Annotated in this window: 42 protein-coding genes, 3 pseudogenes and 1 riboswitch (1 of these 46 running past the window's edge); of the genes and pseudogenes, 24 read left to right on the top strand and 21 right to left on the bottom strand. The window is 69.5% G+C overall.

Annotated elements, in window-relative coordinates; genetic code table 11:
* The 7 genes from frr to ACFWP7_RS09900 all read left to right on the top strand — a co-directional run.
* Nucleotides 1-408 carry the 3' portion of a ribosome recycling factor gene (gene frr / locus ACFWP7_RS09930; protein WP_384378847.1) on the top strand. 150 nt of this gene lie to the left of the window's left edge, so 408 of the gene's 558 nt are visible here — the last part of the coding sequence; the start codon falls outside the window, past its left edge; it ends in the stop codon at nucleotides 406-408.
* Nucleotides 408-1538 carry a phosphatidate cytidylyltransferase gene (locus ACFWP7_RS09925; protein ID WP_384378844.1) on the top strand — a complete coding sequence of 377 codons (1131 nt, stop codon included), beginning with the start codon at nucleotides 408-410 and terminating at the stop codon, nucleotides 1536-1538. Before frr ends, ACFWP7_RS09925 begins: the two co-directional genes overlap by 1 nt.
* Nucleotides 1539-1651: 113 nt before the next feature.
* Nucleotides 1652-2758: a 23S rRNA (adenine(2503)-C(2))-methyltransferase RlmN gene (rlmN, locus tag ACFWP7_RS09920; RefSeq protein ID WP_266474585.1), complete on the top strand. Its 1107-nt coding sequence runs from the start codon at nucleotides 1652-1654 to the stop codon at nucleotides 2756-2758.
* A 48-nt stretch (nucleotides 2759-2806) separates the two neighbouring features.
* Nucleotides 2807-2925: riboswitch (TPP riboswitch) on the top strand.
* A 79-nt stretch (nucleotides 2926-3004) separates the two neighbouring features.
* Nucleotides 3005-4096 (top strand): thiamine ABC transporter substrate binding subunit, encoded by a 1092-nt coding sequence (locus tag ACFWP7_RS09915; RefSeq protein WP_384378839.1) that lies wholly within the window; start codon nucleotides 3005-3007, stop codon nucleotides 4094-4096.
* Complete coding sequence (locus tag ACFWP7_RS09910; protein WP_384378836.1) at nucleotides 4072-5748, top strand: ABC transporter permease; 1677 nt, start codon at nucleotides 4072-4074, stop codon at nucleotides 5746-5748. The genes ACFWP7_RS09915 and ACFWP7_RS09910 overlap by 25 nt, the downstream gene beginning before the upstream one ends.
* Complete coding sequence (locus tag ACFWP7_RS09905; RefSeq protein WP_384378833.1) at nucleotides 5749-6768, top strand: ABC transporter ATP-binding protein; 1020 nt, start codon at nucleotides 5749-5751, stop codon at nucleotides 6766-6768.
* Nucleotides 6769-6836: 68 nt separating this feature from the next.
* Nucleotides 6837-7646: a maleylpyruvate isomerase family mycothiol-dependent enzyme gene (locus tag ACFWP7_RS09900; RefSeq protein ID WP_384378830.1), complete on the top strand. Its 810-nt coding sequence runs from the start codon at nucleotides 6837-6839 to the stop codon at nucleotides 7644-7646.
* 212 nt (nucleotides 7647-7858) lie between these two features.
* Here the strand turns inward: ACFWP7_RS09900 and ACFWP7_RS09895 are convergent, their stop codons facing one another.
* From ACFWP7_RS09895 to ACFWP7_RS09865, 7 genes are all read right to left on the bottom strand, one after another.
* Nucleotides 7859-8515 (bottom strand): LAETG motif-containing sortase-dependent surface protein, encoded by a 657-nt coding sequence (locus ACFWP7_RS09895; RefSeq protein ID WP_384378827.1) that lies wholly within the window; start codon nucleotides 8513-8515, stop codon nucleotides 7859-7861.
* A 189-nt stretch (nucleotides 8516-8704) separates the two neighbouring features.
* Complete coding sequence (locus tag ACFWP7_RS09890) at nucleotides 8705-9826, bottom strand: LOG family protein (RefSeq protein ID WP_384378824.1); 1122 nt, start codon at nucleotides 9824-9826, stop codon at nucleotides 8705-8707.
* Nucleotides 9827-10433: 607 nt separating this feature from the next.
* Entirely contained in the window at nucleotides 10434-10841 is a 408-nt protein-coding gene (locus tag ACFWP7_RS09885; RefSeq protein ID WP_384378821.1) for a VOC family protein, read from the bottom strand.
* 109 nt (nucleotides 10842-10950) lie between these two features.
* Entirely contained in the window at nucleotides 10951-12504 is a 1554-nt protein-coding gene (locus ACFWP7_RS09880) for a hypothetical protein (protein WP_384378818.1), read from the bottom strand.
* Nucleotides 12486-13223, bottom strand: a complete 738-nt coding sequence (locus ACFWP7_RS09875) for an ABC transporter ATP-binding protein (protein WP_384378815.1) — start codon at nucleotides 13221-13223, stop codon at nucleotides 12486-12488. The genes ACFWP7_RS09880 and ACFWP7_RS09875 overlap by 19 nt, the downstream gene beginning before the upstream one ends.
* 212 nt (nucleotides 13224-13435) lie before the next feature.
* On the bottom strand, nucleotides 13436-14818 hold the full coding sequence (locus ACFWP7_RS09870) for an aspartate aminotransferase family protein (RefSeq protein ID WP_384378813.1): 1383 nt from the start codon (nucleotides 14816-14818) through the stop codon (nucleotides 13436-13438).
* Complete coding sequence (locus ACFWP7_RS09865) at nucleotides 14803-15318, bottom strand: Lrp/AsnC family transcriptional regulator (RefSeq protein ID WP_365428805.1); 516 nt, start codon at nucleotides 15316-15318, stop codon at nucleotides 14803-14805. The genes ACFWP7_RS09870 and ACFWP7_RS09865 overlap by 16 nt, the downstream gene beginning before the upstream one ends.
* Nucleotides 15319-15546: 228 nt before the next feature.
* Between ACFWP7_RS09865 and ACFWP7_RS09860 the strand changes: the two genes are divergently transcribed.
* The gene (locus tag ACFWP7_RS09860) at nucleotides 15547-16986 is read left to right on the top strand and encodes a gamma-aminobutyraldehyde dehydrogenase (protein WP_384378809.1); all 1440 of its coding nucleotides are present in this window, start codon (nucleotides 15547-15549) and stop codon (nucleotides 16984-16986) included.
* A 75-nt stretch (nucleotides 16987-17061) separates the two neighbouring features.
* Here the strand turns inward: ACFWP7_RS09860 and ACFWP7_RS09855 are convergent, their stop codons facing one another.
* Complete coding sequence (locus ACFWP7_RS09855; protein ID WP_384378806.1) at nucleotides 17062-17598, bottom strand: hypothetical protein; 537 nt, start codon at nucleotides 17596-17598, stop codon at nucleotides 17062-17064.
* Nucleotides 17599-17717: 119 nt separating this feature from the next.
* Between ACFWP7_RS09855 and ACFWP7_RS09850 the strand changes: the two genes are divergently transcribed.
* From ACFWP7_RS09850 to ACFWP7_RS09835, 4 genes are all read left to right on the top strand, one after another.
* Entirely contained in the window at nucleotides 17718-18374 is a 657-nt protein-coding gene (locus ACFWP7_RS09850; RefSeq protein ID WP_384378803.1) for a response regulator transcription factor, read from the top strand.
* A gap of 38 nt (nucleotides 18375-18412) precedes the next feature.
* Nucleotides 18413-19642, top strand: coding sequence for a sensor histidine kinase (locus ACFWP7_RS09845; protein ID WP_384378800.1), 1230 nt, complete (start codon nucleotides 18413-18415; stop codon nucleotides 19640-19642).
* 82 nt (nucleotides 19643-19724) lie between these two features.
* Nucleotides 19725-20915, top strand: a complete 1191-nt coding sequence (locus tag ACFWP7_RS09840) for a PotD/PotF family extracellular solute-binding protein (RefSeq protein ID WP_384378797.1) — start codon at nucleotides 19725-19727, stop codon at nucleotides 20913-20915.
* 237 nt (nucleotides 20916-21152) lie between these two features.
* Nucleotides 21153-22076, top strand: coding sequence for an endo-beta-N-acetylglucosaminidase H (locus ACFWP7_RS09835; protein ID WP_384379054.1), 924 nt, complete (start codon nucleotides 21153-21155; stop codon nucleotides 22074-22076).
* Between the two features lie 311 nt (nucleotides 22077-22387).
* Here ACFWP7_RS09835 and ACFWP7_RS09830 read toward each other — a convergent pair whose 3' ends face one another.
* From ACFWP7_RS09830 to ACFWP7_RS09805, 6 genes are all read right to left on the bottom strand, one after another.
* Entirely contained in the window at nucleotides 22388-25165 is a 2778-nt protein-coding gene (locus ACFWP7_RS09830; protein ID WP_384378794.1) for a hypothetical protein, read from the bottom strand.
* A 323-nt stretch (nucleotides 25166-25488) separates the two neighbouring features.
* A complete protein-coding gene (locus ACFWP7_RS09825) occupies nucleotides 25489-26016 on the bottom strand; it encodes an FMN-binding protein (RefSeq protein WP_384378791.1) in 528 nt (175 codons plus the stop codon).
* 51 nt (nucleotides 26017-26067) lie between these two features.
* Entirely contained in the window at nucleotides 26068-27507 is a 1440-nt protein-coding gene (locus tag ACFWP7_RS09820; RefSeq protein ID WP_384378788.1) for a ferric reductase-like transmembrane domain-containing protein, read from the bottom strand.
* On the bottom strand, nucleotides 27504-28313 hold the full coding sequence (locus ACFWP7_RS09815; RefSeq protein WP_384378785.1) for an FAD:protein FMN transferase: 810 nt from the start codon (nucleotides 28311-28313) through the stop codon (nucleotides 27504-27506). Before ACFWP7_RS09815 ends, ACFWP7_RS09820 begins: the two co-directional genes overlap by 4 nt.
* Nucleotides 28314-28412: 99 nt before the next feature.
* Nucleotides 28413-29924 carry a sensor histidine kinase gene (locus ACFWP7_RS09810; protein ID WP_384378782.1) on the bottom strand — a complete coding sequence of 504 codons (1512 nt, stop codon included), beginning with the start codon at nucleotides 29922-29924 and terminating at the stop codon, nucleotides 28413-28415.
* On the bottom strand, nucleotides 29921-30673 hold the full coding sequence (locus tag ACFWP7_RS09805) for a response regulator transcription factor (protein WP_384378779.1): 753 nt from the start codon (nucleotides 30671-30673) through the stop codon (nucleotides 29921-29923). Before ACFWP7_RS09805 ends, ACFWP7_RS09810 begins: the two co-directional genes overlap by 4 nt.
* A gap of 365 nt (nucleotides 30674-31038) precedes the next feature.
* On the opposite strand from ACFWP7_RS09805, the gene ACFWP7_RS09800 reads away from it, so the two are divergent.
* The 5 genes from ACFWP7_RS09800 (at nucleotide 31039) to ACFWP7_RS09780 (ending at nucleotide 35457) form a co-directional block, all read left to right on the top strand.
* Nucleotides 31039-33057, top strand: a complete 2019-nt coding sequence (locus ACFWP7_RS09800; RefSeq protein ID WP_384378776.1) for an ArnT family glycosyltransferase — start codon at nucleotides 31039-31041, stop codon at nucleotides 33055-33057.
* 328 nt (nucleotides 33058-33385) lie between these two features.
* Nucleotides 33386-33748 carry a sortase-dependent protein gene (locus ACFWP7_RS09795; protein WP_384378773.1) on the top strand — a complete coding sequence of 121 codons (363 nt, stop codon included), beginning with the start codon at nucleotides 33386-33388 and terminating at the stop codon, nucleotides 33746-33748.
* Nucleotides 33745-34371: a class F sortase gene (locus tag ACFWP7_RS09790; protein WP_384378770.1), complete on the top strand. Its 627-nt coding sequence runs from the start codon at nucleotides 33745-33747 to the stop codon at nucleotides 34369-34371. The genes ACFWP7_RS09795 and ACFWP7_RS09790 overlap by 4 nt, the downstream gene beginning before the upstream one ends.
* Nucleotides 34372-34478: 107 nt before the next feature.
* A complete protein-coding gene (locus tag ACFWP7_RS09785; RefSeq protein ID WP_384378767.1) occupies nucleotides 34479-34970 on the top strand; it encodes an RNA polymerase sigma factor in 492 nt (163 codons plus the stop codon).
* Complete coding sequence (locus ACFWP7_RS09780) at nucleotides 34954-35457, top strand: hypothetical protein (RefSeq protein WP_384378764.1); 504 nt, start codon at nucleotides 34954-34956, stop codon at nucleotides 35455-35457. The genes ACFWP7_RS09785 and ACFWP7_RS09780 overlap by 17 nt, the downstream gene beginning before the upstream one ends.
* Here the strand turns inward: ACFWP7_RS09780 and ACFWP7_RS09775 are convergent, their stop codons facing one another.
* A complete protein-coding gene (locus tag ACFWP7_RS09775) occupies nucleotides 35458-36153 on the bottom strand; it encodes an IclR family transcriptional regulator (RefSeq protein WP_384379051.1) in 696 nt (231 codons plus the stop codon).
* Nucleotides 36154-36281: 128 nt separating this feature from the next.
* Between ACFWP7_RS09775 and ACFWP7_RS09770 the strand changes: the two genes are divergently transcribed.
* Nucleotides 36282-36932, top strand: a complete 651-nt coding sequence (locus tag ACFWP7_RS09770) for a nitroreductase family protein (RefSeq protein ID WP_384378761.1) — start codon at nucleotides 36282-36284, stop codon at nucleotides 36930-36932.
* A gap of 59 nt (nucleotides 36933-36991) precedes the next feature.
* Complete coding sequence (locus ACFWP7_RS09765) at nucleotides 36992-37522, top strand: hypothetical protein (RefSeq protein WP_384378758.1); 531 nt, start codon at nucleotides 36992-36994, stop codon at nucleotides 37520-37522.
* Here ACFWP7_RS09765 and ACFWP7_RS09760 read toward each other — a convergent pair.
* Nucleotides 37512-38666, bottom strand: coding sequence for a serine hydrolase domain-containing protein (locus tag ACFWP7_RS09760; RefSeq protein WP_384378755.1), 1155 nt, complete (start codon nucleotides 38664-38666; stop codon nucleotides 37512-37514). The genes ACFWP7_RS09765 and ACFWP7_RS09760 overlap by 11 nt on opposite strands.
* A gap of 678 nt (nucleotides 38667-39344) precedes the next feature.
* Here ACFWP7_RS09760 and ACFWP7_RS09755 point away from each other — a divergent pair.
* From ACFWP7_RS09755 to ACFWP7_RS09735, 5 genes and pseudogenes are all read left to right on the top strand, one after another.
* Nucleotides 39345-42941 carry a LamG-like jellyroll fold domain-containing protein gene (locus ACFWP7_RS09755; RefSeq protein ID WP_384378752.1) on the top strand — a complete coding sequence of 1199 codons (3597 nt, stop codon included), beginning with the start codon at nucleotides 39345-39347 and terminating at the stop codon, nucleotides 42939-42941.
* 55 nt (nucleotides 42942-42996) lie between these two features.
* The gene (locus tag ACFWP7_RS09750) at nucleotides 42997-49947 is read left to right on the top strand and encodes a polymorphic toxin-type HINT domain-containing protein (RefSeq protein WP_384378749.1); all 6951 of its coding nucleotides are present in this window, start codon (nucleotides 42997-42999) and stop codon (nucleotides 49945-49947) included.
* Entirely contained in the window at nucleotides 49944-50450 is a 507-nt protein-coding gene (locus ACFWP7_RS09745; RefSeq protein WP_384378746.1) for a hypothetical protein, read from the top strand. Before ACFWP7_RS09750 ends, ACFWP7_RS09745 begins: the two co-directional genes overlap by 4 nt.
* A 116-nt stretch (nucleotides 50451-50566) precedes the next feature.
* A pseudogene (locus ACFWP7_RS09740) lies at nucleotides 50567-51476 on the top strand (IS30 family transposase); the annotation flags it as partial.
* A gap of 72 nt (nucleotides 51477-51548) precedes the next feature.
* A pseudogene (locus ACFWP7_RS09735) lies at nucleotides 51549-52617 on the top strand (IS3 family transposase).
* On the opposite strand, the pseudogene ACFWP7_RS09730 reads toward ACFWP7_RS09735, so the two are convergent.
* From ACFWP7_RS09730 to ACFWP7_RS09710, 5 genes and pseudogenes are all read right to left on the bottom strand, one after another.
* Nucleotides 52566-52763 (bottom strand): annotated as a pseudogene (locus ACFWP7_RS09730) (ISAzo13 family transposase); the annotation flags it as partial. The pseudogenes ACFWP7_RS09735 and ACFWP7_RS09730 overlap by 52 nt on opposite strands.
* Before the next feature lie 644 nt (nucleotides 52764-53407).
* A complete protein-coding gene (locus tag ACFWP7_RS09725; RefSeq protein ID WP_384378743.1) occupies nucleotides 53408-54694 on the bottom strand; it encodes a YcaO-like family protein in 1287 nt (428 codons plus the stop codon).
* Between the two features lie 98 nt (nucleotides 54695-54792).
* Entirely contained in the window at nucleotides 54793-54921 is a 129-nt protein-coding gene (locus ACFWP7_RS09720) for a hypothetical protein (RefSeq protein ID WP_384378740.1), read from the bottom strand.
* Nucleotides 54922-55425: 504 nt separating this feature from the next.
* Complete coding sequence (locus ACFWP7_RS09715; protein ID WP_384378737.1) at nucleotides 55426-56109, bottom strand: glycerophosphodiester phosphodiesterase; 684 nt, start codon at nucleotides 56107-56109, stop codon at nucleotides 55426-55428.
* Nucleotides 56110-56181: 72 nt separating this feature from the next.
* Nucleotides 56182-57273 carry an adenosine deaminase gene (locus ACFWP7_RS09710; protein WP_384378734.1) on the bottom strand — a complete coding sequence of 364 codons (1092 nt, stop codon included), beginning with the start codon at nucleotides 57271-57273 and terminating at the stop codon, nucleotides 56182-56184.
* Nucleotides 57274-57671 lie beyond the last annotated feature (398 nt).

Raw genomic sequence — 57671 nt, 5'->3', positions numbered from 1 at the left:
ATCAACCAGCTGGCCTCGTTCTCGGTGCCCGAGCCGCGCATGGCGGTGGTGACCCCGTTCGACAAGAGCGCGATGCGCAACATCGAGCAGGCGATCCGCGACTCCGACCTCGGCGTCAACCCGAGCAACGACGGCAACATCATCCGGGTGGTGTTCCCGGAGCTGACCCAGGAGCGCCGCAAGGAGTTCATCAAGGTCGCCAAGACCAAGGGTGAGGACGCCAAGATCTCGATCCGCTCCGTCCGCCGCAAGGCGAAGGAGACCATCGACAAGCTGATCAAGGACGGCGAGGTCGGCGAGGACGAGGGCCGCCGTGCGGAGAAGGAACTCGACGACACCACGGCGAAGTACGCCGCTCAGGTGGACGAGCTCCTGAAGCACAAGGAATCGGAGCTGCTCGAGGTCTGATGAACGACTCTTCCTGGGCGCCGCCGCCACAAGCCGGGTACTGGGGGCCGTCCGAGCAGGGGCCTGTCCAGGGGGCTGCCCCGGCGGGTCCCACATACGATGCGTATGACGCGCAGCACACTCGCCCCATGCCCATCGTGCCCGACGTACCCGAACATGGCGGAGACCAGGATGACGACCGGGGGGCCGCTCGGCTGAGCGGTCCCCTGTTCCGCGACGACACACCGGCGACGGCGCCGCCCTACGGAGGCCCGTCGCAGAAGCCGCAGGAGCCCATGCCCAGCGACCCACAGCCCGCCTCCGCACCGCAGAAGAAGAGCGCGGGACGGGACCTGGGCGCGGCCATAGGGGTGGGCGTCGGGCTCGGCGCGGTGATCATCGCGTCGTTGTTCATCGTCAAGGCCGTCTTCATCGGCGTGATAACGGTCGCTGTGGTCGTGGGGCTGTGGGAGCTCACGTCGCGGCTGGAGGAGCGCAAGGGCATCAAGGCGCCTCTCGTGCCGCTGGCGCTCGGCGGTGCGGCGATGGTCGTCTCCGGTTACGTCCGGGGCGCCGAGGGTGCGTGGGTGGCGATGGCACTCACCGCGCTGGCCGTCCTGGTCTGGCGCATGACGGAGCCCCCCGAGGGCTATCTGAAGGACGTCACGGCCGGTGTGTTCGCGGCCTTCTACATCCCGTTCCTGGCCACGTTCGTCGCGCTGATGCTCGCGGCCGACGACGGCTCATGGCGGGTGCTCACGTTCCTGCTGCTCGCCGTGGTCAGTGACACGGGCGCGTACGCGATCGGCTGGCGCTTCGGCAAGCACAAGCTGGCGCCGCGCATCAGCCCCGGCAAGACCCGCGAGGGCCTGGTCGGAGCGGTCACCTTCGCGATGGCCGCGGGTGCGCTGTGCATGGAGTTCCTGATCGACGACGGCACCTGGTGGCAGGGCCTGCTCCTGGGCCTCGCGGTCGCCGCCAGCGCCACGCTCGGCGACCTCGGCGAGTCCATGATCAAGCGGGACCTGGGCATCAAGGACATGGGCACGCTGCTGCCGGGCCACGGCGGGATCATGGACCGGCTGGACTCGCTGTTGCCCACGGCTCCGGTGGTGTGGCTGCTGTTGGTGATCTTCGTCGGGTCGGGCTGACCTGCGGTGACGGGTGCGTCTGTACGTCGCTGACGTGCGGGTTTGTCGGTGAGGGGCTCGTTGTCCACAGGGCGGCGAGTCCCTCTCCGTATGTCTGCGACACTGGTACGGCCATGCCTAAGCCCGGAGAACTCACATTCGTCGCCCCGCGCGGAGCCAAGAAGCCGCCGCGGCATCTTGCCGATCTCACGCCCGCTGAGCGTAAGGAAGCGGTTGCCGCGATCGGTGAGAAGCCGTTTCGTGCCAAGCAGCTGTCGCAGCACTACTTCGCGCGGTACGCGCACGACCCCGCGGAGTGGACGGACATCCCGGCCGCCTCGCGCGGGAAGCTTCAGGAGGCGTTGCTTCCCGAGCTGATGACGGTCGTGCGGCATCTGTCGACCGACCAGGAGACCACCCGCAAGACCTTGTGGCGGCTGTTCGACGGCACGCTCGTCGAGTCCGTGCTGATGCGGTATCCGGACCGGGTGACCATGTGCATCAGCTCGCAGGCCGGGTGCGGCATGAACTGCCCGTTCTGCGCGACCGGGCAGGCCGGGCTCGACCGGAACCTCTCCACCGGTGAGATCGTGCACCAGATCGTCGATGGCATGCGGGCGCTTCGGGACGGCGAGATCCCGGGTGGTCCGTCGCGGCTCAGCAACATCGTCTTCATGGGGATGGGTGAGCCGCTGGCCAACTACAAGAGGGTGGTCGGGGCGATCCGCGCGCTGACCGACCCCGAGCCCGACGGGCTCGGCCTCTCGCAGCGGGGCATCACCGTGTCGACCGTCGGGCTCGTCCCGGCGATCAACCGGTTCTCCGACGAGGGCTTCAAGTGCCGCCTCGCCATCTCCCTGCACGCGCCCGACGACGAGCTGCGCGACACCCTCGTACCCGTGAACACGCGGTGGCAGGTGCGGGAGGTGCTGGACGCCGGCTGGGAGTACGCGGCGAAGTCCGGGCGTCGGCTCTCCATCGAGTACGCGCTGATCAGGGACATCAACGACCAGGCCTGGCGTGGTGACCGGCTCGGGCGGATGCTCAAGGGCAAGCCCGTGCATGTCAACCTCATCCCGCTGAACCCGACGCCGGGTTCGAAGTGGACCGCCTCGCGGCCCGAGGACGAGAAGGCGTTCGTCGAGGCGATCGCGGCCCACGGGGTGCCGGTCACCGTTCGGGACACCCGTGGTCAGGAGATCGACGGGGCGTGCGGTCAGCTCGCGGCCACCGAGCGGTAACCTGGGCAACATGGCTGCGTACGTGCATCCTTAGGTACCTACATCTTCATATTCCGACAGGGGAGCGCCACAGCGCTGAGAGTGCGGTAGCCGGGTCACCGGCGGGCCGCAGACCCTCAGAACCTTGCCCAGGTCATTCTGGGTAGGAAGTTCGGTCAATACTCAAGCTGTTGCGCCCTGCCCGGGAACTGTCAGAGGTTCCCGGGCAGGGCCGCGTCTCTTCCTGGTCATCCCAGGAGGAATTCAGTGAACAAGAAGAAGACGATCACGGCCGTCGTCGCTGTCGGTGTGGGGTTGGGGCTCGTCACGCTCTCCGCGTGCGGCTCGACCGACTCCGGTTCCGGGAGCGGTGGTGACTCCAAGACGGTGACTCTCGTCAGCCATGACTCCTTCGCCTACTCCAAGGACGTGCTGAGCGCCTTCGAGAAGGAGTCCGGGTACACGGTCAAGGTCCTCAAGGACGGCGACGCGGGGCAGGCCGTCAACAAGGCGATCCTCACCAAGGACAACCCGCAGGGCGACGTCTTCTTCGGCGTCGACAACACCCTGCTGTCCCGCGCGCTCGACAACGGGCTCTTCCAGTCGTACGACGCCAAGGGCTCGGACCAGATCCTCCCGGAGTACCGGGTCGACCAGGACAAGCACCGGGTGACGCCCATCGACACGGGCGACATCTGCGTCAACTACGACAAGGCCTACTTCAGCGAGCACAAGCTGACGCCGCCGCGGTCCTTCGACGATCTGATCAAGCCCGAGTACAAGAACCTGCTCGTCACCGAGAACGCCTCCACCTCCTCGCCCGGCCTCGGCTTCCTGCTCGGGACCGCGGCGAAGTACGGGGACGACGGCTGGCAGGACTACTGGACGAAGCTCAAGGCCAACGGCGTCGAGGTCGTCGACGGCTGGGAGCAGGCGTACAACGAGGACTTCTCCGGGTCCGCGGGCGGCAAGAAGGCCAAGGCGGACCGGCCGCTCGTCGTCTCCTACGCCTCCTCGCCGCCCGCCGAGGTCATCTACGCCGACCCGAAGCCGACGACCGCGCCGACCGGCGTCGCGACCGGCACCTGCTTCCGGCAGGTCGAGTACGCGGGGCTGCTGAGCAACGCGAAGAACACCAAGGGCGGCGAGGCGCTCATCGACTTCCTGATCACCAAGCAGTTCCAGGACGACATGCCGCTGAACATGTTCGTCTACCCGGTGGTGGAGGGCGCAAAGGTGCCGACCGAGTTCACGGAGTTCGGGCCGCAGGCCAAGGACCCCGAGACCATGGCCCCCACCAAGATCGCCGAGAACCGTGACCAGTGGGTCAAGTCGTGGACCTCACTCGTACTGAAGTAACGCCCCGGGCGCGAAGAAAGTCCCGTCGGCCAGGCGCGGCGCGGCTCGGGCTGATGGCCCTGCCGGTCGCGTTCTTCGGCGTCTTCTTCGCCTACCCCGTGGCGGCGATCGTGGCCCGCGGCCTCAAGGTCGACGGGATCTGGCAGTTCGGGCGGATCGGGGATGTCCTCGCGCAGTCCGACATCCGGCACGTGTTGTGGTTCACCACCTGGCAGGCGCTTGCCTCGACCGCGCTCACGCTGCTGATCGCGCTCCCCGGCGCGTACGTCTTCGCGCGCTTCGATTTCAGGGGCAAGCAGGTGCTGCGGGCGGTGGTGACCGTGCCGTTCGTGCTGCCGACGGTCGTCGTCGGTACGGCGTTCCTGGCGCTGGTCGGCCGGGGCGGGCTGCTGGACGAACTGTGGGGCGTACGGCTCGACACCACCGTCTGGGCGATCCTGCTCGCGCACGTTTTCTTCAACTACGCGGTCGTCGTCCGTACCGTCGGCGGACTCTGGTCGCAGCTCGACCCGCGTCAGGAGGAGGCCGCCCGGATGCTCGGCGCCTCCCGGTTCGCGGCCTGGCGCAAGGTGACGCTGCCGGCCCTGAGCCCTGCTGTGGCCGCCGCCGCGCTGATGGTGTTCCTCTTCACCTTCACCTCCTTCGGCGTGGTGCAGATCCTGGGCGGCCCCACCTTCTCGACCCTCGAAGTCGAGATCTACCGGCAGACCTCGGAGATCTTCGACCTCTCCACGGCGGCGGTGCTGACGATCATCCAGTTCGTGGCGGTGGGCGCGATCCTCGCCGTGCACGCCTGGACCGTACGGCGCCGGGAGACCGCCCTGCGTCTGGTGGCCCCGGAGACGACCGCACGCCGGCCACGCGGTGCCGGGCAGTGGGCGCTGCTCGCCGGGGTCCTCGCGACCATCGCCGTGCTGCTCGTGCTGCCGCTCGCTGTGCTGGTCCAACGGTCCCTGGACGCCCCCGACTTCGGGTACTACAGGGCATTGACGACCGACGACAGCGGCATCTTCCTCGTCCCGCCGATCGAGGCGATCGGCAACTCCCTGGAGTACGCGCTCGCCGCCACCGCCATCGCCGTACTGATCGGTGGTCTGGCGGCCGCGGCCCTGACGAGGCGCGCCGGGCGTCTCGTACGAGGCTTCGACGCGCTCTTGATGCTGCCGCTGGGCGTGTCGGCGGTGACCGTCGGGTTCGGGTTCCTGATCGCGCTGGACGAGCCACCGCTCAACCTCAGAAGCAGCTGGATCCTGGTGCCGCTCGCGCAGGCACTGGTCGGTGTCCCCTTCGTCGTACGGACGATGCTGCCCGTGCTGCGGGCGGTGGACGGGCGGTTGCGGGAGGCCGCCGCGGTGCTCGGGGCGTCGCCGTGGCGGGTGTGGCGCGAGGTAGATCTGCCGATGGTGCGCCGGGCGCTGCTGGTCGCGGCCGGGTTCGCCTTCGCGGTGTCGCTGGGCGAGTTCGGGGCGACCGTCTTCATCGCACGGCCCGACAATCCCACGCTGCCGGTCGCCGTGGCCCGGCTGCTCGGGCGGGCGGGCGACCTCAACTACGGCCAGGCGATGGCCCTTTCGACCATCTTGATGGTGGTGTGCGCGGTGGCGCTGCTGCTGTTGGAGCGGGTACGGACCGACCGGACCGGGGAGTTCTAGATGCTGCTGAGCCTTGAGACCGCGACCGTACGCTTCGGCGGGCGGGCGGTGCTCGATGCCGTCGACCTCGCGGTCGCCGAGCACGAGATCGTGTGTGTGCTGGGGCCGAGCGGCAGCGGCAAGTCGACGCTGCTGCGGGTGGTGGCCGGGCTCCAGACGCTCGACTCGGGCCGGGTGTTCCTCGACGACCGCGACCAGGCGCAGGTGCCCGCGCACCGGCGGGGCGTCGGCCTGATGTTCCAGGACCACCAGCTCTTCCCGCAGCGGGATGTGGGCGGCAACGTGGCCTTCGGGCTCCGGATGCACAGGACGGGCAAGGGTGAACAGGCCGTACGGGTACGCGAGTTGCTGGAGCTCGTCGGCTTGCCGGGCGCCGAGCGCAGGGCCGTCGCGGCCCTCTCCGGTGGAGAGCAGCAGCGGGTCGCGCTGGCGCGCGCCCTGGCGCCGCGCCCCCGGCTGCTGATGCTCGACGAACCGCTCGGCCAGCTCGACCGCTCGCTGCGCGAACGCCTTGTCGTCGAACTCCGCGAGCTGTTCGGCGAGTTGGGTACGACCGTGCTCGCCGTCACGCACGACCAGGGCGAGGCCTTCGCGCTCGCCGACCGGGTCGTGGTGATGCGCGACGGTCGAATCGCCCAGTCCGGTACGCCGCTTGAGGTCTGGCAGCACCCCGCGGACGAGTTCGTGGCACGCTTCCTCGGCTTCGACAACGTGGTCGACGCGATCGTGAGCGGGGAGGCCGCTGACACCCCGTGGGGGAAGGTTCCGGTGCCGGAGAGCACCCCGCAGGGGCCGGGCACACTGCTCGTACGGCCCGCGGGCGTACGGCTGGTGGACGCGTCGGAGGGGCTGCGCTGCACCGTGGTCGCACGGACCTTCCGGGGCACCCACGTCGCCGTACAACTGCAACCGGAGGACGCGCCCCGGCTCGAAGCGGCGTGCACGCTCAGGGATGCGCCGGTCCCGGGTGACCAGGTCGGGGTCGCGTTCGACGCCGCTGAGATCGTCGTCCTCGACTGAGGCCGACCGCACCGGCGCCGCCGAAATGGTCGTACGCGAGGAACCTCCTGCCGCATAAAGTGCGGGTCATGACGCTACTCGGACTGCTCGGACATGATCGCTACTGTGACGCGATCGAGTTGCAGGTACGGCAGTTGAGGGATGTGGTGACCTCGGACGGCGTCGAGCTGTCCGCCGCCGTGCCGACCTGCCCGGACTGGTCGCTTGAGCAGCTCGTCCGGCATACGGGCGGGGCGCTGCGCTGGGTCGAACTCATCGTGCGGACCAGGGCGCAGGAGAACATCCCCGACGAGGATGTGCCGTTGGCCGAGGGGCCGGAGGCCGAGGGTGATCCCGCGGCTCTGGACGCCTGGCTCGCGGAGAGCGGCGAGATGCTCGTCGGCACGCTGCGGGAGGCGGGGCCCGACGTGAAGGTCTGGGCGTGGGCGGGGGTTCTCAACTCCGGTTTCTGGGCGCGCCGGATGACACACGAGCTGGCGATCCACCGTGCCGACGCGACCCTGGCCGCGGGGCTGCCGTACGAGGTCGACCCCGATGTGGCCGCCGACGCGATCGACGAGTGGCTGGAGATCGTGGAGTTCGTGCAGCGGACGCAGCCGCACGACGCGGCGAAGGAACTGCGCGGGCCCGGCCGCAGCATCCACCTCCACGCCACCGACGCGACCCCCGAGTTGAACGCCGAGTGGGTCGTCGAACTCACCGAGGAAGGTGTTGCCTGGCGCCGGGGCCACGAGAAGGCGACCGTCGCGCTGCGGGGTCCGCTGACCGAGGTACTGCTGGCCTTCTACCGCCGACTGCCGCTGGACGCCGGGCGGTTGGAGGTGCTGGGGGAGCGGGAGCTGCTGGATTTCTGGCTGGAGCGGGCGACGTTCGGGTAGGTCCTGCGCTGTGGGTGCCACCAGGGTCGCATACTGCGCCGCGGATGCCACCAGGGGCACGTCCGCTCCGCGGATGCCACCAGGGTTATGTCCTGCTCCGTGGGTGCCCGTCAGGGTCGCGTCCCGCGCCGCGGCTGCCCGCCAGGGTCGCACAGGCGTGTGGCCCGTCTCCTCGATGAGGGGACGGGCCACACGTTCGTACGGTGTGAGGATCAGGCCTTCGTCGCGCCACGGCGGCGCATGCCGAAGAACACCGCTCCGCCACCGACCAGGACGAACGCACCGGCGACGCCGGCGATCACCGGGGTGGTGGAGTTCGCACCGGTCTCGGCGAGGTTGGACTCACCGGCCGCGGGGGACGGAGCGTTGCTGCCCGTCGTGGCGGGGGCGGTGGTGCTCTCGGCGGGCGACGGCGTCGCCGAGTCCGAGGGCGTCGCCGACGGGGCGGGCGTCTCCGAGGCCGGAGGCGTCGTGGCCGGCGGAGTGGTCTCCGTGGACGTGCACGCCTTGTCCGGCGCGGTCAGGTTCGGGGAGATGTCCTCGTCGACAGCATTGTTCTCGGCCTTGATGTGGACGCGGTACTCGGCCTTGGGGGCCCAGTCCTCCGAGAACGTGACGATGGCGCCCTCGCGGGTGCCCACCACGGTCTCCTCGCCGACAAGCTTCGCGTCGGCGCCGTTCGACTCGAGGTAGACCGACACGGTGGCCTTTACGCCCGAGGCGTCCACGTCTTTGACGGTGATGATGCCCTTCCCGTTGTCGTCGCAGTCGGCGACGGCGGTGAAGTCCTTAATGTTGCAGGCCATTGCGTTGCCGGCGACACCGAGCGCGAGCGCGGCCGTCGCTGAAGCAACACCGAGGATTCGCACAGAACGTGCGGTACGGCGAGATATGGACACGATTGCCCTTCACGGGGATGCGCAACTGCGGGGGGTGACAGGGGCGTTCTGCTGCTCTGCTGCGACAACAGCGCCCCCAGTAGCCTCACTGGTTTATAAGCGCCAGCTAAGTGCTGTCAATGCATATGCCCTTGCCGAGGCGTTGGCTTTACCTTGTCGTTAACCACCGAGACGTTTGAGAGCGTCCGGAGCGTCCTCGATACGGTCAACTAGGGCGATTCGGGACTCCATCGCCCGCTCGCGGGCGAGCGACTGCAGGAGGGGCCAGGTGGGGTGCTTCTCGGTCCAGTGGGCGCGGTTCACGAGAACCATGGGCGTCGGCTCGCCACGGGACTCGTAGTAGTTCGGCGTCGCGTTGTCGAAGATCTCCTGTACGGTCCCGGCGGCGCCCGGCAGGAAGACGACGCCCGCGTTCGAGCGGGCCAGCAGGCCGTCCTCGCGGGTCGCGTTGGCGAAGTACTTGGCGATGTGCGCGGCGAAGGCGTTCGGCGGCTCGTGGCCGTAGAACCAGGTGGGGATACCGACCGAGGCGCCGCCGGCGGGCCAGCGCTCGCGTACGTCGAAGGCGGCGCGCGCCCAGTCGGTGATCGAGGGGGCGAACGACGGCGCCCGCGCGAGGAGTTCGAGGGCCTCGGTGAGCATCTCGTCGTTGAAGGGGGCCGCGTACGCGCCGAGGTTCGCCGCCTCCATCGCGCCCGGGCCGCCGCCGGTGGCGACCGTGTAACCGGCGCGCGCCAGCTCACGGCCGAGGCGCGCCGCCCCCTCGTACGCCTGCGTGCCCCGTGCCATCGCGTGGCCGCCCATCACGCCCACCACCCGCGCGCCGACGAGGAGTTCGTCGAGTGCGTCGGAGACCGAGTCGTCATGGATCGCGCGGAGCATCGACGAGAAGACGTCGCCGTCGGCCTTGGTCTGCTGGAACCAGGCGTACGCGCGGGCGTCCGGCGTGGCTTCGTAGCCCGCGTCGAGCCGCTCGAAGAGTTCGTCGGGGGAGTAGAGCAGGCCACGGTAGGGGTCGAAGGGCAGGCCGGGGACGGGCGGGAAGACCAGCGCACCCGCCGCGCGTATCCTCCCCGCCGCGTCGGCGTCCATCGGGCAGCCGAGGAAGACGGCGCCCGCGGTGTCCAGGGCCAGCAGATCCCTCGTACGAGCCGTCAGATCGACTGCCTGAACACGGAAGTGAGCGAGTGAGCCGTGCTTCGAGACCACCTCGTCGAACTCGGCGAGGGACTCGATCTCACGGTCGTGGGAAGCGTGGCTGGGGGTCGGTTGCGGCTGCACGCGGCCATGCTAGGCGCACGGGCGGCGGGGTTTGGGGGCGGCCCGGAAACGCGGCCGGGCTGGGGACTGGGTCGCCGGGGGTGGTGGGGGCGAGGGGTTGCAGTGGTGGTGCTGGGGAGGCGCGGGGCGGCAGTGGTGGTGCCTGAGTGGGCGAGGGGCTGTGGTGGTGGCGCCGAGGGGCTGCGGTGGGTGGTGGGGTGCCTTGGGCGGCCTCAGGCGGGGCGGGGCGGGGCGTTGGGGCGCCCGGTGCCGCACGCGTGCCGCTCGTGCCCGGCGCCCGTGCCTGGGCTTGCCGCTCGTGCCCTGCGCCAGTGCCCGCGCTTGCCGCTCGTGCCCGGCGCTCGTCCCCGGCGCCCGCGCTTGTGGCTCGGGTTTGCCACCTGTGCCCGGCGCTCGCGCCTGTGGCTCGCGCCTGTGGCTCGCGCCTGTGGCTCGCGCCCGGCGCCCGCCGCTAGCGCCCGCGCTCGTCGCCCACGCCTGCCGTCCACTGTCCCCCCTAGGCCGCCCACTGCCCCCCCTAGGCCGCCACCGCCCCCGTACGCCGCCCCCGTCGCCGTACGCGCCCATGTCCTCTGTCGTGAGGGGGCCGGGCACTCGTGTGCGTGGGTCAGCCCTGGACCGCTGCCGGGTCCATCCACGTGACCTCCCAGGTGTGGCCGTCCGGGTCGTCGAAGGCGCGGCCGTACATGAAGCCGTGGTCCTGGGTCTCGCCCGAGGCCGAGCCGCCCGCCGCGATGGCGTTGTCGACGAGTTCGTCGACCTTCTCGCGGCTCTCGGCGCTCAGACACAGCAGGACCTCGCTGGTCTTGGTGGAGTCCGCGATCTGCTTCTTCGTGAAGTCGGCGTAGCGCTGCTTGCTCAGCATCATGGCGACGATCGTGTCGCTGATCACCACGCAGGCGCAGTCGTCCGTCGAGAACTGCGGGTTGATCGTGTAGCCCAGCTCGGTGAAGAACTTCTTCGAGGTGTCGACGTCGGCTACGGCCAGGTTCACGAAGATCATCTGCTGGTACATGTCCAGGTCTCCCATCGGTGCGGTACCGCGCTGTGGTGTCGTACGCAGGGATAGACCGGGGGTCCGCGCGGAACTCATCGCTCGGCGCGGACTTTTCTTCTCCGGGCGGTCAGCCGACCAGGGGGAGCGCCGCGAGTTCGGCGACCGCCCAGGTCAGCGGCCCGAATACGGCGAGCAGCGCGCCCACCCGCAGGGCGGCGGCGCTCCGGAGCATGGTCGCAGGCGCGCCCAGCCGTAGCAGTGCCGCCGTGGTGTCCGCGCGCGCCTGCTTGGCCTCCAGGGCGGCCGTCGCCAGGGTCAGCAGGGTGCACCCCGCGACCACCAGGGCGCCGAGAGTGGTCAGCGGACCGAAGTCGGGGCGTGCGCCGGTGTAGAGCGTGGCCACGGCGTACCCGCCCGACGCCACCGCGCACACCACGCCGAGCGGCTGCCCGATCCGCCGCGCCTCCGCCTGCAGCACTCGCCCGGCGAGCAGCCGCACCGCGCCCGGTCGTACGGCCTGGAGCAGCCGCCCGCAGGCGTAGGTGATCGCCGGCCCGGCAAGCGCCAGGCCGACCGCGGTCAGTGCCCAGCCGGCCAGCACCCCGGCGGGGCCGCCGGCGAAACCGCCGGGCAGCGCGAGACCGGGGGCCGTGCCCGAACGGCCTGCGTACGTCTCCACGGCGAGGCCCGCCGCGAGGACGGCGGCGCCCCAGGGGAGGCCGCCCGGGGCGGTCTGGGAGGTGGGCGGGAGTCCGGGGACTTCGAGGAGCCGTGGGTCGTGGGTGCTCGTGTTCTCGTCCGGGCTCGCGTCGCTGCGAGGGCTGCCGGAGCGGTCGTATGCGGCGGCGTCGTGCGACGCGGAGGTGGCGGTGAGGTCGTACGTGTCCGCCTTCCTGGTGGTGGCGGTGAGGTCGTACGTGTCCGCCTTCCTGGTGGCGGCGCTGATGTCGTACGTGTCCGCGCCCCCGGCGGCGCCGGTGATGTCGTACGTGCCCACGTCCCCGGTGGCGTCTGGCTGAGCGTGCGTCCGCGTGCCCTTTTCGGCCTGCGGGGGGTCGGACGCGCGGCCCTTCCCCGCATGTCGAGGCGCGCGTCGGGGTGTGCGCGCCGGGGCGTTGCCCACCGCGCCCGCGCGTGCCGCGAGCCACGCGCCCCCGCGGCGTACCGTCGCGTCCCGCGGGCGCAGTACCACCGCGCTCGCAGCCGAAGCCGCCAGTGGCACCAGTGCGAGCAGGGTCAGCGCGGCGGGCAGCGGGAGAGGCTGATCCGCGGCGAGGAACTCTGCCGCCGCGCCGTCGAAGGGCATCCCCGTCAGGTCACCGCGCAGGTGCAGGAAGAAGAGCAGGGCGAGCAGTGAGCCGAGGGTGGTGGACAGGGCGGTGGTGACCGCCGCGATGGCCATCAGACGGCCGGGGCCGAGTCCGATGGCCGAGAGCCCGGGGCGTGGCCGGGTGCCCGGGTCGGTGCGGGCGACCGCGACCGCGAAGTACACGGTGGCGGCCAGCGGAGCGACGCACCAGGTCAGGCGGAGCACCGAGGCGGCCGAGGCGTCCGGATGCGCCATTGCGTACCCCAGCGTGCACAGCAGCAGGAAGCCGGTGCCCGCCGACGCGGCGGTGACCAGGAGCCGGCGCAGCTGGACGAGGGGGTCGGCCCTGCGGGCTAGACGGAGAGCGAGCACGCGGCCCGGCCTTCCGACTCGGTGACCGGCGGCAGATGGACGGTGTTCACGCGCCGCCCGTCCAGGAGCGAGACCGTGCGGTCGGCGAGCGCCGCGATCTCCGCGTCGTGTGTGGCCAGGACGACCGTGATGCCGTGCGAACGGGCCGCCGTGGTGAGCGTACGCAGCACATGGGCGCGGTCGGCGCGGTGCAGCGGGGCGGTCGGCTCGTCGGCGAAGAGCACGGTGGGCGAGGGGACGAGCGCGCGGGCGACGGCGACGCGCTGGCGCTCGGCCTGGAGCAGGTCGTGCGGGCGCTTGCGGGCGCAGTTGCCGATGTCGAGGCGCTCCAGCCACTCCAGGGCTGCGGTCTTGGCGGCCCGGCGGCCGCAGCCGCGGAGCATCAGCGGCAGCGCGGCGTTCTCCCAGGCGTTCAGCTCGGGGACGAGGACCGGACTCGGGTCGATCCAGCCGAAGCGGTCGCGACGCAGCCGTTCGCGGGTGAGCGGGCCCATGGTGTGCACGGGCGTGCTGTTGAACCAGATCTCGCCCTGGTCCGGGAGGAGCTGGCCCGCCAGGCACCGCAGCAGCGTTGTCTTGCCGCTGCCGCGCGGGCCGCCGACGGCGAGGATCTCGCCCTCCCGGACGCCGAGCGAGACACCGCTGAGCGCGGGCGAGCCGTTGTGCTTGACGTGCAGGGCGCGTGCCCAGATCACGTCGTTGTCAGGCGGGGCCACCATCGCGTACACCTCGGTTCAGATCTGATTTGCCTTGCCAAGTCCCCCGGTCGGGGGAACGAAGGCAGGGCCGATCGGTCACTGGGCACGCTAGGTAGTCGGGGCCGGGAGGCCGGACAGCACGCGGCCCCGGGCGGCCCATTCTCACTCGAACGGGCGGCACCGGGGCCGGTGTTGATCACAGGATCACAAGGATCCGGGGACCGGGGCGCGGCTCAGAGCTTCGTCCACGCCTCCGTCAGCACCTGACGGACGATCCCCTCGATCTCGTCGAAGGTCGACTGGTCGGCGATCAGCGGCGGCGACAGCTGGATGACCGGGTCACCGCGGTCGTCGGCGCGGCAGTAGAGGCCGTACTCGAAGAGCTTCTTGGAGACGAAGCCGTAGAGCACGCGCTCCGACTCCTCGTCGGTGAAGGTCTCCTTGGTGGCCTTGTCCTTCACGAGCTCGATGCCGTAGAAGAAGCCGTTGCCGCGGACGTCGCCGACGATCGGCAGGTCGTGCAGCTTCTGCAGGGTCTGCAGGAAGTTCGCCTCGTTGTCCAGCACGTGCTGGTTGAGGCCCTCGCGCTCGAAGATGTCGAGGTTGGTGAGCGCCACGGCCGCGGAGACCGGGTGGCCGCCGAAGGTGTAGCCGTGCAGGAAGGTGTTGTCGCCCTGGTAGAACGGCTCGGCGATGCGGTCCGAGATGACGGTGGCGCCGATCGGGGAGTAGCCCGAGGTCATGCCCTTGGCGCAGGTGATGATGTCCGGGATGTAGTCGAACTTGTCGCAGGCGAACATCGTGCCGAGGCGGCCGAAGGCGCAGATGACCTCGTCGGAGACGAGCAGCACGTTGTACTTGTCGCAGATCTCGCGGACGCGCTGGAAGTAGCCGGGGGGCGGCGGGAAGCAGCCGCCCGCGTTCTGCACCGGCTCCAGGAAGACCGCGGCGACGGTCTCGGGGCCCTCGAAGAGGATCTCCTGCTCGATCTGGTCGGCGGCCCAGCGGCCGAAGGCCACCGGGTCGTCGCCGTGGATCGAGGCGCGGTAGATGTTGGTGTTCGGCACCTTGTGCGCGCCGGGGACCAGCGGCTCGAAGGGGGCCTTCAGGGCCGGCAGGCCGGTGATGGACAGGGCGCCCTGCGGGGTGCCGTGGTAGGCGACCGCGCGTGAGATGACCTTGTACTTCGTGTGGTTGCCGGTGAGCTTGTGGTACTGCTTCGCCAGCTTCCACGCGGTCTCGACGGCCTCGCCGCCGCCGGTGGAGAAGAACACCTTGTTCAGGTCGCCCGGCGCGTAGTGCGCGAGGCGCTCGGCGAGCTCCACGGCCTTGGGGTGGGCGTAGGACCAGATCGGGAAGAAGGCCAGCTGCTGCGCCTGCTTGAACGCCGTCTCCGCGAGTTCCGTGCGGCCGTGGCCCGCCTGGACCACGAACAGGCCCGCGAGACCGTCGAGGTAGCGCTTGCCCTTGTCGTCGTAGATGTAGGTGCCCTCACCACGCACGATGGTGGGAACGGGCGCGTTCTCGTACGAGGACATGCGGGTGAAGTGCATCCACAGGTGGTCGTACGCGGTCTTGCTGAGGTCCTTGGTGCTCACGGCTATCGGGTTCCCCACATGTAGGTCTGTTTCTTGAGCTTCAGGTAGACGAAGCTCTCGGTGGAGCGCACGCCGGGGAGGGCCCGGATGCGTTTGTTGATGACGTCCAGCAGGTGGTCGTCGTCCTCGCAGACGACTTCTACGAGGAGGTCGAACGAGCCCGCGGTCATCACCACGTACTCGACTTCCGGCATCGCGGTCAGGGCGTCGGCCACCGGCTCCAGATCACCCTCCACGTTGATGCCCACCATCGCCTGCCTGCGGAAACCCACGGTGAGCGGGTCCGTGACGGCGACGATCTGCATCACGCCCTGGTCGAGGAGCTTCTGGACGCGCTGACGCACGGCCGCCTCGGAGAGGCCGACGGCCTTGCCGATCGCGGCGTACGGGCGGCGTCCGTCCTGCTGGAGCTGCTCGATGATCGCGAGGGAGACGGTGTCCAACGAGGGACTGCCGTTCCTGGACTCGCGGGAGTCCCTGGGGTCTGCGCTTCGACTGGCCACGGCTTCACTCTGCACGACGTCTCGACGGATCCGCAAGGTCGCTGCGATGAAATTCGTTGTTTAGGGGTCCTAGTCTTGCGGATTTCGCAGTTCTGGGCCGATCGGGGGTGTTGAAAACGTGGGTGCACGGATTAGGGTGGGTGTCTCAGTGAATGGACATCCGACGTCACCTGAGGTCATGGATGTCCGCAATCATCCGAAGTCATCCGAAGTCAATGGACACCTGAACCTGGAGGGCCGGCAGTGAGCACCGAGCTGCGTCGTCTGCGCAACTACATCGATGGTGAGTTCCGGGACGCCGCCGACGGGCGGACCACCGAGGTCGTCAACCCCGTGACCGGCGCTGCGTACGCGACGGCGCCGCTGTCCGGCCAGGCGGACGTGGACGCCGCGATGGCGGCCGCCGCCGCGGCCTTCCCGGCCTGGCGCGACCAGACGCCGTCGGAGCGTCAGCGCGCGCTCCTCAAGATCGCGGACGCGTTCGAGGAGCGTGCCGAGGAGCTGATCGCGGCCGAGGTGGAGAACACCGGCAAGCCGATCGGGCTGACCCGCTCCGAGGAAATCCCGCCGATGGTCGACCAGATCCGCTTCTTCGCGGGCGCCGCCCGGATGCTGGAGGGGCGCAGCGCCGGCGAGTACATGGAGGGCCTGACCTCCATCGTCCGCCGCGAGCCGATCGGGGTCTGCGCGCAGGTCGCGCCGTGGAACTACCCGATGATGATGGCGGTGTGGAAGTTCGCCCCCGCGCTCGCGGCCGGCAACACGGTTGTCCTGAAGCCGTCGGACACGACTCCCGCCTCCACCGTCCTGATCGCCGACATCATCGGCTCGATCCTGCCCAAGGGCGTTTTCAACGTCGTCACCGGCGACCGCGACACCGGCCGCCTGATGGTCGAGCACCACACCCCGGCGATGGCCTCCATCACGGGCTCCGTGCGCGCGGGCATGTCGGTCGCCGAGTCGGCGTCCAAGGACCTGAAGAGGGTTCACCTGGAGTTGGGTGGTAAGGCGCCGGTCGTCGTCTTCGAGGACACCGACATCGCCAAGGCCGTCGAGGACATCTCGGTGGCGGGCTTCTTCAACGCGGGCCAGGACTGTACGGCCGCCACCCGCGTGCTGGTCCAGGAGACCATCCACGACGAGTTCGTGGCCGCGCTCGCCAAGGCCGCCGCCGAGACGAAGACCGGGCAGCCGGACGACGAGGACGTGCTGTACGGCCCGCTGAACAACCCCAACCAGCTCAAGCAGGTCTCCGGGTTCATCGAGCGGCTCCCCGCCCACGCCAAGGTCGAGACGGGCGGCCACCGGGTCGGCGAGGTCGGCTTCTTCTACGCGCCGACCGTCGTGTCCGGTCTGAAGCAGGACGACGAGATCATCCAGAACGAGGTCTTCGGTCCGGTCATCACCGTCCAGTCCTTCACGGACGAGGCGCAGGCCATCGAGTGGGCCAACGGCGTCGAGTTCGCCCTCGCCTCCTCGGTGTGGACGAAGGACCACGGACGGGCGATGCGGCTGTCGAAGTCCCTCGACTTCGGCTGCGTGTGGATCAACACCCACATCCCGCTGGTCGCCGAGATGCCGCACGGCGGCTTCAAGAAGTCCGGCTACGGCAAGGACCTTTCGGCGTACGGGTTCGAGGACTACACGCGGATCAAGCACGTGATGACGTCGCTGGACGCGTAGCACGAACACATCAAGTGCGCGGCCCCGGACGGGAGTTGATCCGTCCGGGGCCGCGCCCTTCCCCCTCCGTGATGGTCAGGCGTTCTTGGTGGCGCCGGTCAGTGAGGGGAGGCCCTCGGGGGCGCCGGGCTCGATGCGCTCGCCTTTGCCCTTGCCGGGCCGGCCCGGGCGGCCGGGCAGGCTGCCGGGCGTGGCCGGGAAGGTGATGCCGGCTTCCTTCAGGAGCGGCGCGCACTTCTTGACCGCGGCGCGGTACTTCTTCGTGACCGGGTTGAAGTCGCCGCCCTTCAACTTCACCTGCAGACGGACCGATCCGTCGTCGGCCTTGACCGCGTGGAAGTCGGGGAACTGCTGCTGGCCCTCGCCGCGCATGCAGCGGGCGAACGCCTTGTTGGCCTCGTTGACATCGTCCGGGGCGTCGTCGGTCGGGGCGTACGCCACCCCGATGCTGCCGGCTCCGATGGGAGGCCGGTCGGTGCCGGGCGAGGCGCTTGGTGTGCCGGACGGTTCGGACGCCGTGGCCGCCGACGCGGTGACCGTTCCGAGCGTGACGGCGGTGATCAGGGCGCAGGCCAGGACGAGACGCCGGGGCCGGTTCGCCAGTGCGGACATGTGGGTTCTCCTGTCGTGGTACTGGTGCTTGCCTCCTCCACACAAGCCCGCGGGCGGTAACGGCACGGGAACGGCCGGGCTTATGCCTGTGTAACCGCCGCGTCGGCACACTGACCGGCATGCGTGTGCTGGTGGTCGAGGATCACGAAGAACTCGCCGAGACCGTCGCAGGGGGACTGCGCCGCCACGGGATGGCGGTCGACCTCGCGTTCGACGGTCCTACGGCGCTGGAGCGCGCCCAGGTCAACGGCTACGACGTCGTCGTACTCGACCGCGACCTGCCCGGGATGCACGGCGACCAGGTGTGCCGGACGCTGGCCGCCGAGGGTGGCAGAGCCCGGGTGCTGATGCTCACGGCGGCCGGGACGGTGGCCGACCGGGTCATGGGCCTCGGCCTCGGGGCCGACGACTACCTGCCCAAGCCGTTCGCGTTCACCGAACTCGTCGCACGGATCAGGGCGTTGGCGCGCCGTTCGCAGCCCGCGCTGCCGCCGGTCCTGGTCCGTGGCGAGCTGCGGCTGGACCCGGCGCGGCGGCAGGCGACCCGCGAGGGCACGGAACTCGCCCTCAGCCCGAAGGAGTTCGCGGTGCTGGAGATGCTGCTCGGCGCGCAGGGAGCCGTCGTGTCGACCGAGGAGCTGCTGGAGCGGGCGTGGGACGAGGCGGCCGATCCGTTCACCCATACCGTGAAGGTGACGGTGAGCCGGTTGCGGCGGAAGCTGGGGGAGCCGGGGGTCATCGAGACGGTCGAGCGGGCGGGGTACCGGATCCTATGAAGTTTGCTCCGCATCCGACGAAGGCCCCTTCGCGTGCCTTGCGCCTCCGGTCGCTTCCGGCGTTCCCCTGCGGCCTTCGGGGACCGCGCACCATCCGATGGCGGCTCACGCTGCTCTACGGCGCGCTGTTCGCGGTGGCCGGGGCGGCCCTGCTGGCCTTCACCTACGTGCTCGTCGCCACCACCGAGCCGTCTCTCACGGGCGGCTCGCCCGGTCCGGTGTCGCTGGACGGTACCGGTGGGCCCGCGGGCCCGGACGCGCCGCCGCAGGATCCGGCGAAGATCGCCGCCTACGTCGAGGGACGTCTCTCGGTGCTGCGTGCCGAGCAACTGCACCAGTTCCTCATCGAGTCGGCGGTCGCGCTTGCGGTGATGACCGTGGTCTCGGTGGCCCTGGGCCGGCTGATGGCCGGACGGGTACTGGCGCCGCTCCGTACGATGACCGCCGCCGCCCGTCGTATCTCGGCGGACAACCTGCACGAGCGGCTCGCCGTGCCCGGTCCCGACGACGAGCTGAAGGCGATGGCCGACACCTTCGACGCCGTCCTGGGCCGTGTCGAGGGAGCGTTCGAGGCGCAGAAGCAGTTCGTCGCCAACGCCTCGCACGAGCTGCGCACCCCGCTCACCCTCCAGCAGGCGATCGTGGATGTCGCGCTCGACGATCCGGACGCCTCGGTGGAGAGTCTGCGGGCCGCGTGTCTGCGGATGCGGGCCGCGGGGCAGGAGCAGGAGCGGCTGATCGAGACGCTGCTGACCCTGGCGCGCAGCCAACGGGGGCTCCAGCGGCGGGAGTTCGTCGACCTCGCGGAGGTCGTACGGGCGCGGTTGCCCGAGGGCGGGCCGCGGATGGAGACCGATCTCGGCCCCGCCCCCGTACTCGGGGATCCGCAGTTGATCGAGCGCCTGGTCGTCAACCTCGCCGACAACGCCGTACGGCACAACCACCCGGAGGGTGAGGAGAGCTGGGTCCGTGTGTGGACCGGGCTCGACGGCGGGCGCCCGGTCCTGCGGATCGCCAACAGCGGTCCGGTGATCCCGCCCGGCCAGATGTCCGGGCTCTTCCAGCCGTTCCGCCGCCTGGGCGCCGAACGCCTCGGGAGGCGCGACGGGCTTGGCCTCGGCCTGTCGATCGTCGCGGCCGTGGTCGCCGCGCACGGTGGCACGGTCGAGGCGTGGTCGCGCCCGGAGGGCGGGCTGAGCGTGCGGGTCGGCTTTCCGCCGGGTGTGCCCGTTCGGCCGGTGTCCGCCGCCGTCGGCCGTACGAAGTGATCGACAGGGTGTCGGTTCGGCGCGCGAGCGCTCGACGCAGCGTCCATTGTCCCGGCCGGGCCGGGGGCGGGATGCTGCCCGGGTGCCCGTGAACCGGAAGACCTCACCGCTGCCCCGCCGGTCACTGCTGCGCGCCCTGGGCGGTGGCGCGGCCCTCGGCGCCCTGGCGGGGTGCGGGGTGCCCGCCGCGTACGTGTCGCCGGGGGACCGGGCAGGCGCCGACCTCTCTGCCCGCGACAAGCGGCTGACGTGGGCGAACTGGCCGCTGTACATCGACACTGACGACGAGGACACGACGAGGCGGCCGACCCTGGACGCCTTCGAGAAGAGCACCGGGATCTCGGTCGACTACGTCGAGGAGATCAATGACAACGACGAGTTCTTCGGCAAGATCAGCCCGTCCCTGATGAACCATCAGCAGACCGGCCGCGACCTGATCGTCATCAGCGACTGGATGTGCGCACGCTTCGTCCGCCTCGGCTGGGTCCAGGAGATGGACCGGGCGAATCAGCCGAACGTCACCAAGTACCTTGACCCGCTGCTGCGTTCGCCCGCCTTCGACCCCGGTCGCAGATCCACCGTGCCGTGGCAGTCGGGGATCACCGGCATCGCGTACAACCGTCGCAGGGGCGGTCGCGAGATCGCACACGTCTCCGACCTGTGGGCGGACGACCTGAAGGGCCGGGTCACCCTTCTCTCCGGCCTCGACGAGGCCTTCGCGCTGCTGATGCAGGGCAACGGCGTCGACATCACCAAGTGGACGGCGGACGACTTCCACCAGGTCTGCGACCAGGTCGAGAAGTACGTGCACAACGGCCAGATCCGGCGCTTCACCGGCAACGACTACATCAAGGACCTCTCCAGCGGCGACGTCCTCGCCTGCCAGGCGTACTCCGGCGACGTGATCCAACTCCAGGCCGACGACCCCGACATCCGCTTCGTCGTCCCCGAGGAGGGCGCCGAACTGTGGGCAGAATCCCTGATGATCCCCAACCTGGCCCGTCACAAGGCCAACGCGGAGAAACTCGTCGACCACTACTACCAGCCCGAGGTCGCCGCCGAACTGGCCGCCTGGGTCAACTACGTCTGCCCCGTCCCCGCCGCCCAGGACGTCCTCGCCTCCTCCAAGGACGAGGACACCGCCGCCCTCGCCGAGGACCCGCTGATCTTCCCGGACACCACCATGCGCAGGCGGCTCGCGATCGCGCGCGACATCGAGTCCTCGGAACGTACGGAGTTCGCACAGCGGTGGAACGCGATCGCGGGGCTGTAGTGGGGGCGGGGCTGTGTTTGGAGAGGAGCCGCTGACCGCTCGCTCTCGGTGCGGCAGCGTAGCGTTCCAGCAACTCCCTTGCCGGGGCTCAGGGTTACGGTGCGACGTGCGTGGGAGTCGTGAAGAGTTCTCGCATGGTTCTGGGGATTCGGTCACGGGAACGGAAAGATCGGGGGGCTTACTCGGCGCTCGCGAACAGGTCGGGCGCCGCTCCATGCGATGGGAGACCGATCAACGATGTTCACTCCGGTGCGGAGCAGAGTACGGACGGCCGCGCTCGCGCTCATGGCCGTTACGGCCCTCGCCTTCGGCGCGACCACCACGACCGGCGCGGCAGCGGCCCCCGCCGCCGCTGCCGCGAAACAAGGACCGACCTCGGTGGCGTACGTCGAGGTCAACAACAACAGCATGCTGAACGTCGGCAAGTACACCCTCGCCAACGGCGGCGGCAACGTCTTCGACGTCGCCGTGATCTTCGCGGCGAACATCAACTACGACACGGGCACGAAGGCGGGGACCCTGTACTTCAACGAGAACGTGCAACGCGTCCTCGACAACGCCGCCACGCAGATACGGCCGTTGCAGCAGAAGGGCATCAAGGTCGTCCTCTCGGTGCTCGGCAACCACCAGGGCGCGGGCTTCGCCAACTTCCCGTCCCAGCAGGCGGCTTCGGCGTTCGCGAAACAACTGTCGGACACCGTGGCCAAGTACGGCCTCGACGGCATCGACTTCGACGACGAGTACGCCGACTACGGCAACAACGGCACCGGCCAACCCAACGCCAGCTCGTTCGTGTACCTGGTGTCGGCACTGCGCGCCAACATGCCGGACAAGATCATCAGCCTCTACAACATCGGCCCGGCCGCGTCGCGCCTGTCCTACGGCGGCGTCGACGTCTCGTCCAAGTTCGACTACGCCTGGAACCCCTACTACGGCACCTGGCAGGTCCCCGGCATCGCACTGCCCAAGTCGAAGCTGTCGCCGGCGGCCGTCCAGATCGGCGGGACCTCGCAGAGCACGGCCGCCGCCCTCGCCCGCCGCACGGTCAGTGAGGGGTACGGCGTCTATCTGACGTACAACCTCGACGGCGCCGATCGCAGCGCCGATGTCTCCGCGTTCACCAGGGAGCTGTACGGCAGTGACGCCGTCTACGCGCCGTAGGCCGACCACCCTCCCCGGCGTCCGGTGCCCCCTCGGGGCTTGCTGCATCCCGTAGGGCCGCGCCCCGGGCAGGCCACGCTTTCGACAACGATGTCGGAGGCGCGGTCGCCACAGGTACCGTGACCTGCGCTGTACCAAAGTGCCAACTGTCTCTCTGATTCTGTGCTTCCGGTAGCTGAAGCCAGTTGGCATCAGCGCAGGTCGCGAACGCCGCCCGATGCCAACTAGCAATCTTCGTCACATTGTGTGACCGAGTGACAGCAATGACCCCCCACGGACGTACGTGGGGGGTCATTGCTCACCTCGTCCGTCTACGGCGCGTCCACCACCGTGCCCGGGACCACCTGGCTGCCGGGAAGCGGCACACCGTCGTAGTCGGTCACCGCGAGGCGTACCGACTCGGCCGGCTCGGCCACCTGGTCCTTCACCGTCGGCACGGTGAACTCGGTGCTGGTGGTGCCGGCGGGGATGGTCGCGTACACCCACTGGATCACCTGGGAGAGGGGACGCTCCGGGTCGGGGAGCTCACCGACGAGGTCCATCAGCCACTGCGGGTCCACGTCCTTGGTGGACAGCTCGGCGCCCTCCGTGACCGGGAACGCCAGGACCGGCTGCCAGATGTCCACGTCGGCGGGCGCGGAGAGGGTGAGCCGCCAGGTCAGCGTGTCTCCCTCGGTCCCCTGGTCCTTGACCGGGGTCAGGCCGAGGGTGGGCTCAGGGTCGTCGTTCTGCGCGGTGACCCCGCCCCGGTAGGAGCCGATGACGGCGCCGCGTACGGCCTTCGCGAGGACGTCGTACTGCTCGTCGTAGTTGAAGCGCGTGTTGCCCTTCACCTCGATGGGCACGTCGACGGCGTTGCTGCCGGGCTTCACCGTGACCAGTCTGCTCGTGGACTCCCGGGTGTCGGGGTCGACGACAGCGATGCGGACCTTGCCACTGCCGTGCCCGGAGACCTGCACCGGGACGTGGTAGGTCTGGGTGCCGGAGTCGCCCTCCTTGACGGTGAGCCGGCCGATGTCGACGCGTGGCAGCGCCGCCGCCCTGACCGCCGGGGTACCGGGAGCCCAGCCCCAGGCGTCCATCAGCCAGGCCTGTCCGGACCCTGAACGCGGAGTCAGCTCAAGGGACTTGATGTGTTTCAGATCCAGTCCGGCGCGGGTGGCCGCGGTCAGCGGGACGCGCAGTTCGCGCGCCCAGTAGGAGGACGTGCGCGCGCTGCCCGGCAGCCCGTCGACCCGGACCTGGCCGAGCTCGGCCCGGCGGCCGGAGGAGTCGGTGACGGTCACGTCCAGCTTGGTGCCGGTGGTGTTCGGAGGCACGAACACGCGCAGCGCCAGGCTCTTGGCACCGGAGAGGGACACCGGAGCGGCGGGGGAGATCCTGGTCGCGGTGCCCGGCGCCGACCACTTCAGCGCAACCGCGCCGCGGCCGGCCTCCTTGGTCGTGAACCACCACGGGAAGTGCGGCGACGAACCCTCGGCGTCCGGGGGCAGACAGGCCACCGCCGGGTCGGGATCGAGCGCCGCGCACAGCCTGCCGCCGGTCACCTTCACCGGGGCGTCGGGCAGGAAGCCGCCCGTACGGCGGGCGCCGACCGCGTGGGTCAGCACGCGGGCCGGGTCGGCGGACGGGGCGCGCCTGCCCGTGCCGTCCAGCAACGGGCGCACCCGGTCGTCGCCGGCGACGAACAGCCGGGCCGCGGCGGCGATGTAGGTGGAGCCCGCCTTGTGCTGCTGGTCGGCGGTCAGCCGGGTGCTGGTACCCGGGGAGCACACCGGGTCGGGCTCGTCCTCCTCGAACTCCCAGAAGTCGTCCCAGGAGGGCGCCACGGACTTGCCCGGCGTCCACTCGGTGTTGAAGAAGTTGTGGTTGGCGCCGACCACGTAGACGGCGCTGTGCAGGGCGGTGCCCTGGCTGACCCCGCGCGTCCCGTCGACGTACACCTCGCCCTGGAGGTCGGAGACGTCGCCGTCGCAGCCGGGGAGGATCGTCGCGGACGGCACGTCGGCTACCGGATTCTGGCCGAAGATCGTAGGTCCGATGAGGACGGTCCCGCGGATCTTCCAGCGCACCGGGCCCTTGTAGCCGTCCTGTGCGGCGGGCGGCGGGTAGAAGCTGTCCAGGGCCGCCCGGTTGACGCCCTCGCCGCCTCGCGAGTGGCCGACGAGCAGGACCTGGGAGAGGTCGGCCTTCGCCGCGCCGGGCACGCCCGCGGGGGCGGTGGCCGGATTGGCGGCCCAGCCGGCCCACTTGGCGAGGTGCTGTCGCACCAGCGAGGAGCGCGCCTGCGCACCGCCGTCCTCGGCCTCCCCGTCCTGGCCGTTGATGCCGTTCGCGGAGATCGACACCGTCACATAGCCCTGGGAGGCCAGCAGCTTCTGGTCCTGCAGATAGCCCTTGTGGCTCGGGATCGGCTCCGTGCCGGCCGAGCAGGGCCACTCAAGGTCCCAGTCGTCCTCGGTCCCGCCCGGCTTGAAGCAGGTGGGGTGGCGGCCGTGCAGGAAGAGCGCGAGGGGCCGCTTGCCGGTGGCGCCCTTGGGCGCGACGACGACGGCCTCCATCTCGACCGGCGCGGCGAAACCGGGCAGCTTCACCGGGTCGAGGTCGTACTCGCCGGTGACCGTGGAGTACGAGCCCGGCTTGCCGGGGTCCACGGAGTTCGCCGGGAGCTGGGCGAGGGGCTGGACGGCCGCCGGGGAGTTGGTCGCCTTCGTGCCGGTGCTGTCGGCGGGCGCGTCCAACCGGCGTCCGCTCGCCAGGACTTGGAGGTCCTTGAGTGGCGTGGCCCGGTTGACGGCGAGTCGGAACGTGCGGCCGTCCTTGGCCGGTTTCGGTACGCCGAGCAGTCGGCCGTCCGCGTGGAACTCGACACGGGCGTCGCCCGCTGGCACGGGCCTGTCCGACCGCCAGACCAGCTCCCGCGTGCCGCCCTCCCCGGTGACGCGCCAGCCCGGCGGCAGTCCGCTGTCGGCGCTCGCCGTCAACGGCGTTGCCTGGGACGGCTGTTGGGCCTGGGCCAGTCCCGGTGAGCCCGCCAGGGCCGCGAGCACGGCCACGGCGGTGACACCTATTCGCCGCGTTCGGTTCAAGGGTCCCTCCTCGCACTTGGAGCGAGGGCGTCCCGTCCGTCCCGAGAGCCCTTCACGCCTCGTAAGGAAGCGAATCGGGGCTTGTGGGTTGCCTGTGCCGGGGAAGTGCCTCCGGGCAGGGTATGAATCAGGTCACGGGGACCGTCCAGCCATCGGACAGGAATCAGGTCACGGGGACTGTCTGGCCACCGGACAGGAATCAGGTCACGGGGACTGTCTGGCCACCGGACAGGAATCAAGTCAGGGGGACTGCCTGGCCACCGGACAGGAATCGGGGCACTGTCACCGTCCAGCCATCGGACGCATCGGATTACCGGGACCCTCTAGCCGTCGAAGCCGCCGCCGCCTCCGAATCCGCCGCCGTGCCCGCGCTCCTCGGATTCGGTCGGCGCCGTGGTGGGGGCCGTGGAGCCGTCGGCGGCGGTGAAACCGGCCTTGTCGAGGGCGGACTGGAGGGACGCGGCATAGCTCTGGCTGGTATAGGTCGCGCCGCTGACCGAGTCGATCGCGGCGCTCTGCTTGGACAGCGCGCTCTCCCGCAGGGCCGGTACCGCGCCGTTGCTGATCTGCACCGACTGCGGTTCGTTGCCGGGGATCTGGAGCGGCTTGACGTCGGTGATCTTCCCGCCCTCGATGGTGACTTGAACCTGCGTGTTGCCGAACTGGGTGCTGATGACAGCGCCGGTGGCGGTGGTGGTGGTGCCGCTCTTCGAGACGGTCGCGTCCTGACTCGCCGTCGAGGAGGACGAAGAGGATGACGCGACGGTCGGGACGGCCTCGTGGGGCTTGAACATCAGCACGCCGGTGGTGCCGACAACGGTCGCGACCAGGACGATCGGGGCACGTCGCATGGGGTCCTCCAGAGATGGCCGAGGCTGCCGCCAATACGGGCGGTCAGTACGTCAGAACGCGAAGTCCTCGTGGTGGATGTGGAGTTCGGGCACCCCGGCGCCACGGGCGGCGGAGATGACCGTACGGGTGAACTGGTCGGGGCCGCAGACGAAGACGTCCCGGCCGGCGATGTCGGGGACGAGGGTGTGCAGGGCCGCCGCGTTCAGATGAACGGCCTCCCGCGGCCCGGTCAACGCGTGCAGCAGACCGCGACGTTTGCCGACCAGACGTTCGAACTCGTCCAGGTGCGCGATGTCTTCGGAGTGCCTGCCGCGCAGCAGGACGACGACGTGGGTGTCCCGGGGTAGGTCGTCGAGGAGGGCACGGATGGGCGTCGTACCCACACCGGCGCCGACGAGCAGGACGTTCCGGGACTGCCGTGCGTCGGCGGTGAAGACCCCGTAGGGGCCCTCGAACGCCACCCTGGTGCCCGGGGTGAGCCGGGACAGGGCCGTGCTGTGGTCACCCAACTCCTTCACCGTGATCCGGAGATGGTCTGCCTGAGGGGTGGCCGACAGGGAGTAGGGGTGGGCCTGCCACCACAGCTCACGGCGCAGGAAGCGCCACATCATGAACTGTCCGCCGGCCGTGGGCAGCCGCTCCAGATGCCGCCCGCTGAGCACGATGGACCAGGTGTTGGGCCCTGCGGGAGACACCTGGGCGACGCGCAGGTCGTGCCGTACGGACCGCCACAGCGGTAGCCCCACCCGGAAGGCGAGTACGACGATCAGTGCGCCCACCCACAGCGAGGTCCACCAGGCCGTGGCCAGGGAGTGCCCCACGAACGGCGCACCGGTGTCGACCTGGTGGACGAACGAGAGGCCCAGGCCCAGGTAGGTGTAGAGGTGGACGGCCCACCAGGTCTCGTATCGCATCCGGCGTCGTGCCCGCCGGTAGGAGGTGACCCCGGCGGCCAGCAGCAGGGCGCTGCCGACGGTGGCCGACAGAATGCCCGGGTAGGTCCACAGCAACTGGCCGATCTCCGCAAGGATTCCCGTCTTCGCCGCGCGCGCATATCCGACGGTGATCAGTACGGCGTGCGCCAGCAGGAGGTAGAGGCCCCAGGGAGCGGTGCGCCGGTGCCAGACGATCAACCGGTCCTGGCCCAGGGCGCGTTCCAGCGGCGGGATGCGTGCCGAGAGGAGCACGATGATGACCATGGCGTAGCCGCTGAGCATCCCGGTGACGCGGCCGAGCGCGGTGGCGATGCCGCCCGGGGCGTGCAGTGCGCTGACGGTCTGGGCGCCGATGCCCAGCGCGAGTGAGATGCCGAGGCCGAGACCGGTGGCCGCGGCCAGCGCGTCGACGACCAGGGGGCGGCGGGGGGCGGGCAGCCTGCGGCGTACCCGCCCGGTGCGCCGTGACGACGGAGGAGCCGAAGGAGGGGGCCAGTTGCGCGGGCGGACGGGAGGCTTGGGAGGGGGCTGCCGGGAGATGCGGGGAGCGGTCATGGCGACTCCTCGGCTCTGTCGGCCAGGGGGAAGCCCGGAGTGAGATACACGCGTTCGTCGTCCTGCACCGTCATGGCCTCGTATCCGTCGAGGCTCAGCGTCCAGTCGGCGGCCTTGCGCCCCATGGCGAAGGCCGCGGTCGCGTACGCGTCGGCGGTGCCCAGGTCGGGGCCGCACACGGTGACGGACAGCAGCCCGGCGGGGTGGGCGCGGGCGTGCGGGTCGACGATGTGCTCGCCGCGCTCGTACGTTCCCGAGGTCGCCACCGCGAGCCCGTTCGCGTGCACCACCCCGGCCAGCGCGCCGCGGTCGCTCGGGTGCTGGATCCCGATGCGCCAGGGCAGTCCGGCCTCGCGGCTGCCGCGGCTCACGACGTCGCCGCCGGCCGTCAGACAGAAGTCGGTGATGCCCCAGGCCACCAGCGCGTCGGCGGCCCGCTGCACCGACCAGCCCTTCACCAGGGCGGACGGATCCAAGGACCCTGTCGCCCATACGTCGAAGTACCCGTCCGTCTCCTTGCGGAGTTCCTCGCACCTCTCCAACACCCACGCCACCTCGGCGTTGGTGTGCCTGGGTGACAACTCCCCTCGTCCGATACGGGAGATGGCACTGTCCGGCCGGTAGGTACTGAAGAGGGCGTCGACTTCGTGCAGCCAGCGCACCACCCTGCCCGTACCCGAAGCGGCCTTCTCCTTGCGGCAGTTGCGCAGGTCGATGGAGACCACGGTGCCCATGACGTGTTCCACATGGACGTGCCGAGCAGGCAGGCCGGTCGCGAGGTCCGTATGGCCTTGAAGTCTTGTCATGGGGCTCCTTGGGAGCTGACGGTGGTCTGCGCTCACCTTCCCGAGCGGACCTCTCAGTTCCCTCTCAGGTCAGGGCGGATGCCGGGTCTCCGGCTGCTTTTAAAGGGGAATCTCAGGCAGTAGCACGGTGAACACCGTCGAACCCGGGACGCTCTGGAAGGTCAGAGTGCCCTCGTGGGCCTCCACGATGGCCGCCGCGATGGACAGGCCGAGGCCCGCACCGGCACCGCCGTTGACGGCGCCCGGGTTGCCCGGGTGGCGGCGGTCGGCGCGGGTGAAGCGCTCGAAGAGCGTCTGCCGGAGCTCCGGGGTGATTCCGGGGCCGTTGTCCGTGACGGACAAGGTGCAGTGTTCCGGGTCGTGTTGGCCCACCCGGATGGTCACCAGGGTGCCGGCCGGGGTGTGCAGACGGGCGTTGGCCAGGAGGTTCGTCAGTACCTGCGCCAGGCGGTCGCAGTCGCCGGTGACGGTGACCGGCGTCTCGGGCAGGTCCAGGACCCAGCTGTGGCCGGGGCTCGCCGCCCGGGCGTCGTCCGTGCAGTCGATGACCAGGCGGGTCACGTCGACCGGTTCACGCCGCAGCGGGCGGCCGGCGTCGAGGCGGGCGAGCAGCAGCAGGTCGTCGACCATCGCACTCATACGTGCCGCCTCGGCGGCCACCCGGTCGAGGGCCCGCTCGACCTTGGCGGGCACCGGGCCGGGGTGGCGCAGAGCGAGTTCGGCGTGGCCGCGGATCGAAGCGACCGGGGTGCGCAGTTCATGGCTGGCGTCGGCGGCGAAGCTGCGCAGCCGCTCCTCACTGGTGTGACGTTTGGCCAGCGCCTCCTGGACGTGGCCGAGCATGCGGTCGAGGGCGGCGGCCACCTGGCCCGCCTCGCTGTGCGGGTCGCCTGCCGCCGTCGGGCCCGGCAGGGTGACCGCACCGCTGTCCAGTTTCAGGGCGGCGACGGCAGCCGCGGTGTCCGCCACCCGGCGCAGGGGGCGCAGCGAGCGGCGTACCCACAGGGCACCGGCGACTCCGGTGATCACCAGTGCTCCGCCGAAGACCACGGAGGAGGCCATGGCCAGGCGGTTCACCGTGTCCTGGAGCGGCGCCAACGGCAGGCCGCTGACCAGGATGTCGTCGTCCTTTCCCGCGCACGCGTAGACGCGGTAGTCGCCGAGGGTCGAGAGGGTGACGCTGTGGGCGCTGCCGTCGGTGGGGATGCCGTTGAGCGTGGCTTCGTCGGCCGCGTCGAGGGTGACCCAGGTGCGCCGGTTGGCCCGGACGACGGCGGCGTCACTGATCCTCGCGTCGGTCAGCCGTGCGCCGAAGGTGCCGATCGCCTGCCCACGTGTGTCGGCGCTCCTGTCGACCATCGTGCGTCCTTGGTCGTTGTCCGTGACTGTCTGCTGCTCCGTGAGTTGTCGCAGCGTGGAGGGGAACAGGCAGCCGGAGTCGGCGAGTTGGTGATCGAGTTGGCCGGTGAGGTAGCTGCGCAGCGCGAACACGCTCGTCAGACCGACGGTCGCGCAGCTCAGCGCGAGCAGGACGACCAGGCCACAGGTGAGCTTGGCGCGCAGCGTGCGGGGGCGCAGCCGGTCCATCCGGGAGCGCGTCGCCGGGTTCATGACGTGGTGGGTTTGAGGACGTAGCCGACTCCGCGCACGGTATGGATCATCGGCGGTCGACCGGCGTCCACCTTCTTGCGCAGATATGAGATGTACAGCTCGACCACATGTGCGTGGCGGCCGTAGTCGTACGACCAGATCCGCTCCAGGATCAGCGTCTTGCTGAGCACCTGGCGCGGATGCTGCATCAGCAGCCGCAGCAGGGCGTACTCGGTGGGGGAGAGGGCGATGACCTCACCGTCCCGGGTGACTTCGTGGGCGTCCTCGTCGAGTACCAGATCGCCGACGGTCAACGCGGTCTCTCCCGCACTCCGGCGAGCCATGCCCGCCCGCCGCAGCAGGCCGTGCAGCCGGGCGGTGACCTCGTCCAGGCTGAACGGCTTGGTGACGTAGTCGTCGCCGCCCGCCCGGATCCCGGCGACCCGGTCCTCGACCGCGTCCCGTGCGGTGAGGAACAGCACACAGACCAGGGGGAGTTCGGCGCGGATCTCGCGCAGCACCGTGAACCCGTCGGCGTCGGGGAGCATCACGTCGAGGATCACCGCGTCCGGCCGGAACTCGGCCGTTGTCCGCACCGCCGTCGCCCGGTCCGCAGCCGGGCGGGCGTCGTAGCCCTCGTAGGCCAGCGCCCCGCACAACACCTCGGTGAGGTCCGGCTCGTCGTCGACCACGAGAACCCGGACACGGGTGCCGTCGGGGCGGACCAGTGGCGGCGCCGTGGCCGCGGGGTCCGCAGGGCGTGGAGTCACCGTGACATCACTACCGCCCGATTCTGAGATTCACCTGAGATGTACGCGCCCGGTGCGCGGGTTCGGAGCAGGGCATCGGGCGGTCGGCTCACCGATGACGCGCTCTTCTTCCTGGTCAGCGGTGCTCCACGGCCCGGGGAGGACGTGCTCGGGCAACTGGCCCTGAACCAGGCGCTGAGAGCGGCCTGAGAGGTCTGCCGTGCAGGGTGACGGCCGGGCCGAGGGGGACTCCACGGCGCCGGGCCGAGGGGGACTCCACGGCGCCAGGCCAAGGGGCACTTCAGGGCCAGGCCGTGGGGGACTTCAGGGCCAGGCCAAGAAGGCGCTCCCACATCCCGACGTTCACCCCCCCCACAAGGAGACACATGACCACGCTCAACCCCTCCGTCCTTGAGGGCCCATTGCCACCTCGGACGGCTGAGGACGTCGGTCGCGCGGCCAGGCCGTCATGGGAACGGCCCGCCTTCTGGGCGCTGTTGTGCATCGCGGCGGTGGCCTTCCTCTGGGATCTGGGGGCGTCGGGCTTCGGGAACGAGTTCTACGCGGCGGCCACTCAGGCGGGCGGCGAAAGCTGGAAGGCCGCCTTCTTCGGGGCATCGGACGCCGGGAACTCCATCACCGTGGACAAGCCACCGGTCGCGCTGTGGCCCATGGACATCTCCGTGCGCCTCTTCGGACTCGGGTCCTGGCAGATCCTCGTCCCCGAGGCGCTGATGGGCGTCGCCACCGTCGGCGTGCTGTACGCGGCCGTGCGGCGACTGTACGGACCGGCCGCCGGTCTGCTGGCCGGTGCGCTGTTGGCGCTGACTCCGGTCGCCGCCCTGATGTTCCGCTTCAACAATCCCGACGCGCTGCTGACCCTGCTCATGGTGTGCGCCCTGTACTGCTTCCAGCGCGCCCTGGAAGGGAACCGGGCCGTCCGCTGGATGGTGCTCACCGGGGTCTGCTTCGGTCTCGCCTTCCTGGTCAAGACCCTGCAGGCGTGGCTGATCCTGCCTGCTCTGACGCTGGTCTACCTGGTCTGCGCGGCCCAGCCGCTGGGCAGGCGGATCGGCCATGTCCTGCTGGCCGGGGCCGCGATCGTGGTCAGCAGTGGCTGGTGGGTGGCCATCGTCGAACTGTGGCCCGCCGACTCCCGCCCGTACGTGGGCGGCTCCACCAACAACAGCTTTCTCGACCTGACCCTCGGCTACAACGGACTGGGCCGACTCACCGGTGAGGAGAAGGGCGGCGGCGTCGGCGGTGGCTCCTCAACGAGCGGCATGCCAGGCGGCGCCGGAGGCAGGGGCGAGGCCGGCGGCATCACCCGCATGTTCGACAGCGCGCTGGGCAGCCAGATCTCCTGGCTCCTGCCCGCGGCGCTGATCCTTCTGGTGGCCGCGCTGGTGGTCACCCGCAGGGCCGCCCGAACCGACCTGCACCGTGCGGGCTTTCTGGCCTGGGGCGGCGCCCTGCTGTGCACCGCGGTGACCTTCAGCTTCATGTCCGGGATCTTCCACGAGTACTACACCGTCGCGCTGGCTCCGTACATCGCCGCGCTCGTCGCCATGGGCACGGTCCTCCTCTGGCGCCTGCGAGGCCGCGCCGCAGCGGCGGCCCTGGCGGCGACGGTCGCGGCAACGGCGGTGTGGGCGTTCGTCCTGCTCGGCCGTGCGGAGGGCTGGTCCTCCCCACTGCGCTGGCCGGTACTGGTCGTCGGGGTGCTGGCGGCAGCCGGGATCGCGCTCGCGCGTTTCCTTCCGCGGCGCCTGGCTCTCGGGGCGACGGGGCTCGCGCTCGCAGCCGTACTGGCCGGACCGGCTTCCTACACGTGGGCCACGGTCACCACGGCACACACCGGCCAGACCCCTCTCGCCGGCCCCGTCTCGGGAGCCGACGCACAGGGACACGGCGGACCCCCTGGCGCAGGCGCACCCGAAAGCGGGGCAGCGCAAAGCGGCGGGCAGAGCGGTACCGCTGCCTCTGGACAAGGCGCACCATCCGGTACGGCGAAGGGTGGCAGCGGCAGCAGACTGGGGAGCGTCGACGCGGTCACGCCTCAACTGCGGGCCACGCTGGCCGCGGACGCCTCGGCCTACACCTGGGTGGCCGCGACCGTCGCCTCGGACAATCAGACCTGGCTGCAACTCGCCGTCGGCGAACCGGTCATGCCCATCGGCGACTTCAGCGGCGGAGACCCGGCACCGACCCTGGCCCAGTTCAAGCAGTACGTCGCCGACGGGAAGATCCACTATTTCGTGGCCCAGGGCGACGAAGACGGCGGCTTCAGCCGCGACGGCACCGACACCACCGGATCACAGATCTCCGCCTGGGTGACGACGACGTTCACCCCGCAGACCGTGGGCTCGACGACGCTGTACGACCTCACCGCGGTGACGGGTTGATCTCGGGTCGGGTCGCGGTGACGGGTTGATCTCGGGTCGGGTCGCGGTGACGGGTTGATCTCGCGTCGGGTCCCCGCGACGAGTTGATCTCGCGTCGCGCCGCGGCCACCAGCTGATCTCACGTCAGCCACCGGACTCCATGGCTCACGTTGCTCGCTCGCCATGTGCAGGGCGACCGGGCAACGCGAGGCTCCGGGTTCGACAGGCAGCCGGCACCCACCTTTGCCATCTCTTTGCAACGCGCCCCACCGCTGCTTCGTCTCTCCTCGCGATCCGTACCCAGCCCGCCGGTCAAGAGCGCGGGCGGACCGATGAAAGAGAGCGATTCATGCGCCGAACTGTCCTGAGCGCCATGGCACTCGCGTGCACCGCCGTGCTGGCGAGCACGGTGCCCGCGTTCGCCGACGGGACTTCGCCGAGCCCGGTCCCCACCCGCGCGGCCCAGAGCGTGTCCCCGACCCCGGTTCCGAGCGCCGAACCGAGCAAGGCGCCCGCCCAGAGCGCCGAACCGACGAAGGCGCCTGCTCCGAGCGAGGTCGCCGAGGTGCCGAAGGGAGCGCCCGACACCGGTGTGGCGTCGGCACAGTCCGGAACCGACGGCGCGCTGATCGGTGGGGGCGCGGCCGCGGTCTTCGCGGCGGGCGGCGCGGTGTTCTATCTCGTACGGCGTCGGCAGGCGACCGGGGCATGACCTCGCCCTCCCGGCGCGCGTTCACCACCGCGGCGGTGGCCTCGCTGCTCGTGAGCTGCGGTGCCGGCGGCCGGGCCGGGGAACAGCCCGTGACCGCGCGCCCCGGCACGAGTGGGAGCACCTCGCCGTCCTCGCGGTCCTCCGCGAAGGCGACGCATGCCCTCGCACGTTCGGTCCCGGTCAGGCTGCAGATCCCGGCCATCGAGGTCGACACCCCGGTCATGCGGCTCGGTCTGGCCTCGGACGGCACCGTGCAGGTCCCCCCGATCACGGCGCACGACCAGGCGGGCTGGTACGAGCACTCGCCGACGCCGGGGCAGACCGGCCCGTCGGTGATCCTCGGCCATGTCACGGTCGGCGACTACGGGGACGGCGTCTTCCGTCATCTCGCGGGGCTGCAGCAGGGAGACAGGATCGAGGCGCGCCTGGAGAACGGCACAGCGGCGGTGTTCGGAGTCACCTCCATACGGACGGTCGCCAAGGCGGACTTCCCGACGGACGACGTCTACGGTGACGTGGGCCGGCCGGAGCTGCGGCTCATCACCTGCGGCGGGACGCTCACCGATGACGGCTACCCCGACAACGTGATCGTCTTCGCCGCGCTGAGCGACGCAAGTCCCTGATCCGCCCACCGCCCCCTGGAACACGGATCCTGGGCCGTTGTGCCGTACGACAGCGGCCCGGGATCCTTTCCTCACCCCCCACGAGTGCATCACGACCATGGAGAGCGTTGAAACGGTCCCGCGAGAAGGCAGCGTCCGAACTGTTCGCCGCCCTCTATCCGCGCCTCGCCGGCTGGTGCCGTCGCCTGGTCGACGACGACGAGACGGCCCACGAGATCGCCTCGGAGGCGTTCACCCGGCTCTGGGCCCGCTGGACATCGGTGGAGGAGCCGCGTGGGTTCCTCTATGTCACCGCGGCCAACCTCGTCCGGGACCACTGGCGCAAGACCGAGCGCGAACGCAGAGCCGTGCGCCGCGCGACGGTCGAAGCCGCCGTACGCCCGCAGATCGAACAGGCGGACCCCTCGGTACGCCTGCTCGTGCAGTCCCTGCCGGAACGACTGCGCGTCCCGATCCTGCTGCACTACTACGCTGACATGCCGATCCGGGAGGTTTCCGTGCTGACCGGGCGCAAGGAAGGAACCGTCAAGGCCGACCTCCACGCGGCCCGAGAACTGCTGCGAGCCCACCTGAGGAGAAGCCTTGATCACACACTCTGACCACGGTCCGGACTCCGACCCCGACGACCCCCTCGCCATCATCCTGCGGCCCTCCTCCGAGTACCTCGGCCCGCCCCCGGGCCGCTACGAGGCGATCCGCCGCGGTGCGGTCCGCCGGCGGCTGCTCCGCGCCGCCGCCGGGGTCGGCCTGTCGTGCGCGGTCGCCGCCGTCATCTCGCTGCCCGTCCTCCTGGCGACGCCCGAGCCCGCCGTTTCCCCGACGGTCCCCCTCGCCCCGCCCCCTGCGACCAGCCCGCTGCCCGCGTCCAGCGCCACGCCCGCTCCTCCGGCCAAGAGCAGCCCTTCATCGGCGCCCACCCCGTCGGCGAGGCCCGATCCCGTCGACTCCGGCCCCAGCGAGGGCGCCTTGACCGGCAGCCTCAGCACCCCGACCCGTGCGCCGTCGGAGACACCGCGCTCCCCGGTCTCCGAGGCGTCGACGGTTCCGGGCACGGCCGAGCCCACACAAGCGGCCTCGCAGGGGTGACTACCGTCGCGCCGCCGCACCCGGAGGCGCGTCGAGTGCTCGGCCGATGGCGGCCGCTGCCTCCCGTACGGCGGGAGCGAGCCGGTCCTGCGGGGCGGCGGTTCCGGTGGTCACAGCGACCGCGGCCACGGTGAGGCCGGCCCGTGACACCGGGGCGGCCAGGGAGAGTTCACCGAGCCGGTACTCCTCGTGGGCTCCGGCCAGACCGGTCTCACGGATCCGCGCCAACTGGGCGCGGAGGGGGCCGGGCACCGTCAGGGTGTACGGGGTGTGGCGTACGACGCCGGCAGGCGGGCCGTGTCCGTACGTCAGCAGGACCTTCCCCGCCGCGGTCGCGTGCAGCGGCAGCCGTTCGCCGGTCACCAGACACAGTGCGGTGCCGTCCGCCGGGACCGCGACGTCCGCGTGGCCGCCCGTACGGGCTGTCAGCGCGCGCAGCGCGGGAAGCGCGGCGTCAAGGAGCCCGCGCGGACAGGGGGCCGCGGCGCCGAGCGCCCGGATGCGCGTACCGAGACGGTAGGAGCCGTCGGTGGCGCGCTCCAGGCCGCCCCAGGCGACCAGTTCGCGGACCATGCGCAGCGCGGTCGCCAGCGGGAGTCCGGTGCGGCGCGCGATCTCGGTCAGCCGCAGGGTGTCCGGCGCGCCCTCGAACGCGTCCAGCACCGAGAAGACCCGCCCCGCGACGCTCTCACCCATGAAACTCACCCATGACGCTCCCTCATGGCTGTGTACCGCCTTTCGTTCGTCACGTCCTGACCGCACCGCTTTCACTCACCGAAAGCGGTGCGTTGCCCGCTCACCGCGCCGCCCGCGATGGTCAACACATGACTCTCGATCTCTCTTCCGACGAGCTGCTCTCCACCACCCGCGCGGTACGCCACCGCCTCGACCTCACCCGCCCGGTACCCCGTCAACTCCTCGAAGAATGCGTGGACCTGGCCGTCCAGGCGCCCACCGGACGCAACCGCCAGCGCTGGCACTTCGTGATCGTCACGGACGAGGAGCGGCGGGCCGCGCTCGCCGAGGTCTGGCGCGCGGGTGTGTCCACGCCCGGCGTCTCCGACCCCGTCCCGACCCGCGACGTACGGCGGGCCAATGTCGCCCCGGGGGTCATGAACCGCGTCTTCTCCGGCGTGACGCACCTCTACGCGCACCTCCACGAGGTCCCGGCGCTCGTGATCCCCTGTGTCGAGGGCCGCACGGAGGACGCGCCGGTCATCCGACAGGCCGGTACCTGGGGCTCGATCCTCCCTGCCATGTGGAGCTTCATGCTGGCGGCCCGCGCCCGCGGCCTCGGCACCTGCTGGACGACCGGCAACCTCGTCCACGAGAAGGAGGCCGCCCGCATCCTCGGGATCCCTTACGGCGAGGTCATGCAGGCGGCCCTGATCCCGGTCGCGTACACCCTCGGCACCGACTTCCGCCCGGCTCGCAGGGTGCCCCGCGAGGAGGTGCTGCACTGGGACGGGTGGTGAGCCACGAACACGAGGGGATCAGTTTTGAACGTGTTCAACTCTAGGCGTACGCTCCTTTCATGAGCGAGAGATCCGCCCTTCTGAAGGGCATCCGCGCGTGGTTGGCCTGCTTCGTCGTCTGCCTGGTGCTCAGCGGGGCCACGGCCTTCCCTCTGGTGCACGAACTGCGCTGGACCGAGGACGTGTTGAGGGCGCTCTCCGTGCCCCAACACCTTCCCGGGCTGATGGACTGGATCGAGCAGGTGCGCCAAGGGCTCGACGCCACCGACGCGGAGTACCCCTTCGTGCTCTACGGCACGGACTGGCTGGCGTTCGCGCATCTGGTGATCGCGGTCGCCTTCTACGGGCCCTACCGCGACCCCGTACGCAACGTCTGGGTCGTCGAGTTCGGCATGATCGCCTGCGCCGGGATCATCCCGCTCGCACTGATCTGCGGGCCGATCCGCGGAATCCCCTTGTGGTGGACGGGCATCGACATGTCGTTCGGGATCATCGGGGTGATCCCGCTGTACGCGGTACGCAGGAAGATCAAGCACTTGGAGACGCTCACCGCCGTCGCATCGCCGACGGCGGCCGCCGTCACATCGTGAACGTCGCCCGCACGATGCGCTCGGCGACCGGATTCATCCCTTGCCCCTTCGCGTCGGTCGAGTTGACGGAGTAGACGAGGGTCCGGGACAGGTCGCGGGTGGCGGCGATGATCGTGTTGTAGCCCCAGCGGCCGCCGGACTTCAGCCACAACTCCGTGCCGTCCTGGGCGACATACCGCTGGAGCCCCGCGCTCATCGTGGCCCCGGGAATGCCGGCCGGGACCGTGAACATCTCCCTCAACTGCCTCTGCGGCACCACCTGTCCACGGAAGAGGGCCTTCAGGAACCGCTCCAGATCCACCGTCGTGGAGATCATGTCGCCCGCCGCCCAGGCGTCCGTCGCGCCCCATACGGTGACATCACGCAACTCGGTCGTGCCGTCGGCGTGCGGGACGCTCTGGTAGCCGCGGTTGTGCGGCCCGTTGATGGTCGGGTCGGTGCCGGGGAAGTAGGTGTGCCGCATCCCCAGCGGTTCGAAGATCCGGCGTGCCGCCTCCTGCTCGTACGAGTGGCCGGTGAGCCGTTCGACCAGCAGTGCGAGCACGGTGTAGTTGATGTTGAGGTACTGCTGCTGGGTGCCCGGTATGAACGTGGGCTCCTTGGCGGTGGCCGAGGCGAGCATCTCCTGGGGTGTGTGGAGGTCGAAGCGGTGCGCGTACACCTCCTCGAAGGTGTTGCCGGGGAAGTCGGCGGACGGGATCCCGCTGGTGTGGTTCAGCAACTGCCGGACGGTGACGGTCTCGTACGCCGCCGGAATCAGGTCCGGAAGATAGTCCCGGACGGGCCGGCCGAGGTCTGCCTTTCCCTCCGCCACGAGCTGGAGCACGACCGCCGCCGTGACCACCTTCGTCGTCGAACCCGCCCGGAACAGCCCGTTCGGGTCCGCCGCCGAGCCGCTTTCGAGATCGTGCACCCCTGCGGTCCCGCGCCAGCTCCCGTCGGTGCCCCCGACCCGTACCAGCGCGGCCGTCGCGTCGTCGTCCGGCAGCCCGGCGAGCGCGGCGGTGAGTGCGTCCGCGTCCGGGCCCGCGGTGGTGGGCCGGGTGACCCCGGCGGGGGATGCGAGGGCGGGGGCGGCCAGCGGGCCCGCCGCCAGGCCCAGGGCGAGGGTGGCGGCGACGGCTGTGACGGCGCGTGTGCGCATGGGCTGCTCCTGGTGGGCGGGGGCGTTTGAGGTCATCCTCCGGCCGCACGCGCCCACCCGGATCCTCTCTGGGGAGGGGTCTGTCCCTGGTGTAAACCCTGAGTAACTCCCCTACTGGACAAGGGTGTTGTCAGGGATCACCCCTAAGACGCCACAGGCGCTTCGTCGCGGGGCCCCGACCGGCCGACCGACAGCCGGGTACATCGGCGGCGACCGCACCTCCGCGATCTGACCCGCTGTGAGACGCGCGCCGACGCGCCGCGAGGCACGATCGGCGACCACGAAGCGGGCTGCGACTGCTCGGGCGACGCCGCGTCCCACACGCCAGTCATGGGCCGTACCGACCGCGGGCTGAAGTTGCAGAAGGCGTCGAGAGCGGCCTGCCACGGGACCCTGGCCTCGGGGGACCTCCTGCCGCTCCAGCCTGGGGTGTGTTGCTGATTGTTGGTTAGTGCTCGGAATTTGAGGGACATGTTGTATTCACATCAATTTGATTGACGATGCTCCATCAACTGTGGGATCTTCGAAAAGTCGTGAAGATCATGTGAAGGTGCGGGGGGTAGGGGCATGGGTGGGGCTTCTTTGCGCTGTCCGGAGGGCGGGCGCGTCGGCCGGGTAAGACGATTCGTCTCCGGTCTGACGGTGACAGCACTGCTGGCAGCTCTGCCTGCGTTGGGTGTGGCTGCGCCAATTGCGAAAGCGGAGGCTGCGGAGTCTTCGACGTCCGAGGCGTCGGCGGCGCTGGAGCAGGCGGCGGCTTCTGGGGACGAGGTCGAGGTCGTCGCCGAGCGCGGGGAGTACTCCACGACGTATGCCAACCCGGACGGCTACTCCTTCACCCTGGAACAGTCCGCGGTCCCGGTGCGCGCGGCCTTGCCGGACGGGTCGTGGGCGGCGCCGGATGCGACGTTGGAGCTCCGGGCCGACGGCTCGATAGGGCCGAAGGCGGCTGTGGCGGAAATAGCCTTCTCCGCCGGTGGCGATGGCGCCGGTCTGGTCACGCTGGCCAAGGACGGGACTTGGCTGCGCCTGGGCTGGCCGGGAACCCTGCCGAAACCCACGTTGGACGGTGCCTCGGCCACGTACGCGGATGTGTTGCCCGGGGTGGACCTGCGGCTGATGGCGACGGTCGAGGGCGTCCGGCAGGTGCTGATCGTCAAGTCCGCGGAGGCGGCGGCCAATCCGGAGCTGGAGAGGATCGAGTTCTCGCTCGAGACCCAGGGCCTGACGGTAAGCAGCCGCGCGGGCGGTGGTCTGGCCGCGGTGGACGAGGACGGCAACACGGTGTTCCGCTCCCCTGCCGCCCGGATGTGGGACTCGGCCGGTGACGCCGACGCGGCCGGGACATCCACCATGTCGCTCCCCTTGGCCACCGACGGCGATCCCGTCCAGGACGGTGACGGCGAGTCCGTCGCCGACCCGGCCGAGGGCCCCGGTGACGGTGACGCCTCCGCCGTACTGCCCGTGACGGTCACCGCGGACGCGGTGGCGGTTGTGCCCGACGTGGACTTGCTGGGCGGCGATGACACGGTCTACCCGCTGTACATCGACCCGGACGTGGCGCTGGAGGAGTCCGAGCGCACTGTGCTGTCTTCGGACGGCGACACCTTCTACAACTTCTCCGGCGGCGACGACGGCGAGGGCGTCGGCTACTGCGGCACCTATGTCACGGGCGGATACGCCTACTACTGCGGTTCGGGTTACAAGCAGCGCATGTACTTCGAGTTCTCGCCGTCCAGGCTCGCGGGCAAGCACGTACTCGACGCCACCTTCCGGGTGACCGAGCGCTGGTCGATGTCGTGTACGAAGACAGTCGTCGAGCTGGTGCGGACCGGCAACATCTCTTCCGCGACGCGTTGGCCGGGTCCGACGGCGGGCTGGGATGTCGTGGGAGACCGGACGGTGGCGGCGGGGCGGGGCTCATTGTGCGACCCGGATCAGCCGGACGCTCCGATCGAGTTCAACGACGACCCGACCCAGAGCTACGAGAACCTGACCTCGACGGTAGCGAAGTTCGCCGCCGGTGACATCTCACGCCTCACGCTGATGGTGAAGGCGGACAACGAGTCCGATCCCAATGGCTGGAAGCGCTTCGACGACGACGCCGTGCTGTCCGTGAAGTACGTCGGGCTGCCTGCCGTACCGACCAGCCCCGGAATCGTGCAGGGAAGCGGCATCAGCTGCGAGACCAGCTCCGCCGATCCGGACATCGTCGCGGACCCGACGCCGATGCTGACGGCGCGGCCGCAGACCGCGCCGGGCGGAGAGAGCGGCGCACACCTTCGGGCGTACTTCTACATCCAGAAGAAGCAGAAGGACGACACCTGGGACGTGGCAACCGAGCCGGTACGGCCCACCAGTGGCTCCGTCGGTGACAACGGACTGGTGTCCTCTCCGTCGCCGATCACGCTCTCTGACGGGGCGTCGTACCGGCTGGCGGTGTTCTCCCGGTCGCTCTACAACGACGACAGCAGTTATCTGCAGTCACATAGCACCGTCACGACCATGAAGGACTGGTGCTACTTCAAGATCGATACGACGGCGCCAAAGGCCCCGTTGATTACCTTTGGCGCTCCGTATTCCGAGTGCACCGCCAACGGCGCCTGCGCCGAGGCCGGCGGACCGGGTACCAAGGCGCAGTTCACCTTCGCTCCAGCGACTGGGGACACCACCAACACCCAGTACCAGTACAAGCTCTCCACCGACAAGACCTGGTCGGCTCCGGTCGCCGGTGCGACGGTCCGCCCGTGGATCACGCCACGGCTGGCGGGCCTGCAACAGCTCCAGGTCCGTGCCAAGGACGCCAACGGCTGGGGCACGAAGTCGATCGTGGAGTTCAAGGTGAAGGAGGGGGAGCCCTCGGTCGGCCACTGGCACTTCGACGATGCCTCGGAGGGCTCGGGAGTGACGACGGCGGCGGACACCGCCACCGAGGGCGCGCGGCACAACGCCACGCTATACACGACCGGGTCGGGCTGGTCCTCGCAGGCACGCCGGGGCGACGGCGACCGTTCGCTCTGGCTGAACGACGTCTCCGACGCCGCGCGCCAGTCCGGGTATGCGGCCACCGCCGAGTCGGTCGTCAACACCAAGTCCTCGTTCACCGTCTCGGCGTGGGCCTATCTCACCGACTCCTCGGCCTTTCGCACCGTCCTGGCGGAGACGGGCAGCGACGGTTCCGGCTTCTCCTTGTACTACTCGCCCGGTGTCCAGCGCTGGGTGTTCCTGTGGAACTGGTACGAGAACGGCGTACGGAAGATCCAGGGCGTCAACGCGACGGCCGCCGGGGTCCCGCTGAACACGTGGACTCAGTTGGCGGGTTCCTACGACTCCGAGAACCGGACCATCAGCCTCTACGTCAACGGGCGGCAGCAGGGCGTACCGGTGGCACTGCCCAGCACGTCGGACGCGACGGTGGCGGACGGCTCGCTGCAGTTCGGCCGGGTCGCCTACACCCCAGGCACCTACGTTAACTACTGGCGCGGTCGGGTCGACGAGGTGGAGGTCTGGCAGCGGCTGCTGGGCGACGGCGAAATCGCCGAGGTGGCCAGACTGCTGGAGGCGGACGACACCGCGGGCGTCGAGCTGGTGGCTGCCTGGGAGCCGGACGGAGCAAGCGGCACATCTCTGACCGACAGGGTCTCCGGTTATGGGCGGACACTCACTCTCGCCGGCGGAGCAGCGCTGGACGGCGAGGCGATCGTGCTTGACGGCACGGACGACGCAGCGTTCACAGCCGGGCCGGTGGTCGACGAGTCCGGTTCCTTCACGGCCACGGCCGCGGTGGAGCTGGACACCACCGCGATGGCGGCCAAGCCGGACGGCTATGTTGCCCAGGTCATCGGCCAGCGCGATGCCAACGGCGCGTCCTGGGGCCTGTGGTTCGAGAAGACCGGAACCCAGCCCGATCCGGAAACCGAGGCGGACCTTTCGGTCGGCAAGTGGTACTTCGGCCGACTGAACGCCGATGGCACCTGGACGGCGGTGGCCTCCGACGAGGCCGCGACCGTCTCGGCCAACAGCGTGACCCAGCTCACGGGTGTGTTCGACGCGTATGCCAACACGATCAGCCTGTACATCGGCACCAACCAGAGCGACTCCGAACTCGCCTACACCGCCGTGGCCGGTTCCGGTGACTTCGCGGTCGGCAAGGGCTTCGTGAACTCCGCTTGGGCCCACTATCTCGCCGGCCGGATCACCGACGTACGGATCTGGGCCGGAGCCATGGCCAGCCAGCAGCAAATAGCCGACACCGTGGGCGCCACCGGTGCCTGACCGCCCGCTCCACCGTCTGGTTCCTGTCCGTCGTGCTCACGTGGGGAGTCGTTTCATGAATGCCGGTATACGGGCCCGCTGGGCCAAGGGCGCCTTCGGACGCAGAGTGCTGCCGGCCCTCGTCCTGGCACTGATCGTGCCCACCGGTGTCGCGGTCCCGGCACAGGCGGCCGGTGGCGGTGGCGGCCTGGGCCGCCCCGACGCGCCGAAGCAAGAGGTCAGCGAGGTCTACGCCGTCACTGGCCTGGGCGCCAAGGAGGCCCGGGAACACGTGGCCGCGGCCCAGAAGGCCAACACTGCCCAGGCTCGGACCGCCACGCAGCAGCAGACCGCCGCCTGGCCGAGGACCGGTTCGGCGACCGCGGGACCGGCGGGGAAGGGCAAGACCCCCCGGCTGACGGCCGGCGGTCTGCCCGTGACGCTCAAGAGCACGTCCGACGGCGCCTCAGGTGACACCCGGATCGCGGTGCAGAGTCGCGAGAAGACCGAGGCCGCAGGCGTGCAGGGCGTGGTGCTGGCGGCATCCACCGCCGAGCCGGGCACCGCAGAGATCGGCATCGACTACGCGGCCTTCGCCTCCGCCTACGGCGGCGACTGGTCCGGCCGCCTCCGGCTGTTCCAGCTCCCGGCCTGCGCGCTGACCACCCCGGACAAGGCGGCCTGCCGCGAGCAGACACCGCTCGACTCGCACAACGACATCTCGGGCCAGACCGTCTCCGCTGAAGTGTCGCTCGCTGGATCGGCCTCCGCGGCAGGTTCATCGGCTGTTACCGTCCTCGCGTTGGCCGCCACCACCGGCGCGTCCGCGTCCGGCTCGGGCGACTACACGGCGAGCCCGCTCTCCTCCTCCTCCACCTGGGAAGCAGGCGGTTCCTCTGGAGCCTTCACCTGGTCGTACGACATGCCCGTACCGCCCACCGCGGCTGGGCCGTCGCCCGGAGTGTCACTGTCCTACGACTCCGGCAGTGTCGACGGCCGGACCGCCTCGACCAACAACCAGGGCAGCCAGGTCGGCGAGGGCTTCGGCATCTCCTCCTCGTCGTACATCGAGCGTTCCTACGGTTCCTGTGACGATGACGGCCAAGGCGACAAGTACGACCTGTGCTGGAAGTACGAGAACGCTTCCATCATTCTCAACGGCAAATCCAGCGAGCTGATCAAGGACGACACCACCGGCGTGTGGCGGCTGAGCTCCGACGACGCCTCGACCGTCACCCACTCCACCGGCGCTGATAACGGCGACGGTAACGGCGAATACTGGACGGTGACCACTGGCGACGGCACCCGGTACGTCTTCGGCCTCAACAAGCTACCCGGTGCAGGCACCGCCGACGCCACCAACTCCACGTGGACGGTCCCGGTCTACGGCGACGACTCCGGCGAACCCGGATACGACCAGGGCTCCGCCTTCGCCGACCGTTCCGTGACCCAGGCCTGGCGCTGGAACCTGGACTACGTCGTGGACGTGCACGACAACGCCATGACGTACTGGTACACGCCTGAGACCAACTACTACGCCAAGAACGGCGCCGCCACCGCCACCGCCAAGGTCATCCGCGGCGGCTACCTCACCAAGATCCTCTACGGTCAGGACAAGGACGCCCTGTTCTCCGGCGTGACCTCTGACAAGGTCACCTTCTCCTACGACGAGCGCTGCACCGCGTCCGACTGCTCGGAGCTGAAGGAGTCCACCGCGGACAACTGGCCCGACGTCCCCTTCGACGCGATCTGCGCCTCGGGCGCGGACTGCGACTCGGCCAGTCCGGCCTTCTTCACCCGCAAACGCCTCGCCAGTGTCACCACCTACGCCTGGTCGGCCACAGCAAGCGACTTCACCGCCGTTGACAACTGGGACCTGACCCAGGAATACAAGGACGGCGGCGATATCGGCGACACCTCCGACCAGACCCTGACGCTAAAGTCCGTCCAACACACCGGCAAGAGCGGCGGCACCATCGCGCTCGACCCGGTGACTTTCACCTACGAGATGCGCGCCAACCGGGTCGACGCCACCGACGACATCCTGCCGCTCACCCGGCCCCGCATCAGGACGGTCACCTCCGAGACGGGCGCGATCACCACGGTCACCCTCTCCGGAGCGGAGTGCGTCCGCGGCACGAACATGCCGGCCGCGGAGGACGACAACACCAGGTCCTGCTATCCGCAGTACTGGAACATCAACGGCGCCCAGGACGCGTCCCTCGACTGGTTCCACAAGTACCGCGTCACCGCCGTCAACACCGCGGACCCGACCGGCATGAACGAGAACACCGAGAACTCCTACAGCTACGCCGACCCCGCCTGGCGCCACAACGACGACCCGCTCACCCCCGAGGACGAGCGAACCTGGTCCGTCTGGCGTGGCTACGGCAAGGTCACCGTCACCAAGGGCATCGCCGGTAAGACCCAGTCGAAGACCGTCTCCCTGTACCTGCAGGGCATGGACGGCGACAAGCGCAAGGACAGCACAGCCACCAGGTCGGTCTCGGTCGCGGGCGTCGACGTGGCCGGCCTGGATGTCACCGACCAGACCGACAGCGATCAGTTCGCGGGCTTCCTGCGTGAGCAGATCACTTACGACGGTTCGACCCCGGTAGCCGTGACCGTCAACGACCCCTGGTCCCGCCGTACCGCCACCCAGCACAAGTCGTACGCGGACGCCGAGGCGTACTTCGTTCGCACGGAGCAGGCGGACACGCACACCTACCTGACGGCGAGGCAGAGTTGGCGCACGCGTACCACCTCCACCACCGAGTGGGACGCCTACGGCCAGCCGCTGAAGGTGTACGACGCGGGCGATACCGCGATCACCGGTGACGAGACATGCACCCGCGCCTGGTACGCCGCCAACACCGCCCTCGGAATCAACTCACTGGTCACCCGCATCCGAGTGGTCGGCCGCGCCTGCACCACTGCCGAGACCGACCTGTCCCTGCCGACCTCCGTCGCCACCCGCGGCGACGTCCTGTCCGACAGCGCCGTCGTCTACGACGGCACGGCCACTGTCACCGCTTGGACCGCATCACAGACGCCGACTCTCGGCGACCCCACCTGGACCGGCCGCGCCTCCGCCTATCCGGCCACGGCCACGGGCGGTGAACGCAATCCGGCCAGCTGGCAGACCGTCAGCCGCGCGACGTACGACGCCCTGGGCCGGGGAGCCACCACGGCCGACGCGGCGGGCAACACCACCAGGACGACCTACACCCCGGTCGACGCCGGTCCGCTGACCAAGACCAAGGTCACCAACGCCAAGACGCAGAGCGTCTACACCTACGCCGACTACGCGCGGGGCGTGGCAACCAAGATCTACGACGTCAACAACAAGATCACCGAGACGTCGTACGACGCCCTCGGTCGCATGACCGCGACCTGGCTGCCCAACCGCTCCCGCGCCGCGGCCTACAGCGCCAACTACACCTACGCCTACTCCGTCACCAACGACGCCCCGTCCTGGTCGTCGACCTCGTCCATCAAAGCCGACGGCGACACCTACAACACCACCTACACCCTCTACGACTCACTGATGCGGCCGCTACAGATCCAGACCCCCACGCCGCAGGGCGGACGGTTGCTCACGGACACCCGCTACGACAGCCGCGGCCTGGCCTACGAGACGTACGCCGACGTCTTCGACACGACGTCCACCCCGAGCGGTACGTACACCCGCGCCGTATACGGCCATGCCCCCAAGCAGGCCGAGACTCTGTTCGACGGCGCCGAGCGGCCCGTGACCAGCACCTTCTACATCTACGGTGTGAAGGACTGGAGCACGAGCACCACGTACACGGGTGATTCAACCGCCACCACGGGCGTCACCGGCGGCTCCGCGGGCCGCACCATTGTGGACGCCCAGGGCCGCACGGTCGAGACCCGTGAGTACTCCGGCACGAGTCCCGCCGACACCGGCTATGGCTCGACCGTGGGCGCGTCCTACACGTCCACGAAGTTCACGTACACCCGCGACGGCCGGCAGTCCACCATCACCGGGCCGGACAGCAGCTGGTCCTACGGCTACGACCTGTACGGCCGCCAGATCTCCGCCACCGACCCGGACACGGGGGCGTCCACCACCGGTTACACCGCCCTGGACCAGGTCTCCTGGACCAAGGACGCGGCGGGCCGGGTCATCATCAGCGCCTACGACGTGCTCGGCCGCGCCACCGGGACCTGGTCCGCGCCCGCCACCGCCGACCTGACCTCCACCACTGAGGAGCAGGTCGACGCGAACAAGCTCACCGCCTACACCTACGACACGCTTCTCAAGGGTCAGCTGGACTCCTCCACCCGCTACGTCGGCGGTGTCACCGGCAGTGCCTACACCAGCAAGGTGACGGTCTACGACAGCATGTACCGTGCCACCACCACCCAGCTCGTGTTGCCAGCGACCGACGCACTAGTCACCTCCAAGGCCGTCACGTCGCCGCTGACCTTCTCCACTTACTACAACATCGACGGCACCCAGCAGTCCGTCACGGAGCCCGCCGCGGGCGGCCTCGCGTCCGAGATCGTCGACTACGAGTACAACGACCTGGGCCTCAACACCCAGACCGGCGGCGCCAGCGGCTACCTCCTCGACACGAGCTACTCCGCGCTCAGCCAGCCCGAGGTGCTCACCCTGGGTACCTCCGAGGCCGCGGGCATCAAGAACATGTTCGTCAGCAACCTGTACGAGGAGGGCACCGACCGCCTGACCCGGTCGTCGGTGACCGACGACACGCACGCCTACAAGCTCCAGGAGCTGAACTACAGCTACGACGACGCGGGCAACGTCACCGCCATCACCGACCCGACCACCTTGGGTGGCACCGGCAAGGCCGACAACCAGTGCTTCACCTACGACGGTCACCGCCGTCTGGTGGAGGCGTGGACGCCGTCGACGGCGGACTGCGCCACCGCCGGCCGCACGACGGCGAACCTGGTCGGCGCCGCCCCGTACTGGACGTCGTACACGTACAAGGACTCCGGTCTGCGCGCCACCGAGACCACCCGCACCACCAGCGCGACCACGACCAAGACCTCCTGCTACGACGCCACGAAGGTCCACCGGCTCACCGCCACCACCACCGGTTCCACCTGCACGGCCGTCGCGACGGCATACGGCTACGACACCACCGGCAACACGACGACCCGCCCCGACGGCACGGCCACCCAGAGCCTGACCTGGTCGGTGGAGAGTCGCCTCGACACGCTCAAGGAAGGCACCAGCACCACCGGCTACGTCTACGACGCCGACGGCAACCTCCTCATACGCCGCAATACAGGCGGCGAGACCGTGTTGTACCTGGGCGCCACCGAGGTCCACCTCGACACCTCGACCACGACCGCTAAGTTCTGGGCCCAGCGCTACTACACCGGCGCCGGCTCCACTGTCGCCCTGCGCAGCAACCAGTCCGGCACCTCGAAACTGACCTGGCTGGCCGCCGACCACCACGGCACCAGCACCCTCGCTGTCGACGCCACGGCACAGGCGGTCACCAAGCGCTACACCACTCCGTTCGGCGCGAGCAGAGGCCAGACGATCGGCGTCTGGCCGGACGACAAGGCCTTCCTCGGCGCCTCCGCCGACCCTTCCAGCGGCCTTACCCACGTCGGCGCACGCGAGTACGACCCCTTGGCGGGCCGATTCATCAGCGTGGACCCGGTTCTCGCCGTGGACGATGTCCAGTCCCTTAACGGCTACAGCTATGCCGACAACAACCCCGGCACCTACAGCGACCCCACCGGCCTCTGCATGGCAGATGTCTGCGGCGTGGGCACCCCCAAGGGCAACGTGGTGGGCGGCTCAAGCGGCATCATCACCACTGGACCCACTGACCCGAGCAACCCCAGCGCCGGCAGCTGCCATGAAGGCTCGTGCTCGGTCGCCCCTGCAAACGCCGGTGGCGGGGGTGGGACTGCAGATGTCGATACGAAATCGGTGGAGCAGGTCCTGATCGCCCAGGGACCTCAGACTGATGACGTTACTGATCTGTTGAGGTACTGGTATACCTACGCGACCGCAGACAACGGGTTCGGTGATTACTGGGACACGCCTGTTGGCGAGGGCAGTCGACTGTCGATGGCGTGCTACGGGCGTGCCGGATGCCAGGCGGCATATAACTACCTTCTGGAGACCGGCGATGTAGGCGGCGCCAAGAAGATCGCGGCAACCTACTGTCTCTACCACGCCGAGCAATGTGCATCTGACGCGAACATGGAACAGTTGGTCGCTGGAACCCTCGAGGAGACACTCGGCCTCATTGCTATGGGTCTTGGAGGAGGGCGGTACGGCTGTAAGTGCTTCCTGGCTGGCACTGATGTCCTCATGGCGGACGGCAAGACCAAAGACATCGAGGATGTTGAGGTCGGAGACACGGTGTTGGCTACAGACCCCGAAACCGGCGAGAGCGGTCCTCGTGAGGTCACCCGCCTCATCATCACCGAGGATGACAAGTACTTCAATGAGCTCTCCATCGCCACTGAAGACGGTGTCAAGGAACTGACGGCGACCCACGAACATCCGTTCTGGTCACCGTCCGAGGGCGGATGGGTCGAAGCCGGCAGCCTCACCACCGGTATGACCCTGCTCACCGACACCGGTGACACCGTGATCGTCACGGGCAACCGGGGCTACACCCAGCACGCGACTACCTACAACCTCACCGTCGATGACCTGCACACGTACTATGTGCTGGTTGGCAAAACTCCGGTACTCGTTCACAACAGCAGCTGCTCCGTCGGGTCGGTGACTGGGCCTGCCGGAGAGGTATTGCCACTGCCTAGGGGGGCTGCTGGCACACCGGTCGTCACAGGTAAGGGCTGGGCTTACGATATTCCGGCCGGAACTAAAGGTCTCGATCCTCGGGTGGCGCAAGTTCGAGTGATGGATCCTGTCACCACCGGCAAGTATCAGTATCCGAATGGTTATGTGGTGTACATGAATAAAGCAGGACAGTCAGTCAACCCCCTAACTGGACAGACGGTTAGCAAGGCTGACCCCTACAATCACATCCCGATCCCATGATCTCGATAAATGACCTGGTCCAGACCAGGCCATATTCGGCGGTTCGCGACTCGATCGAAGTAGATCCCCTGCGAGAAGTGGACGCGTTGCAAGAGGCGCAGTTGCTCGACTCCCGGGTGTGTAATTTGACCTCCACCGCGGCTCTTCTCTTCGAGCTGCGTACCTCCTTGCAGTTTGAAGTGGGAAATTCTGCGCTGCTTGTAGTCCGAGGGCTGCGCTCCTTCGACTGGAAGTCGTCGGCCAAGCATGTTCCTCTCACGGCGCTCACGGTCGTATCCAGTGTTCCTGACCGATTGGGCGAATCTTTTTGTGCCAGATTCGCATTCTTCCCGGACGCACACCTTGCAGTGGCGGGAGATCTGGCGGAGTTCTATGTCCTTGAATTGGAAGGAATTGGCGACGTGCCGCCCGACTATTCGAATGCGGATCTGAAGCAGGTTCAAGACGCCTTGCCTTCTTGGTCTTCCGCGTGCAGCCTGCTTCAGATGTCAATTTCACGCTGAGGTAAAGATCGCGCGGGTTGGCCAAAGTGACTTCGGTGTTCCCGATAGCGAATCGAAGCCTCGCCACAACCTTCAGTTCAAGAGGTCGTTGCAACACCCCGATGTAGGGGGACACGATGGACTTAGAGGTTCGGGAGAACCGGAGTCCGCAGGGGCCCAGGAAGCTCCTGAAGGAGCGTGAGCTCTACCTTTCTCTTGTGGATCAAGGAATGGGCAGCGCTCAGGCATGCCGGATCGTGGGAGTGAACGAGCGGACGGGCCGGGACTGGCGGTACGGACGGCCCGAGGGACGCAAAAAGAGGCCGCGACTGCGGGCGCAAGACGCGCCGGCGGTCGCGGTCTTCACCCGCAAGCCCTGGCAGGCACGGGCCGAAGCCCGGGGCGACTCGCGATATTTGGGCGAGGACGAACGTATCCACATAGCTGACCGGCTACGGGAGAACGCGACGGTCCGCGCGATCGCGGCCGAGCTGGACCGCAGCCCGTCCACGATCAGCCGGGAGATCCGCCGCAACCGGCATCCCGTCAGCGGGGACTACCGCCCCCACGCCGCTCACCGCCGTGCCCGAACCGGACGCCCCCGGGGCCGGGAGCGGGAAGATCGCGGTTAACCTGCGGCTACGTGACACCATCCAGTCGTGGCTGGGCCTGAAGTGGAGCCCCGAGCAGATCAGCCGGAGCCTGCGCCTGCACTTCCCCGGGCAGCCGGAGATGCACGTGTCGCACGAGACGATCTACCAGGCCCTCAACGTCCAGGGCCGCGGTGAACTCCGCCGCGAACTCACCAGGGCCCTGCGCACCGGCCGCACCCTGCGCAAGCCACAACGCCGCCCGGACCAGCGAACTCCCTGCTTCTGCGCCCCTATGGTGATGATCAGCGAGCGGCCCGTCCAGGCCGAGGACAGGGCCGTCCCGGGCCGCTGGGAGGGAGACCTGATCATCGGCAAGGACAACGCATCGGCCATCGGCACCCTGGTCGAGCGGACCACCCGCTACGTCATGCTGGTCCATCTGCCGGGCAACCGTGAGAGCGGGCCCTGACCCCTGATGTTGGACACACGAGACACCGGATCCTGCGGATCTGAGAACGGACATCTCGTGGTCATGAAGCACTACCCCGCCGAGTTCAAGGCGGATGCGGTCGCGCTGTACCAGTCGCGTCCGGAGCGACGATCAGGTCGGTTGCCGCTGATCTGGGAGTCAACCCGGAGACGTTGCGGAACTGGGTACGGGCGGCTGGCGCGAACCGGCCGAGGGGGCGCCGGTCGGAGGCGCCGGCGGAGCCGTCCACGCAGTTGGAGGTGGAGAACGCGGCCCTGCGCAAGAAGGTCCGCGAGCTGGAGGAGGAACGCGAGATCCTGCGCAGGGCGGCGAAGTATTTCGCCGGGGAGACGCGCTGGTGAACCGCTTCCAGTTCGTCGCCGACCACCAGCGCCGCTTCGGCGTGAAGCGGCTGTGCACCCTCCTCAGCATCGCCCGCTCGAGCTTCTACTAGTGGCGCAGGACCGGCGGCGACCGGGCGGCCCGTCAGGCAGCCGACGCGAAGCTCGCCGCGCGGATGCGCACGGTTCACCAGGACTCGGACGGCACCCACGGCGCCCCAAGGATCACCGCCGAACTACGGGAGGGCGAGTGTGTCAACCACAAGGCGTGTCGCCCGCATCATGCACCAGGTTGGCCTGGCCGGACTGCGGCTGCGCAGGAAGCACCGCACCACCATCGCGGACCCGGCCGCCGCGAAGGCAGCCGACCTCATCCGCCGCGACTTCACCGCCGCGGCGGTGAACACGAAGTGCGTCGGCGACATCGCCTATCTCCCGCTGGCCGGAGGGAAGTTCCTGTATCTGGCCACGGTCATCGATCTCGCCTCCCGGCGCCTGACCGGCTGGGCGATCACCGGCCACATGCGCGCCGAACTGGTCACCGAGGCCCTGGCCGCCGTCGAGCGGACAACGCACTCGCCGAGTCCTTCAACGCGACCTGCAAGCGGGAGACCCTCCAGGGCCGCAGGGCCTGGGCCGACGAGCGCGAAGCCCGCCTCGACCTGTTCCGCTGGCTGCACCGCTACAACACCCGACGCCGCCACTCCAGCCTCGGACAATGCAGCCCCATCGCCTACGAAACAGCACTCACCACAACATCAACTGGCTTGGCCCCAGCCGCATAACCCGTGTTCAAGATTCCGGGGCAAGGTCCGTCGGGGAAGTCGTGGGTGTCGACCCGCGCCAGCTCGCCTCGCGGCTCCCATTCACGGCCGTTGTCCTTGAACGGGCCGACCAGCTCCTCCTTCTTCGTGTCCACACTGATCACCGGCGGCGGCGAGGGCGACCGCTCTGATCCTGCCACGGCCGAGAGACTGGGCTCCGCACCTATCAGCAGGCGACGCTGCCGCTCGCCGAGGTGCGGCAGAATCGCCTCGAACTTTGCTGCCAGCACGGCCCGTTGCCCATCCAGCGCGCTCATGCCGGACCAACGAATCACCGAGCAGAAAGCCACGAGTTAAAGATCTGCACGCCCTTAGTGCCTGGCTGGGGCCAATGATGGAGATAACTCGGCTGGTGCCGCCTGCGGTGAACGGGACGACCAAGAATGGGGATGCGGATGAGGCCGCGATGGCGGGGACTGCCAGCGGGCCCGCCGTCAGGCCGAGGATGAGGGCGGCGGCGGTGACGGCGCGGGCGCGTGTCCGCATGAGCTGCTCCTGAGGTGCGTGGATGTCTGTGATCATCCTGCGACTGCCCGCGGCTGGGCGGATCCTCAGTGAGAAGGGCTCTGGCCCTGATGGCGACCCCGAGTAACTCCTTTACCGAGTATGGATGTTGTCAGGGACTGCTCCTAGCCGCGCAGGAAACAGGCAACGACGAGGCGCCCACGCCGACCTGCTCACCGGGCCATGTTCACGCGGGCCTTCGGCCCCTTCGCCCGGTGCGAGTGAAAGGGCCGTGGGCGTCGCGTGGTCAGCGGGCGGCCTGTGTGTCGTGGAGCAGGGCGGTGCCGCGCTCGCCGGGGAGGACGAGGTTTCCGTCCGTGATGATGGCGAAGCGCTCCATGCCTGGCACGAAGAGGTTCACCACGGCAAGGTCGTCGGTCACGTACTGCTCCCGGCGGTAGGCGGCGCAGCCTCGCTGGGTCAGTACGTCCAGCAGGTGGTCCAGGTGCCCTTGCGGTGAGCCGGGAGCCTCGGTGTCCTGGAACGCGACGTACTCGGCCCGTTCCTTCAGCGGCTCGGCGAAGTCCGCGAGGTAGCAGGCGTGCAGCCGGGGATGGTCGCCTGTCTTGATTCGCCGTGTGGGCAACTGATCGGCGAGGCGGTCTTTCAGGGGTGCGCCCAGGTACTGCTGGATCAGTTCGGTGAGCGACCGTTCGATCGCGTACCTGCGGGACAGGGATGCGCCGCAGCCCCGGACGTGGGAGGGCTCGCCCGGTGCGGGCTGCACGTATGCCGTGTACGCGGGTACGTCCACATCCGTCGTCATGTCGATGATCCAGACGCGCTGTCCGGTCATCGCCTCCGCGGCTGCCAGCAGCTCGGTCAGGTCCTGCGGCAGCGTCGCGGGGTCGAGCACGCGCAGGGGCCCGGGCCGACGGGAGAGGAACTGGTCCACCAGCAAGAGGGAGAGGGCGTCGCGTTCGATGATCTCGTTCAGTCCGTGGACGGATGCCTCCGTGACGTCGGAGCCTCCTGCCCACCCGCTGTTCACGGAGTACCGCCCAACTGACACATAGGGGTAGTCGTCGCCGACCGCGGTGCGCAGAGCGGCGGAGTGGTCTTCGAGGTAGTCGGGTACTGAGAGGAACAGCGGTATCCAGATGCTCGGGCCGCCTGTCAGCGCGTCGTACGACAGGCATGCCAGCGGCTCGTCCGGCCCTTCGGTCAGCAGGGCGACAGCCTTGTCCCGTGCCGCTTCTCCGGTCGCCGCTTCGTACGCCGAGCGCAGCGTCAGGTCGTCGGCCGTCAGCCGGTCGACTCCGCTGAGGTGGTGTTCCAGCGCCTCGAAGACAGCGCCCACGCGTGACTCTTCAGTGTGGCCCTTGCCCATGCCCAAGGCGCCGTGCGCTATGTCCTGTCCGCGGTGCAGTGTGCAGAGCCACGCCCCCGGGTCGGCGTCGGTGACGGCCTCAAGGCGAGCGGTCAGGCCCAGGCCGGAGACGGCGCGCATGCCGGCGTCGAAAGCCTCGGCAAGGGCGAGGGCACGTTCGCCGCACTGTCGCTCAGCAGCAGAAATGGAAGAGCTCTTTCCCATGTGGATTTCTCTCCTCGTTCGGAAACGGAGACGAAACCGCGGCCCGGAAGAACAGTCCCGGGCCGCGGCGTTCATTCGACTGCTATCGGGCGGAGGCGTCAGGCGTTCTCGACGTCCTCCACTCCGTCCGGCGTCTCGTCGGCGAGCTCGGCAAGCGCCTTGGTCTCGCTGGCGGCCAGAATGGTCTCCTCCGGGCTGAATCCGTACTTTTCACCGATGAAGCCCATGATGTTCTCCATTCGTTTGGTGGCCCACCGGCCCGCAGGCCGGCGCGCCGATCTCGGGTGCCTCGCAGTGAGTGGCGATAAGTCGCTCGCTGCGATGAATGAAGCCTTGCCGACCTGTCACCTCTTCGCCGCCTGAATGCTGGCCAACTCCCCTTTTCATTAAAGGAGTTGATCTGCACATGGTCCGCCCATGCGAAAGGAATGGTTGCACCAAGTTCCTTTCGGCGTGCCCCGATTTGCGCCCGCGCCGACGCGGTCGGATGAGGCTGGGCTCATCCGTTCATTAATTCTGATTCATCGGGTCGTGTCCGAAATTGGTTCCTGCCTCCTGCCTCCTCCCCTCCTATGGATGGCGGGATCGCTGCCCGGAACAGAGGCGGGCTGGACCGGTGCGGGCATGCCGGAGGCAGCGGCGAGCTGCTGATCGGGCTGTGGGCGGGGGAGGCGCGGACGCCCAGGAGATCGCACCGCTAAGGAAGTTGGGCGGAGAGCAAGGGCGGGGCCCTACCCCTTGCGCAGGGCGCACAACGTGTCGATCCGGTTCGTCGTGATCGAGTCGACGCCGAGATCGAGGAGCCTTCGCATCGAGCGCCGGGTGTCGGGCGTCCAGACCGACAGCAGGTAGCCGTCGCGGTGGATGCGCGCAGTGAGGTCGCGGTCGACCAGGCTGAAGCGGTAGTTGAGCCAGCGGGGGCGCACCGCGTCGAGGAGGGCGGGCCGCGGCGGCGCCGACGTCGTCCAGGTGAGCGCGATCTCCGCTGCGGAGTCGGCGGCGCGCACGGCGAGCATGGCCGCGGCGCCCGAGCAGTAGTACACCCGTTCCTCCGCCCCGCAGTCACGGATGACGTCCACAATCCGGCGTACCGCCCCGGCGTCGGGCGCGCCCGGCAGGTCGACCATCATCCGGCCGTCCCCGGTCGCGGCCAACGCGTCCGCCAGCGTCGGCACCCCGCCACCCGTGAGCTCGCGCACCTCGTCCGAGGAGAGCGAGCCGAGCGGTCGGTCGTGGTCCCACAGCCGCTTCAGCGTCGAGTCGTGCAGGAGGACAGGGACGCCGCCACGGGTGAGCCGTACGTCGATCTCGACCGCGTCCGCGCCCAGTTGGAGCGCGGAACGCAGCGAGTCGATCGTGTTCTCGCGGACGTGGTAGGGGTCGCCGCGATGGGCCACGGCAGTCACGGTGCGCATGGCCCCATTGTGAAGGTTCGGCGCCGCGAAGCGGCTCGTTGAGGGGTGGTGGCCGGGTGACGGGTGGGTGGGTCAGGGCGCGAGCCACGCCGAGGCGTACGTGTCGATCTCCTCGGCGAGCTTCGCCTTGCCGGGCGCGTCGAGGAACGACGCCTCGACGGCGTTCTTGGCGAGTGCGGCGAGGCCGAGTTCGTCGAGGTCGAGGAGGCGGGCGGCGACCGCGTACTCGTTGTTCAGGTCGGTACCGAACATCGGCGGGTCGTCCGAGTTGATGGTCACCAGGACGCCGGCCCGGGTGAACTCCTTGATGGGGTGCTCGTCGAGCGTGCGGACCGCACGGGTCGCGATGTTGGAGGTCGGGCAGACCTCCAGGGCGACCCGGTGCTCGGCGAGGTGCGCGAGCAGCTTCGGATCCTGGACGGAGCTGGTGCCGTGTCCGATACGGTCGGCGCGCAGGTCGTTCAGCGCGTCCCAGACCGTCTCCGGGCCCGTCGTCTCGCCCGCGTGCGGCACGGAATGCAGGCCGGCCGCGATCGCGCGGTCGAAGTACGGCTTGAACTGCGGTCGCGGTACGCCGATCTCGGGTCCGCCGAGTCCGAAGGAGACCAGCCCCTCGGGGCGCAGCCGGTCATCGGTGGCGAGCCGTACCGTCTCCTCGGCGGCTTCGAGCCCCGCCTCACCGGGAATGTCGAAGCACCAGCGCAGTACGACACCGAGCTCGGCCTCCGCCGCCTTGCGGGCGTCCTCGATCGCGTCCATGAAGGCGCGCTCGTCGATGCCACGGCGGGTGGAGGAGAACGGGGTGATGGTCAGCTCGGCGTAACGGACCTGCTGCCGGGCCATGTCCCGCGCGACCTCGTACGTCAGCAGCCGGACGTCCTCCGGGGTGCGGATGAGGTCGACGACGGACAGATACACGTCGATGAAGTGGGCGAAGTCCGTGAAGGTGAAGTAGTCCGCCAGGGCCTCGGGATCGGTCGGCACCTTGGAATCGGGATGACGGGCGGCCAGCGTGGACACGATACGGGGGGAGGCTGAGCCGACGTGGTGCACGTGCAGTTCGGCCTTGGGAAGTCCGGCGATGAAGGCGTGCGGATGACGGGCGGCATCGCGCGGGGTGTGGTGGTCGGTCAAGGGTTCCTCCCCGGAACGGCGTCCCTGCAACGCGGTAGGTGGGACGCGGGTGATCGGCTGATCGGTGGTTCAGGGATCATCGTAGGCGGCGGCCCACCTGGTACAGGCTCGGGCCGTAGCATGACGGAACGTACGACGGAGGGGGAGCCTACGCATGTCCGAGGACGCGCAGACGCCGGGAGCACCACAGGACGCGGGCGCGGCCGCGTGGGCTTCCGGGGGAGAGGCAACCCCGCCACCGCGATCCGCCGCGACGTCACTGGGGGACCAGCCGTCGGATTCCGCACCTGCGGCTGCCGCTCCTGTCTCGGGGCTCCCGTCGGGTGAGTCGGTGGAGGGAAGCCCGCTGCCGTCCGACGCGACACCGTGGGCGAACGGGGCGCCTGGTTCCGTCCCTGAGGCTGCTGCTCCTGCCTTGGGGGTCCCGT

The sequence above is a fragment of the Streptomyces sp. NPDC058470 genome, from assembly GCF_042721055.1.
Taxonomy (GTDB): domain Bacteria; phylum Actinomycetota; class Actinomycetes; order Streptomycetales; family Streptomycetaceae; genus Streptomyces.
This window is presented reverse-complemented; position numbering and strand designations above follow the sequence as displayed.

What these genes read in the sequence shown, in the direction of transcription:
- ACFWP7_RS09715 (WP_384378737.1), bottom strand. Translation starts at nt 56,109, where the DNA reads ATGCGCACCGTGACTGCCGTGGCCCATCGCGGCGACCCCTACCACGTC.
- ACFWP7_RS09825 (WP_384378791.1), bottom strand. Translation starts at nt 26,016, where the DNA reads ATGCGACGTGCCCCGATCGTCCTGGTCGCGACCGTTGTCGGCACCACC.
- ACFWP7_RS09855 (WP_384378806.1), bottom strand. Translation starts at nt 17,598, where the DNA reads ATGTCCGCACTGGCGAACCGGCCCCGGCGTCTCGTCCTGGCCTGCGCC.
- ACFWP7_RS09820 (WP_384378788.1), bottom strand. Translation starts at nt 27,507, where the DNA reads ATGACCGCTCCCCGCATCTCCCGGCAGCCCCCTCCCAAGCCTCCCGTC.
- ACFWP7_RS09925 (WP_384378844.1), top strand. Translation starts at nt 408, where the DNA reads ATGAACGACTCTTCCTGGGCGCCGCCGCCACAAGCCGGGTACTGGGGG.
- ACFWP7_RS09790 (WP_384378770.1), top strand. Translation starts at nt 33,745, where the DNA reads ATGACCTCGCCCTCCCGGCGCGCGTTCACCACCGCGGCGGTGGCCTCG.
- ACFWP7_RS09875 (WP_384378815.1), bottom strand. Translation starts at nt 13,223, where the DNA reads ATGGTGGCCCCGCCTGACAACGACGTGATCTGGGCACGCGCCCTGCAC.
- ACFWP7_RS09720 (WP_384378740.1), bottom strand. Translation starts at nt 54,921, where the DNA reads ATGGGCTTCATCGGTGAAAAGTACGGATTCAGCCCGGAGGAGACCATT.
- ACFWP7_RS09850 (WP_384378803.1), top strand. Translation starts at nt 17,718, where the DNA reads ATGCGTGTGCTGGTGGTCGAGGATCACGAAGAACTCGCCGAGACCGTC.
- ACFWP7_RS09885 (WP_384378821.1), bottom strand. Translation starts at nt 10,841, where the DNA reads ATGTACCAGCAGATGATCTTCGTGAACCTGGCCGTAGCCGACGTCGAC.
- ACFWP7_RS09775 (WP_384379051.1), bottom strand. Translation starts at nt 36,153, where the DNA reads ATGGGTGAGAGCGTCGCGGGGCGGGTCTTCTCGGTGCTGGACGCGTTC.
- ACFWP7_RS09770 (WP_384378761.1), top strand. Translation starts at nt 36,282, where the DNA reads ATGACTCTCGATCTCTCTTCCGACGAGCTGCTCTCCACCACCCGCGCG.
- ACFWP7_RS09760 (WP_384378755.1), bottom strand. Translation starts at nt 38,666, where the DNA reads ATGCGCACACGCGCCGTCACAGCCGTCGCCGCCACCCTCGCCCTGGGC.
- ACFWP7_RS09725 (WP_384378743.1), bottom strand. Translation starts at nt 54,694, where the DNA reads ATGGGAAAGAGCTCTTCCATTTCTGCTGCTGAGCGACAGTGCGGCGAA.
- ACFWP7_RS09900 (WP_384378830.1), top strand. Translation starts at nt 6,837, where the DNA reads ATGACGCTACTCGGACTGCTCGGACATGATCGCTACTGTGACGCGATC.
- ACFWP7_RS09810 (WP_384378782.1), bottom strand. Translation starts at nt 29,924, where the DNA reads ATGAACCCGGCGACGCGCTCCCGGATGGACCGGCTGCGCCCCCGCACG.
- ACFWP7_RS09795 (WP_384378773.1), top strand. Translation starts at nt 33,386, where the DNA reads ATGCGCCGAACTGTCCTGAGCGCCATGGCACTCGCGTGCACCGCCGTG.
- ACFWP7_RS09750 (WP_384378749.1), top strand. Translation starts at nt 42,997, where the DNA reads ATGAATGCCGGTATACGGGCCCGCTGGGCCAAGGGCGCCTTCGGACGC.
- ACFWP7_RS09835 (WP_384379054.1), top strand. Translation starts at nt 21,153, where the DNA reads ATGTTCACTCCGGTGCGGAGCAGAGTACGGACGGCCGCGCTCGCGCTC.
- rlmN (WP_266474585.1), top strand. Translation starts at nt 1,652, where the DNA reads ATGCCTAAGCCCGGAGAACTCACATTCGTCGCCCCGCGCGGAGCCAAG.
- ACFWP7_RS09765 (WP_384378758.1), top strand. Translation starts at nt 36,992, where the DNA reads ATGAGCGAGAGATCCGCCCTTCTGAAGGGCATCCGCGCGTGGTTGGCC.
- ACFWP7_RS09905 (WP_384378833.1), top strand. Translation starts at nt 5,749, where the DNA reads ATGCTGCTGAGCCTTGAGACCGCGACCGTACGCTTCGGCGGGCGGGCG.
- ACFWP7_RS09815 (WP_384378785.1), bottom strand. Translation starts at nt 28,313, where the DNA reads ATGACAAGACTTCAAGGCCATACGGACCTCGCGACCGGCCTGCCTGCT.
- ACFWP7_RS09745 (WP_384378746.1), top strand. Translation starts at nt 49,944, where the DNA reads ATGATCTCGATAAATGACCTGGTCCAGACCAGGCCATATTCGGCGGTT.
- ACFWP7_RS09800 (WP_384378776.1), top strand. Translation starts at nt 31,039, where the DNA reads ATGACCACGCTCAACCCCTCCGTCCTTGAGGGCCCATTGCCACCTCGG.